The 57,671-nt window shown below is 36.9% G+C and carries 43 protein-coding genes and 17 pseudogenes (2 of these 60 only partly in view); 21 read left to right on the top strand and 39 right to left on the bottom strand.

Translation table 11 applies throughout. The features are described from left to right. The 5 genes and pseudogenes from rsgA to BTN50_RS04630 form a co-directional block, all read left to right on the top strand. Window positions 1-116: pseudogene (gene rsgA / locus BTN50_RS04650) on the top strand (small ribosomal subunit biogenesis GTPase RsgA); its annotated part reaches 928 nt to the left of the window's first position; the annotation flags it as partial. 113 nt (window positions 117-229) lie between these two features. Then, window positions 230-1,141, top strand: a complete 912-nt coding sequence (gene asd / locus BTN50_RS04645; RefSeq protein ID WP_096619202.1) for an archaetidylserine decarboxylase — start codon at window positions 230-232, stop codon at window positions 1,139-1,141. A 1,178-nt stretch (window positions 1,142-2,319) separates the two neighbouring features. Beyond that, window positions 2,320-3,209: pseudogene (locus BTN50_RS04640) on the top strand (IS5 family transposase). 127 nt (window positions 3,210-3,336) lie between these two features. Then, complete coding sequence (locus BTN50_RS04635; protein WP_096619201.1) at window positions 3,337-3,960, top strand: MarC family protein; 624 nt, start codon at window positions 3,337-3,339, stop codon at window positions 3,958-3,960. A 453-nt stretch (window positions 3,961-4,413) separates the two neighbouring features. Next, window positions 4,414-5,288: pseudogene (locus BTN50_RS04630) on the top strand (IS5 family transposase). Between the two features lie 400 nt (window positions 5,289-5,688). Here BTN50_RS04630 and frdD read toward each other — a convergent pair. The 6 genes and pseudogenes from frdD to BTN50_RS11095 all read right to left on the bottom strand — a co-directional run. Beyond that, window positions 5,689-6,051, bottom strand: a complete 363-nt coding sequence (gene frdD / locus BTN50_RS04625; RefSeq protein WP_096619200.1) for a fumarate reductase subunit FrdD — start codon at window positions 6,049-6,051, stop codon at window positions 5,689-5,691. A 25-nt stretch (window positions 6,052-6,076) separates the two neighbouring features. Then, window positions 6,077-6,460, bottom strand: a complete 384-nt coding sequence (frdC, locus tag BTN50_RS04620; protein ID WP_096619199.1) for a fumarate reductase subunit FrdC — start codon at window positions 6,458-6,460, stop codon at window positions 6,077-6,079. Window positions 6,461-6,462: 2 nt separating this feature from the next. Next, window positions 6,463-7,221 carry a succinate dehydrogenase/fumarate reductase iron-sulfur subunit gene (locus BTN50_RS04615; RefSeq protein ID WP_096619198.1) on the bottom strand — a complete coding sequence of 253 codons (759 nt, stop codon included), beginning with the start codon at window positions 7,219-7,221 and terminating at the stop codon, window positions 6,463-6,465. Continuing rightward, window positions 7,221-9,032 (bottom strand): fumarate reductase (quinol) flavoprotein subunit, encoded by a 1,812-nt coding sequence (gene frdA, locus BTN50_RS04610; RefSeq protein ID WP_096619197.1) that lies wholly within the window; start codon window positions 9,030-9,032, stop codon window positions 7,221-7,223. The genes BTN50_RS04615 and frdA overlap by 1 nt, the downstream gene beginning before the upstream one ends. 291 nt (window positions 9,033-9,323) lie before the next feature. Next, complete coding sequence (locus BTN50_RS09735) at window positions 9,324-9,524, bottom strand: hypothetical protein (protein WP_151897952.1); 201 nt, start codon at window positions 9,522-9,524, stop codon at window positions 9,324-9,326. A gap of 98 nt (window positions 9,525-9,622) precedes the next feature. Beyond that, a pseudogene (locus BTN50_RS11095) lies at window positions 9,623-9,777 on the bottom strand (IS5/IS1182 family transposase); the annotation flags it as partial. Between the two features lie 99 nt (window positions 9,778-9,876). On the opposite strand from BTN50_RS11095, the pseudogene BTN50_RS09420 reads away from it, so the two are divergent. Further along, window positions 9,877-10,653 (top strand): annotated as a pseudogene (locus BTN50_RS09420) (transposase). Window positions 10,654-10,721: 68 nt separating this feature from the next. Here BTN50_RS09420 and rpe read toward each other — a convergent pair. Together rpe and BTN50_RS04595 are read right to left on the bottom strand one after the other, a co-directional pair. Beyond that, window positions 10,722-11,396 (bottom strand): ribulose-phosphate 3-epimerase, encoded by a 675-nt coding sequence (gene rpe, locus BTN50_RS04600; RefSeq protein WP_096619195.1) that lies wholly within the window; start codon window positions 11,394-11,396, stop codon window positions 10,722-10,724. 275 nt (window positions 11,397-11,671) lie between these two features. Then, a pseudogene (locus BTN50_RS04595) lies at window positions 11,672-12,477 on the bottom strand (IS5 family transposase). A gap of 1,128 nt (window positions 12,478-13,605) precedes the next feature. Between BTN50_RS04595 and murI the strand changes: the two are divergent. Further along, window positions 13,606-14,394, top strand: a complete 789-nt coding sequence (murI, locus tag BTN50_RS04585; protein WP_096619193.1) for a glutamate racemase — start codon at window positions 13,606-13,608, stop codon at window positions 14,392-14,394. On the opposite strand, the gene BTN50_RS04580 is transcribed toward murI, so the two are convergent. The 3 genes and pseudogenes from BTN50_RS04580 to BTN50_RS04570 all read right to left on the bottom strand — a co-directional run bounded on the left by BTN50_RS04580 (window position 14,369) and on the right by BTN50_RS04570 (window position 18,238). Continuing rightward, window positions 14,369-14,821, bottom strand: a complete 453-nt coding sequence (locus BTN50_RS04580; protein WP_096619192.1) for an RNA recognition motif domain-containing protein — start codon at window positions 14,819-14,821, stop codon at window positions 14,369-14,371. The genes murI and BTN50_RS04580 overlap by 26 nt on opposite strands. Before the next feature lie 1,139 nt (window positions 14,822-15,960). Next, window positions 15,961-16,821, bottom strand: a pseudogene (locus BTN50_RS10405) (transposase). A 217-nt stretch (window positions 16,822-17,038) separates the two neighbouring features. Next, entirely contained in the window at window positions 17,039-18,238 is a 1,200-nt protein-coding gene (locus BTN50_RS04570) for a Bcr/CflA family multidrug efflux MFS transporter (protein WP_096619191.1), read from the bottom strand. 805 nt (window positions 18,239-19,043) lie between these two features. On the opposite strand from BTN50_RS04570, the pseudogene BTN50_RS12220 reads away from it, so the two are divergent. Further along, window positions 19,044-19,334 (top strand): annotated as a pseudogene (locus BTN50_RS12220) (transposase); the annotation flags it as partial. Window positions 19,335-19,993: 659 nt separating this feature from the next. On the opposite strand, the gene BTN50_RS11090 reads toward BTN50_RS12220, so the two are convergent. The 5 genes and pseudogenes from BTN50_RS11090 to BTN50_RS04550 form a co-directional block, all read right to left on the bottom strand. Beyond that, window positions 19,994-20,293, bottom strand: coding sequence for a DeoR family transcriptional regulator (locus tag BTN50_RS11090; RefSeq protein WP_223823217.1), 300 nt, complete (start codon window positions 20,291-20,293; stop codon window positions 19,994-19,996). 207 nt (window positions 20,294-20,500) lie between these two features. Further along, complete coding sequence (locus BTN50_RS11085) at window positions 20,501-20,767, bottom strand: rhomboid family intramembrane serine protease (protein WP_235610962.1); 267 nt, start codon at window positions 20,765-20,767, stop codon at window positions 20,501-20,503. 440 nt (window positions 20,768-21,207) lie between these two features. After that, entirely contained in the window at window positions 21,208-21,372 is a 165-nt protein-coding gene (locus BTN50_RS11080) for a hypothetical protein (RefSeq protein WP_223823219.1), read from the bottom strand. Window positions 21,373-21,425: 53 nt separating this feature from the next. Further along, window positions 21,426-21,770 carry a thiosulfate sulfurtransferase GlpE gene (gene glpE, locus BTN50_RS04555; RefSeq protein ID WP_096619190.1) on the bottom strand — a complete coding sequence of 115 codons (345 nt, stop codon included), beginning with the start codon at window positions 21,768-21,770 and terminating at the stop codon, window positions 21,426-21,428. 418 nt (window positions 21,771-22,188) lie between these two features. Then, window positions 22,189-23,079 (bottom strand): annotated as a pseudogene (locus BTN50_RS04550) (IS5 family transposase). A gap of 225 nt (window positions 23,080-23,304) precedes the next feature. On the opposite strand from BTN50_RS04550, the pseudogene BTN50_RS04545 reads away from it, so the two are divergent. Next, window positions 23,305-25,142: pseudogene (locus BTN50_RS04545) on the top strand (protein-disulfide reductase DsbD). A gap of 480 nt (window positions 25,143-25,622) precedes the next feature. Here BTN50_RS04545 and BTN50_RS04540 read toward each other — a convergent pair. Next, entirely contained in the window at window positions 25,623-25,802 is a 180-nt protein-coding gene (locus tag BTN50_RS04540) for a hypothetical protein (protein WP_096619189.1), read from the bottom strand. Window positions 25,803-26,834: 1,032 nt separating this feature from the next. Beyond that, window positions 26,835-27,003 (bottom strand): annotated as a pseudogene (locus BTN50_RS12635) (IS5/IS1182 family transposase); the annotation flags it as partial. Window positions 27,004-28,077: 1,074 nt separating this feature from the next. Between BTN50_RS12635 and BTN50_RS12630 the strand changes: the two are divergent. Then, window positions 28,078-28,249, top strand: a pseudogene (locus tag BTN50_RS12630) (IS5/IS1182 family transposase); the annotation flags it as partial. A 595-nt stretch (window positions 28,250-28,844) separates the two neighbouring features. Here BTN50_RS12630 and fabR read toward each other — a convergent pair. The 3 genes and pseudogenes from fabR to BTN50_RS11065 form a co-directional block, all read right to left on the bottom strand. Continuing rightward, the gene (fabR, locus tag BTN50_RS04535) at window positions 28,845-29,489 is read right to left on the bottom strand and encodes an HTH-type transcriptional repressor FabR (protein WP_096619188.1); all 645 of its coding nucleotides are present in this window, start codon (window positions 29,487-29,489) and stop codon (window positions 28,845-28,847) included. Between the two features lie 63 nt (window positions 29,490-29,552). After that, window positions 29,553-29,729 (bottom strand): IS1 family transposase, encoded by a 177-nt coding sequence (locus tag BTN50_RS12210; protein ID WP_161492950.1) that lies wholly within the window; start codon window positions 29,727-29,729, stop codon window positions 29,553-29,555. A 700-nt stretch (window positions 29,730-30,429) separates the two neighbouring features. Continuing rightward, window positions 30,430-30,678: pseudogene (locus BTN50_RS11065) on the bottom strand (transposase); the annotation flags it as partial. A 238-nt stretch (window positions 30,679-30,916) separates the two neighbouring features. On the opposite strand from BTN50_RS11065, the pseudogene lexA reads away from it, so the two are divergent. The 4 genes and pseudogenes from lexA to BTN50_RS04510 all read left to right on the top strand — a co-directional run. Then, window positions 30,917-31,527, top strand: a pseudogene (lexA, locus tag BTN50_RS04520) (transcriptional repressor LexA). A gap of 1,315 nt (window positions 31,528-32,842) precedes the next feature. Next, a complete protein-coding gene (locus BTN50_RS11060) occupies window positions 32,843-33,001 on the top strand; it encodes a hypothetical protein (protein ID WP_235610959.1) in 159 nt (52 codons plus the stop codon). Beyond that, a complete protein-coding gene (locus BTN50_RS11055) occupies window positions 33,002-33,280 on the top strand; it encodes a c-type cytochrome (RefSeq protein WP_223823221.1) in 279 nt (92 codons plus the stop codon). 194 nt (window positions 33,281-33,474) lie between these two features. Beyond that, window positions 33,475-34,018 (top strand): annotated as a pseudogene (locus BTN50_RS04510) (cbb3-type cytochrome c oxidase subunit I); the annotation flags it as partial. Window positions 34,019-34,032: 14 nt separating this feature from the next. Here the strand turns inward: BTN50_RS04510 and rpmE are convergent. Continuing rightward, window positions 34,033-34,254 (bottom strand): 50S ribosomal protein L31, encoded by a 222-nt coding sequence (gene rpmE, locus BTN50_RS04505; protein WP_096619185.1) that lies wholly within the window; start codon window positions 34,252-34,254, stop codon window positions 34,033-34,035. An 874-nt stretch (window positions 34,255-35,128) separates the two neighbouring features. Here rpmE and BTN50_RS04500 point away from each other — a divergent pair. The 4 genes from BTN50_RS04500 to BTN50_RS04485 all read left to right on the top strand — a co-directional run bounded on the left by BTN50_RS04500 (window position 35,129) and on the right by BTN50_RS04485 (window position 38,794). Continuing rightward, window positions 35,129-35,728, top strand: coding sequence for an SPOR domain-containing protein (locus BTN50_RS04500; protein WP_096619184.1), 600 nt, complete (start codon window positions 35,129-35,131; stop codon window positions 35,726-35,728). Between the two features lie 140 nt (window positions 35,729-35,868). Next, a complete protein-coding gene (hslV, locus tag BTN50_RS04495; protein WP_096619183.1) occupies window positions 35,869-36,393 on the top strand; it encodes an ATP-dependent protease subunit HslV in 525 nt (174 codons plus the stop codon). 14 nt (window positions 36,394-36,407) lie between these two features. After that, window positions 36,408-37,742: an HslU--HslV peptidase ATPase subunit gene (hslU, locus tag BTN50_RS04490; RefSeq protein ID WP_096619182.1), complete on the top strand. Its 1,335-nt coding sequence runs from the start codon at window positions 36,408-36,410 to the stop codon at window positions 37,740-37,742. Window positions 37,743-37,888: 146 nt separating this feature from the next. Beyond that, entirely contained in the window at window positions 37,889-38,794 is a 906-nt protein-coding gene (locus BTN50_RS04485) for a 1,4-dihydroxy-2-naphthoate polyprenyltransferase (protein WP_096619181.1), read from the top strand. 335 nt (window positions 38,795-39,129) lie between these two features. On the opposite strand, the gene zapB is transcribed toward BTN50_RS04485, so the two are convergent. The 6 genes from zapB to BTN50_RS09730 all read right to left on the bottom strand — a co-directional run bounded on the left by zapB (window position 39,130) and on the right by BTN50_RS09730 (window position 43,544). Beyond that, window positions 39,130-39,372, bottom strand: coding sequence for a cell division protein ZapB (gene zapB / locus BTN50_RS04480; protein ID WP_096619535.1), 243 nt, complete (start codon window positions 39,370-39,372; stop codon window positions 39,130-39,132). A 1,599-nt stretch (window positions 39,373-40,971) separates the two neighbouring features. After that, window positions 40,972-42,591 carry a membrane protein insertase YidC gene (gene yidC / locus BTN50_RS04470; RefSeq protein ID WP_096619180.1) on the bottom strand — a complete coding sequence of 540 codons (1,620 nt, stop codon included), beginning with the start codon at window positions 42,589-42,591 and terminating at the stop codon, window positions 40,972-40,974. Between the two features lie 2 nt (window positions 42,592-42,593). Continuing rightward, a complete protein-coding gene (gene yidD, locus BTN50_RS04465) occupies window positions 42,594-42,854 on the bottom strand; it encodes a membrane protein insertion efficiency factor YidD (RefSeq protein ID WP_096619179.1) in 261 nt (86 codons plus the stop codon). After that, entirely contained in the window at window positions 42,818-43,177 is a 360-nt protein-coding gene (gene rnpA / locus BTN50_RS04460; protein ID WP_096619178.1) for a ribonuclease P protein component, read from the bottom strand. The genes yidD and rnpA overlap by 37 nt, the downstream gene beginning before the upstream one ends. Window positions 43,178-43,190: 13 nt before the next feature. After that, entirely contained in the window at window positions 43,191-43,325 is a 135-nt protein-coding gene (gene rpmH / locus BTN50_RS04455; RefSeq protein ID WP_096619177.1) for a 50S ribosomal protein L34, read from the bottom strand. Window positions 43,326-43,361: 36 nt separating this feature from the next. Continuing rightward, window positions 43,362-43,544 carry a hypothetical protein gene (locus tag BTN50_RS09730; protein ID WP_150137157.1) on the bottom strand — a complete coding sequence of 61 codons (183 nt, stop codon included), beginning with the start codon at window positions 43,542-43,544 and terminating at the stop codon, window positions 43,362-43,364. Window positions 43,545-43,788: 244 nt separating this feature from the next. On the opposite strand from BTN50_RS09730, the gene dnaA reads away from it, so the two are divergent. The 3 genes from dnaA (at window position 43,789) to gyrB (ending at window position 49,703) form a co-directional block, all read left to right on the top strand. Then, window positions 43,789-45,177, top strand: coding sequence for a chromosomal replication initiator protein DnaA (dnaA, locus tag BTN50_RS04450; RefSeq protein WP_096619176.1), 1,389 nt, complete (start codon window positions 43,789-43,791; stop codon window positions 45,175-45,177). Window position 45,178: 1 nt separating this feature from the next. Beyond that, window positions 45,179-46,279: a DNA polymerase III subunit beta gene (gene dnaN / locus BTN50_RS04445; RefSeq protein ID WP_096619175.1), complete on the top strand. Its 1,101-nt coding sequence runs from the start codon at window positions 45,179-45,181 to the stop codon at window positions 46,277-46,279. A 1,006-nt stretch (window positions 46,280-47,285) separates the two neighbouring features. Next, a complete protein-coding gene (gene gyrB / locus BTN50_RS04440) occupies window positions 47,286-49,703 on the top strand; it encodes a DNA topoisomerase (ATP-hydrolyzing) subunit B (protein ID WP_096619174.1) in 2,418 nt (805 codons plus the stop codon). Between the two features lie 175 nt (window positions 49,704-49,878). Here the strand turns inward: gyrB and BTN50_RS09405 are convergent. The 11 genes and pseudogenes from BTN50_RS09405 to BTN50_RS04390 all read right to left on the bottom strand — a co-directional run. Beyond that, window positions 49,879-50,023, bottom strand: a pseudogene (locus BTN50_RS09405) (IS5/IS1182 family transposase); the annotation flags it as partial. 48 nt (window positions 50,024-50,071) lie between these two features. Next, window positions 50,072-50,911: a Dam family site-specific DNA-(adenine-N6)-methyltransferase gene (locus BTN50_RS04435; RefSeq protein WP_096619173.1), complete on the bottom strand. Its 840-nt coding sequence runs from the start codon at window positions 50,909-50,911 to the stop codon at window positions 50,072-50,074. Between the two features lie 368 nt (window positions 50,912-51,279). Next, a complete protein-coding gene (locus BTN50_RS04430) occupies window positions 51,280-51,477 on the bottom strand; it encodes an SPOR domain-containing protein (protein WP_161492949.1) in 198 nt (65 codons plus the stop codon). A gap of 33 nt (window positions 51,478-51,510) precedes the next feature. After that, window positions 51,511-51,732 (bottom strand): hypothetical protein, encoded by a 222-nt coding sequence (locus BTN50_RS04425; RefSeq protein ID WP_096619171.1) that lies wholly within the window; start codon window positions 51,730-51,732, stop codon window positions 51,511-51,513. Window positions 51,733-51,854: 122 nt separating this feature from the next. After that, window positions 51,855-52,631 (bottom strand): ATP-binding protein, encoded by a 777-nt coding sequence (locus tag BTN50_RS04420; protein WP_223823222.1) that lies wholly within the window; start codon window positions 52,629-52,631, stop codon window positions 51,855-51,857. 12 nt (window positions 52,632-52,643) lie between these two features. Then, window positions 52,644-53,720 carry a 3-dehydroquinate synthase gene (gene aroB, locus BTN50_RS04415; RefSeq protein WP_096619170.1) on the bottom strand — a complete coding sequence of 359 codons (1,077 nt, stop codon included), beginning with the start codon at window positions 53,718-53,720 and terminating at the stop codon, window positions 52,644-52,646. A gap of 34 nt (window positions 53,721-53,754) precedes the next feature. Continuing rightward, complete coding sequence (gene aroK, locus BTN50_RS04410) at window positions 53,755-54,273, bottom strand: shikimate kinase AroK (protein WP_096619533.1); 519 nt, start codon at window positions 54,271-54,273, stop codon at window positions 53,755-53,757. Window positions 54,274-54,880: 607 nt separating this feature from the next. Continuing rightward, window positions 54,881-55,021, bottom strand: a complete 141-nt coding sequence (locus tag BTN50_RS12625; RefSeq protein WP_449240172.1) for a hypothetical protein — start codon at window positions 55,019-55,021, stop codon at window positions 54,881-54,883. A 95-nt stretch (window positions 55,022-55,116) separates the two neighbouring features. Next, window positions 55,117-55,570: pseudogene (locus BTN50_RS04405) on the bottom strand (transposase); the annotation flags it as partial. Between the two features lie 387 nt (window positions 55,571-55,957). Continuing rightward, window positions 55,958-57,598 (bottom strand): chaperonin GroEL, encoded by a 1,641-nt coding sequence (gene groL, locus BTN50_RS04395; protein WP_096619168.1) that lies wholly within the window; start codon window positions 57,596-57,598, stop codon window positions 55,958-55,960. Between the two features lie 43 nt (window positions 57,599-57,641). Further along, window positions 57,642-57,671, bottom strand: the 3' end of a protein-coding gene (locus tag BTN50_RS04390; RefSeq protein ID WP_096619167.1) for a co-chaperone GroES. It continues 261 nt past the right edge of the window; the window shows 30 of its 291 coding nt (coding positions 262-291); its start codon lies beyond the right edge, outside the window — the gene reads right to left on this strand; the stop codon is at window positions 57,642-57,644.

The raw sequence follows: 57,671 nt of genomic DNA, 5'->3' as shown, positions 1-57,671 counted from the left end.
AAGCGGTTGAAGATGGAAAGATCAGCAAGGTACGTTTTGACAGCTACCACACAATTATCGACAGCATGTTAAAATTAAAAGCAAACCGTCAATTTTTACGTAATAAAAAAATTTGATAAAACCCTTTTAAACTACATCTGGCTAGCAGTCAGTTAATTTTGTAAGTTGATGCTATTTTTTATTTTAGTCTTCAAAGAATTGAGGGCTATCGACAAGTAGGGAAATTATCGTGTCTAATGATCTAAAAATTGGAATGCAATATTGCATACCAAAACGTTTACTTACACGTATTGTTGGTAAACTAGCTGCCGCTAAAGCCGGCCTTCTGACCACAGCAGTGATCAGATGGTTTATACGGCAATACAATGTCAACATAAGTGAGGCAAAAAATTCTAATCCGGCTAGTTATTCTACTTTCAATGATTTTTTTATACGCGAATTAAGGGATGGTGTGCGTTCCTTAAATATTGATCCTAATGTTATCAGTCACCCTGCTGATGCATGCATAAGTCAAGCTGGCACGATCGAGGATGGTTACTTAATTCAAGCCAAAGGCCACTCGTTTGACGCGTGTGAGTTACTAGGTGGCGATGCACAATTAGCTAAAGAGTTTACTAACGGTGAATTCGCAACCTTATATCTATCACCAGGTAACTATCACCGCATTCATATGCCATGTGATGGCACACTTCGCCAAATGATTTACGTACCGGGCACTTTGTTCTCAGTGAGTCCATTGACGACAAAAAACGTACCTAACCTGTTTGCGCGTAATGAACGTGTTGTCTGTATTTTTAATACGGCATTTGGATCTCTAGCACAAATTCTTATAGGAGCAACAATTGTTGGTAGCATTGAAACGACATGGGCTGGCACAATTACGACGCCAACAGACCAAAGCATTCGTCGTTGGGACTACCCAATAGAAGGCGCGCAAGCAGTCTCTTTTAAAAAAGGTCAAGAAATGGGTCGTTTTAATCTTGGTTCAACCGTAATTAACTTGTTCCCACAAGGTGCGATTCGATTCGACGACAGCATTATACCTAACGCGCCAGCATATATGGGTGAGATTTATGCATACCAAACAAAGGAGAGTGTATCGATGCAAAACAAAGATTCAAATGGAGCTCAGCCTGCATAACAGCAAATATTGAGTCTTTGATGTAGAAAGTATTATTATCCTTTTTTTAAACCTAAAATTTATTTAAAAATAAAAAAGTACATCATTACAAATGGTATGCTTATCGTATCATACAATAAAGAATATATTAATTTATTGTATGATACGCAGTTTGTTCTTAATGGATAATGATTATTTCATACTAAAAATTTTATATACCTTCATTGAGAAATTTTAAGTAATGATAACAGTGCTAAGTAAATTGACAGGGCTAGGTATGTTCAAATAAAAATAATTTAACTAATCATGAAACTTGAAAGGCTTTTATCTAAACTCTAATTAAACAAAAAAATTTGTTTTTCTTGCAGGGGAAAGAGTCTGAACGAAGTCACCCCAATCAATGCAAACGGCATATAAATTAGTAATGCTTAAGTTTTTATTCAATCAATAATTTTTTAAAATAGTCAGACATTTAGTTCATTCATTGTGTTAAGTTCAGGTTAGTTAACCTTACCTGTAAATAAAAAAGAACTAAAAAAAACAATGCATATTTAACGCTGCCTACATTAAAGACTAATAAAAAAATAACCTAACACAAATACTGGAAACAATGTGACTAAAATTATGCATTTATTAGTAACGTATTATACATCACACTAAGACAACATAAGGACAACCATTTTAATTAGTATCTGGCAATCTATTCCGTTCATATTTTTTACGGTAATTAATCAGATGTAATCATACCCATAGAATGAAAACGATATTACACCAATAAATCTATCTTTCCCAAATGCTCAACATAGTAGTGATTGCTAATCAGTAGGCACAGCATGCCAAAGAGGCTTTGTTTCCTAATTCGAGTTTAGATAGCAAATCTCAACATGATGCGCTATTAGATAATCACTTTCGTATTAGGCATACCTAGTCTTACCAGACTTATTTAATACTTTTATTATAGCATAAATTTCATTAATATGAGTTGTGTGATTCATTAGACTCAATGTCCCTTCGAGTATTTTTTTACTTGCGCTATTGCTGCCTCTGCTATGGAACGTTTATGATAACCGGCTTTATTTTTTACATAAGAGAACTCAATTTTAATCCAGACTCTAAACAGTTAGGATCACTTAAATATTCAGATCTATGAATCATTTCACTACAAAACTACTAACTGGAAGTAGCATAATCAAGCTTTAATCAATCGTGATTCACTAACATTCTGACTGAATGAAGAAGCTATTCAGCTATGGAGTTAAACTAAACAGGGTAACTATGGGAGACCTCGTTCATTTAGCGATTTAGCCATTACGACGAGCCTCATGGTTAAATGCATATTTTTAATGCCATTGAGAAATCTACCCGGATTCATTAATCCTGTTTTCAAATTTGTTCAACTACCTTTGTCATACCCTCACTATTCATGCATTAGCAAGCGAACCAAAACAATTAACGTCACGCTCAAGACGCAGAATAAAGGAAGCACTCATAACTTAGCCATTGATTCTACGGGACTCAAAGCCTACGGTGAAAGAAGATGGGAAGTCACAAATCATGGTATTGATGGAAAACAGCGAGTCTGGCGCAAGTTACATGTAGCAATAGATATCAATACGCATAAAATAATTGCTGCTGCATTAAGCGGATCACATCTGACTAACAGTCAAGAACTGCCTAGCTTAGCCCGCCGGAAAATTAATAAAATATCAGCTGATGGTGCTTAAAACACCAGACAATGTTACGAAACCCTTCGTATTAAGCGAGCGGTTCCACTCATACCTCCAAAAAAGAATAATTTTTTAAAAACGTGGTTATTCGCGTAATTTGGCGATCAGTTACTAGATATTCCGCCGTTCCAATCTACATTGAAAAACGAGGTACGGTTACCATAAACATATCCTATCAAAAGCGACAATGTTTCGCGTCAAAACTACTCTGAGGACCATTGATCTGGAGGGATTACAATACTCAAATTAGAAAAACCTACGCCATGATAGAAGCGTTAAATAAGCTAGCAGGGCTAGGTATACGTAAAATAAAGCCAATAAAAGCACATACGATAACACTTTACCACAAATTAAAAAATTAAAAATTCGTACATAAGCTATTACTCTTCTACAATAAAAGTATTTGAATTCCTGATATAATTCGAACTTACTGCTTACTTAATATAGTGAGCATAATTTCGACGTCTCAGTATTTATCAGGAAGCCACCTTGCTAAATTTACTCATCACTCAATTCGTTGTACTTTGGGCTGTTATTGATCCCATAGGATCCGTTCCAATTTACCTTTCGCAAACAAGCAATATGACAAGGAAAGAACGTCGCTTCATCGCATTTAAAGCAATCTTAATTTCATTGTGCATCTTGTTATTTTTTCTCGTTGCTGGTCAATTTTTGCTGGAAGCAATGCAGATCCCACTTCCAGCCTTTCAAGCCGCAGGAGGGCTTGTCTTACTCTTATTCGCACTCACAATGATCTTTGGAGAAAGTAAACCAGATCAAAATGAAAAATTAGGTAAATTATCTCAAGCAGATCTTGCCGCCACTGCTGTATACCCACTAGCCGTACCATCAATAGCCTCTCCCGGCGCAATGATGGCTATCGTTATGCTAACAGACAACAACCGTTTTGCTGTTACAGAGCAAGTGATAACTGCCGGAATTATGTTCTTAGTACTGCTTATTACCCTTATGCTACTACTAGGTGCTAATTTTATTCATAAAATTATTGGTCACGTTGGCGCCTCCATCATCAACCGCATTATGGGACTCATTCTTGCCGCTGTTGCCACCAGTAATTTACTTCAAGGCATATTAGATTTTTACTCTTTGTAAACGTTTCAGAACATAGTAAAGCCCTACTGAATGCCATTCAGATCAATATTATAAGGAATTAGATTCAACATAAATGGTCTATGGAGTGCTTGAACAATGCTGCAAATCAATGCGTGAAGTAATACTTATAATTGATGTCATGGGTACGACACATCATCACTAAACTATACAGATTGACACTGACTCCAAATGTAGGTAATGGTTTTACTTAAGTTATGTATTCCAACTTAGTAGGCTACGAATGTATCAAATAAAGAAACGGCTAATAGTTAACTATATTGGAACTTCTCATCTGAATTAAAATGAGTAAATAAAGCCACGTACAGGAGTTTTATTCACTACATCAAAAAACTAAATTATCAATTTACACTCTAAATAGCTAGGTTTACTGAAATATCTAGATCTACGGATAAATTTCGCTACAAAACAACTAACTGAAAGCAGTATAATCAAATTTTAATCAATCACTGTTCACTAATATTCTGGATTTATGCAGAAGACATTCAGTTGTGGAATCAAACTAAGTAGAGTCATCATGAGAGACCTCGTTTATTTAGCGACTGATTCAGTGCGATGGCCCTATAATTAAATGCGTATTTTTAATGCCATGGAGAGGTTAACGAAGAATTCATTAATTTTATTTTTAAATTTATGCAACTACCATTAGCATATCCTTGCTATTCATACATTAACAAGCGAACTAGGATGATTAACCTCATGTGCACAATAAAAAATCAAGGAACCATCCAGCACTTAGCCATTGATTCCACAGTACTCAAAGTCTACCGTTAAGAAGAATGATAAGTGAAAAAAGCATGACACTGATGAAAAATAGATAGTATACCGCAAGTTATATTTAGTTATCAACATCAATGCGCATGAAATCATTGCTGCTGAGTTAAGTTCATTAAATGTGACTAAGATGAAGTTTTACCTAATTTATTTAAATAAATTTTTTTGAAAAATAAATGAGACATGAGGCGACAGTGTTTACACACCAAACAATATTACGAAACCTTTCGTATTAAATAAACGGTTCCAATCATGCCACCATGGAGAGATGCAACTTGTTAGAAAAAAGATCATACACATAATTTAGAGTTTGGTTACCAGAAGTCCTACGGTTCCAATCAACATTAAAAAGAGAAGTATGGTTACCATAAATGTTCCTGTCAGATACGGTAATATTTTAAATCAAAAAGCTATTCGGAGGGACAGAGCGCCTAAGGGATCACAATGCTCAGGTTGGCGAACTCTATGCAATGATAAAATCGTTAAATAAGCTTACAGGACTAAGTATGTTTAAAACAAAAACGAGCGTCCAATAATAAATAATGTTGAATTTACTATCTGAACTCGAACTAGGGAACAAAACAAGTATATTCTTTAATATAAAAGTTATGCTATGAACGTGGCCGCGTTATTTTGATCCATAGCTTGTCATATGAATAATAATCCACTACATTTGCCTATGACGCCACAGTCACTGTACCGCTGCTAGAGTGTGTGCTTCATCACTTGTATACATGGCAATTGAGTGGTAATAGTCTCCGTTTACTAAATAAAAAATTTGACTTTATACCCGCGCAAAGGAGTGGATCATTTTTCAATCCTGAAATACTAAAAAAATGAACCAGGCTTTAGTTGATGTTGATGTTGATGTTGATACATCACTAAATTAATCTTATCAAAAAGGTACCAAAAAATATTTTTTTATGCTTACTATCATTAAATGATGCAGATAAAAATCACTGCCAGTGCTGTTACTAAAAAAGCAATCGCGTAGCACACAATCTTACCTGTGGTTCCAGTGTGAAATTTCAGGTCGTGTATACCATGGTGCAGCCGGTGCATCGCATGCCACATAGGCAAAGCTAATGTACTAATAGTGAACAACGCACCAATGAAACTCATTACAAAACCGATGGCACGCTCGTAGCTTAGTGCTTCCACATCTAGCATACCCAGTGGAGCCATAATGCCTAAAACCAGAATGGTTACAGGCGTGACCATTGCAAACCAAGTACCACCAGCGCCAAATAGACTCCACCATACTGGTTCGTCAGAACGTTTTGGATTCAAGTCAATCATGTTTGCTCTCCTTACATGTATGGTATTAAACCACAAGAAGAATGACAGTTGAGATCATCACAACTACTGCCCATTGAGCTAGCACCATGATTTTGTTGTTAAATTTTTGACCTTTGATACGGATTGGCATTACTTGCGGCATCATACTGAAAAAAGTCTGCGCATGGTATAAGCTGCCAAGCAATGCCACAATATCCATTGCAATCACCACTGGGTTCGCCATAAAATTCAACCAGCGTTGCCATGCGCTTTCACCCATTGCTAAGCTGCCTACACCAAAGGTGAGGAATGCGGTAAAAAAAATTAGAGGCAAGACAGTAGCTTCACGTATCATGTACATACAGTAGAAAGGATTGTCTTTCCACCAAGTACGTCTCATCTCACGAATGTAAGGTTTACGGTTAGACACTCTTATGCCTCCACTTTCTTTAATAAACTCGCAGATTGTAGCATCGCAATCACGAAGTCTTGGGACGACGCTACCTTACCCTGATTAACAGCAGCTGCTGGGTCAACGCTTTTAGGGCACACGGTAGAACAGTAACCCACAAAGGTACAACCCCATGCACCATTTTTACCATTAATCAATTTCATGCGTTCTTTAGTCCCGTTATCACGGCTGTCAAGGTTATAGCGATGCGCCAATGTTAAGGCAGCAGGACCAATAAACTCAGAATTTAGACCAAACTGAGGGCACGCAGCATAGCAAAGGCCGCAATTGATACAGTCGGCAAACTGTTTGTAACGTGCCATTTGTTTAGGTGTTTGCTTGTTTGGACCATCTGCCAGTTTACGATCGTTACCAATGATGTATGGTTTGATCGCTTCAAGACGTTCTATAAATGACGTCATATCAACGATCAAATCTTTCTCTATTGGAAAATTCGCCAGTGGTTCAAGGGTGACGCCATCTGGGCAATTACGCAGAAAAACTTTACATGCCAGCTTAGGCATGTTATTAATCATAAGACCACAAGAGCCACAAATCGCCATTCGGCAAGACCAGCGGTAAGACAAATCTTTGTGGAGGTTATCTTTAATGTAACCCAGCGCATCTAGTACAGACATTGTGTCATCAAATGGCACGTCGAAAATTTGATGATGTGGTTCTTCATCCTTCGATGGATCGTAGCGAAGAACGCTTATTTTTTTGATGTAATTAGCTGACATTATACCCGTTCCTTATCAGCTTTCTCAGCCTGCTTTGCAGCAGTTTCAGCTTCTTCTGCCGCAGCTCCATATAGACGAACTTTGGGTTGAGATTTCGTTATTTTCACGTCGCTATATTTAATAATTGGTGCTGCATCTTGGTTATAGAATGCAAGTGAGTGCTGAAGAAAATTCACATCATCACGTTCCGTATAAGCTTCGTCTAAACGTTGATGAGCACCACGAGACTCTCGACGTTGCAAAGCAGAGTGTACCATTGATTCTGCTACTTCTAGGCCATAACCCACTTCAATGGCATAAAGAAGATCAGTGTTGAACACCTTACCTTTATCTTTAATACTAATGCGTTTATAGCGGGCTTTCAGTTCAGTCAGTTTATTTATGGTTTTTTGAATCCAATCTTCACGGCGATAAATACCACAGCCTGCCTCCATACAATGACCCATTTCTGTACGGATATTAGCCCAGTTTTCTTCGCCTTCTTGATTCATTAGTATATGAATACGAGCTTCAACCTCTTGCACCTGACGTGCAATCTCATTGTCATTCCAACCTGCGAATCTACGTGTCCATTTTACAGCACCTTCACCTGCAACACGACCAAATACAACAAGCTCGGCCAGTGAGTTAGACCCTAAACGGTTTGCACCATGAAGGCCAATAGATGAGCATTCACCCACAGCTAACAAACCTTTGATTGAAGTTTCACATTGCCCATTGGTCTCAATACCACCCATGGTATAGTGTGCAGTTGGACGAATTGGAATTAGTTCTTTAGCAGGATCAACATTGACGTATGCTTTTGCTAATTCACAGATGAAAGGAAGACGTTCATTAAGATTTTTTTCTCCAAGATGACGAAGGTCAAGCATTACCACATCACCTCGCAAGTGTTTTATAGTGTTACCTTTTTTCTGCTCATGCCAGAATGCTTGTGAAACTTTGTCACGCGGACCCAGCTCCATGTATTTATTTTTAGGCTGACCTACTGGTGTTTCAGGACCCATGCCATAGTCTTGCAGGTAACGGTAACCGTGTTTATTCACGATAATTCCACCTTCACCTCGACAACCTTCGGTCATCAAAATACCTGTGCCAGGTAAGCCTGTTGGGTGATACTGCACAAATTCCATATCACGCAGTGCGACACCATGACGATAAGCCATCGCCATACCATCGCCAGTTACAATACCACCGTTAGTGTTACAGTTATAAACACGACCTGCCCCGCCGGTTGCTAAAATGATCGCTTTTGCTTTAATATAAATTAGATCACCTTCAGCCATATGGATCGTAACCAGACCTTGTATTTTATTATCAACAACCAATAAATCGACCACGAAATATTCATCTAGCCGATTTATTTGTGTATATTTAATTGATGTTTGGAACAGAGTGTGCAACATGTGAAAGCCTGTTTTATCTGCAGCAAACCACGTGCGTTCTACTTTCATACCACCAAAACGACGAATGTTAACACTCCCGTTTCCTTTGCGGCTCCATGGACAACCCCACTGTTCCAATTGGATCATTTCGCGAGTGGCATTTTCAACAAAATATTCAACAACATCCTGTTCACAAAGCCAATCACCACCACCAACGGTATCATTAAAATGGTTGTCAAGGCTATCTGCATCTTTGATGACAGCGGCAGAACCACCCTCTGCGGCCACGGTGTGGGAACGCATTGGGTAAACCTTAGAAATTAGTGAAATTTTTAAATTTGGATCTGCTTCGGCAGCAGCAATGGCAGCACGCAAGCCTGAACCACCGGCGCCAATTATAGCGATATCTGTGGTCATAGTTTTCACAGCTATCCTCCAGAAGATTATTAAAAATAAAATAATGCAAAACGCGATTTTTTTCCTAATTTAAGTACAAATAGCAAATTTCAACATGATCTACTATTAGACGAATGCTTTCATTTTCGGCATGCCTAACTTTGCTTAGTTATTTAACACTTTTGTCATGGCATAGCTTTCGCCAATCTCACATTATAATTTTTTAGGATCAATGTCCCTCTGAACGATTTTTTACTCGGAACATTGCCGTCTCTGATAGGGAACGTTTACGGTAATCATACCTCATTTTTCAATGTCTATTTAAGCCCTATAATTTCTAATAACTGATAATGAAATTACCCGTATTCTTTCGTTTTGAAAAAATGATTCCTTTTCTTCGTGAAATAAATGGAACCGTCCGTTTAATACAAACGGTTTCCTAACACTATTTAGGTCGCAATCATCACCGCCTAATATTGCATTGATTCTTCGGCAGGTCTGTTTGAATACATTAAGCAGCACTTCGCCATCAAGCCATGCTTTTTTATTTGCTATTCACCTTCACCATGGTTCTATTTCATAATTTGAATTCAAATAGTAAATCTCCGCATGATTCACCCTTAAATAATCGCTTTAGTTTTAGGCATACTTAGCTTTATTAATTTATTTAACGCTTTTATCATGGCATAGGTTTCACTAATCTGAATTGTGTAATTCCTTAGGATCAATGTTTTTTTCAGTAATGTTTAACACGAATCATTGCTGTCTTTGCTAAAAAATATTTATTTTAAATTTTTTTATTTTTTAAATAAGGGAGCTAAACTTTCAATCAACATTTTAAACAGTTAACGAAAAGCAGTATAATTAAGCTTTAATCCATCGTGGCTCATTCACATTCTGAATTGAGGAAAAGTCATTCAGCTATAAAATAAAACTAAACAAAATAATCATAAAAATTTCGTTTATTGGGCGATTTAGTCATTACTACGGTTCTCATGGCTAAATGCATGTTTTCGATACCATTAAAAGGTATGCAAGGATTAATTCATTAAGTTTTCAAACTTGTTAAACTGCCATTATCATGCCCTCACTATTCATGCATGAGCAAGCGAATCAAAATTATTAACGTCATGTTCAAAGCGAAGAATAAAGCAACCATCCCACACTTAGCTATTGATTCTACGGAACTCAAAGTCTTACGGTGACAGTACATGGAAAGTAAAAAACATGGCACTGATAAGAAGCTGCGGGTCTGACGCAAATTAAATTTAGCGGTAAATATAAGTACGTCTGCAATCATTGCTACTGAGTTAAGGACATCAAATATAACTGACGATGAAGTGCTATCTAACTGGCTCAAATAAAGCCATCTAAGAGTAAATAAAATATCACACAATGGTGCTTACGATTCCAGCCAATGTTACGAAACCCGTCGTATTAAACCAACGACTCCAATCAGCATTGAAAACAAGGCATAGTTACTATAGACATTCCATAGCAAAGATAGCAAGAGTTTAGAATTAAAAAACTACTTGAAGGAACATTGAGCCTAAAGAAACACACAGATCAAACTAGCGAAACCTATGCTATAATGAAAACGTTAAATAAGCTAATAGTACTAAGCATGCCTCACGCAACAATCATTGTCTAATAGCGCATTATGTAAAAATTTACTATCTGAACTAAAGTTAAAAAAATAAAACCTTTCACAGTCATCAATTATTGTCTTACTCTACTCAATTCAGTTCGCATTTCATCAACCACCGCTTTATAATCTGAGTGACTGAAAATGGCAGAACCTACAACGAACATATCTGCACCATTTTCTGCAATTTCACGAATATTATTGACTTTCACTCCGCCATCAATCTCTAAGCGAATATCGTGACCAGACTCGTCAATACGACGACGTACTTTTTGTAATTTATTTAAAGTTTCAGGCATAAATAACTGACCGCTGAAGCCAGGATTAACAGACATCAACAGAATAATATTTACTTTATCCATAATGTAATCAAGGTGATATAACGGTGTGGCCAGGTTAAATACGACACCCGCTTTGCAACCATTTTTTTTAATTAATTGCAGAGTATAATCAACATTATTGCTTGCTTCCACGTGGAAAGTGATAATGCTGGCACCCGCATTAGCAAAATCCGGGATAATGCGATCTACAGGTTTCACCATTAAATGCACGTCAATTGGCGCAATGATACCGTAATCACGAAGTGCTTTACAAATAGGAGCGCCAAACGTAAGATTAGGTACATAATGGTTATCCATGACATCAAAGTGAATGACATCGGCACCTGCAGCCAATACTCTTTCAACGTCTTCACCTAAACGTGCAAAATCCGCCGATAGGATCGAAGGGGCAATGAGAAAATTTTTCATTTTATAGCCTTACTTATACTACTTACAGTAAACATCTAGATAAACAAAATAGATTACTATTATAATGGGTATATGCAACCCATTTATTGCACTAGTTATGGCTCAAAATAGCACCATTATACTCGATTGAATTTCGTTTATTTTATCAGGTTCTCTAGTTGACCACACTAACGTTACTTCCTAACTCAAGTTGAGATGGCAAATTTAAACATACTTCACTATTAAAGAATTGCTTGTATTTTAAGCATACTTAACTTGGTTAGCTTATTTAACGCCTATATCATGGCGAGGTTTCGCTAATCTAAGCATTGTGATTCCTGAAGCTAAATGTTCCTCTGAAAAATTTTAACTCGAGGTATTTGCGTCTATAATAGAACACATTTATGGTAGCTATATCTCGTTTTATAATGTTTATTTAAACTGTATAACTGCTGGTAACTAACCACTAAATGACACGGATGATATTGTTCCCAACAAATTGCCTCTTTTCTTGGTAGAATGAGAGGAGCCGCTCGTTTAATACGAACGATTTCGTAACATTATCTGGTGCCGTAAGCACCATTAGTTAATACTTCATTGATTCTGCGGCGGGTCTGTTTGAGCAAGTGAAGTAGCACTTCACCGGTCATCACATATGATGCACTTACTCAGCAACGATAATTTCATGCGTATTTATCTTTATCGCTAAATGTAACTTGCGCCAGACTCACTGTTTTCCATCAGTGTCATGCTTGTTTGCTTCCCATTCGTCTTCACCGTAAGCGTTGAGCCCAGTAAAATCAATGGTTAAGTGCTGAATGGTCCCTTTATTCTTCGTTTTGAACGATAATGCCGTTTTGGCTTGCTTGCTAACGCATGAGTAGTGAGGGCATGACAACGACCAGTGAACAAGTTTGAAAACAGAGTTAATGAATCCTTACTGACCTTTCAATGACATTGAAAATAAGCATTTAACCATGAGGGTCGTCGTAATGGCTAAACTACTAAATAAACGAGGTTTCCCCATGATTACTTTGTTTAGCTTGATTCCATAGCCGAATAGCTTCTTCATGAATCAGAATGTTAGCAAGCCACGATTGATTAAAGTTTAATTATATTGTTTCCAGTTAACTGTTTTGTAGTAAAGCTTCTTCATAAACCTGAATATTTCAGTTAGTTTAGCTGCTTGGAGTGTTGATTGAAAATCAAGTGCTCTTATTTAAAAAATAAAACTAAATATTTAATGATTTTTAGCAAAAACAGCAAAAATTAAAAATTTATTGGGGGGGACACTAAGCATAAAGCATCACATGGGTCATGTTAACAAAACCTAAGCCATGATAAAAGCGTTAAATAAATTAATAGAATTAAGTATGCCTAATACGTAATCGATTATTTAATAATGAATAATGTAGAGGTTTGTTCTTTAAACTCAAATTAAAAAACAAAGCCTATAAAATAATCAACTGGGCGTAGTATAATCAAACTTTAATCAATCGAGACTCACTGACATTCTAGATTAATGAAGAAACTTATTCAGCTATGATGTAAAATTAAGCAAGGTCATCGTGGAAGACCTCATTTATTTAGTGGCTTAACCATTATAATAGAGCTAGACGTCTGCGATGAAGATCAACAGAAAATAAAAAAGCATGACACTGATGCGAAACGTTGAGTCTAATGCAAATTACAATGCACAGTAGATATTAATACACATGAAATAATTATTACTCAGTTTAGTTCATCAAACGTGATTAATGAAAAAATGTAGCTTCACTTATTTAAACATAATTATTGTAAAATAAATGAGATACTGGCGTGGTGCTTACGGTATAATACTGTATTATAAAGTCATTCATATTAAACGAGCGGTTCCATTCCTCCCACCAAGGAAAAGGCGCAGCTTTTTTAAGCTTGAAATCATCCACGCAATCTAACAATCCGCTGCTAGAAGTTATACAGCTCCAATGTATATTAAACAGAAAAAGTATGCTTACCATAAACGTTTCCTATCAAAAGCAGCAATATTACGAGTAAAGAAACAATTAGGAAGAACATTGAGCCTCAGGGATTACAATGCCCAGATCGAAAAAATTTTTGTAATGCCACAAACATTACATAAGTTCATAGGAATAGGTATGCTTAGAGTGCAAGCGAATACCTAATCATTCATCATGTTGAGGTTTGCTTGCACTTGAATGAAAAACAAAGCTTAATAACTAGAGAGATAATGAAGGTGAAAAGTGTGCTGATATTTGATTCTGGTGTAGGAGGGCTTTCTGTTTATAAAGAGATAATACAGTTAATACCTGGTCAGCACGTGATTTATGCATTCGACAATGCTGCCTTTCCTTATGGTGAACTTGAATACGACGTATTGATTTCTAGAGTTTGCGGTATGGTTTTAGCTGTCTGTTCTACGCATGATGTGGCGCTGGTGGTTGTCGCCTGTAACACTGCCAGTACGCTTGTGCTCCCATATCTGCGTGAAAAACTATCCATTCCTATTGTTGGTGTCGTGCCAGCCATAAAACCTGCGGCAGCATTAAGTCAAATGAAAAAAATTGGTCTTTTAGCTACACCAGCAACAGTGCAACGTCCTTACACTTACCAACTTGTAAAAAAATTTATGCGAGACTGTGATATTAATATGATCGGTTCAACAGAATTAGTATTAATGAGTGAGTCTAAGCTATGCGGTAAACCTGTAGATAAACGTAAATTGCAAAATATTCTTGCACCATTTATTAATCAGGTGGATTATATTGTCTTAGGTTGTACACATTTTCCATTGCTTAAAAGTGAAATACAAGAAATTGTAGGGGATAGTTGCACAATCATTGACTCTGGCAAAGCAGTTGCCTGCAGAGTTGCAGAGCTATTAATAGAGGAAAGCCCGCGGGCCTTCCTCTATAAACATAGAGTCTTTAGTAGTGCTTTAGTAAACAAAGATAGTGCCTTAAATCAAGAATTATCTCACATGGGTTTTTCGTCTATTGAGCGTGCTCCTCCTTTTTAGGATAATTCGCCTCTCTTACTTTCAATGTCCTTTCTCCATACTCTTTATTGTTGAGTTGTCCAATAGCTACTGACACATCGGCTTCTGCCATAACAACAAAACCAAAACCTCGGCGCTTCCCCGTTCTTTTGTCTTTCATGAGACGAACAGTAAATACCTCACCGTATTTTGCAAAAAGTTCTTTGATATCGTTTTCATTTGCACGGTAAGGCAAATTACCAACGTAAATAGTTTTGCTATTAAGTGATGAAGCCTTTGAGATTGTATCTGAAGATTTAATTGGCATAAGGGAAAGGACAATACCTACAGTAATTGCTCCCAATACAAATGCTAGTCCTGTGCTAGTTATTAGCTGCGAGAAGTTAAGTAGTAATGCGCCTAATACAGCGATAATCGCTGAAATAAATAAACTGATAGATGTTTTCATAATCGTCAAATTTAAAGCCTGTTATATTCAATTAACTTGAAGATGCAGAATAGAGCACTTGAAACATGTAATTTACTAGAGATATCCAAGAGCCTACAATCTTTGGATAAATCACAGTAAAAAATTTTTCAATAACTGCTTTAAAATAGCATGTATTTTTGAAGTAAACGTTATTTCTTGGCTGTTCCTGTGCCACCTCCCGTAGCCGCTCTATCGAGTTAAGATTTGGACTGTAAAAAGGAGAGTAGTGAAGTTGAATATTGAGAATAAATACCACATCTTTACCGAGGTTACTTAGAAGATATCCCGTTCCATCGAGAGTCATATGAGGTTAATGAATAATTTTTTCAGCTTGAAACAAATAGACAATGTTTATGCTATTCATTATCTCATATTCACTAAACACATTGTTCGCAATATCAAGAATTTTGCAGGTATCAATAAAATCAAGTCAACTACGTCTACCTTTTATTCTGAAGACTTTATTTTGTTCCTTACGTATCCATCCATGCATTATTTTTGTCGCTTACATTGGATGGACCGCATCAATAAATAGATGTATCCTTAGTATACACGGCTTAGAATGTATCATAAAACCGAATAAAATTCTTATGTTTGTTAACTTTAAATTATTTTAACATATCTTTCAAATTTTTATAACTCAACGCATTATAGTAAATTCACTTGTTTATTCTAACTACCATGTATTTTGCTTTAAACTACGCATTAACATAGGCAATAATTTGATGACTACGGCGATGAGTGAACTCACAAAAGTACACGATAATAGTCATGGTTTCAACTGTACAGGTGTGGTTATTGGTCACCGCTTTTAGGTTTTACTCCCTCAGATTATTCATCATCTTTCAAAAACATAAAACCATTATTTCATGGGCATGTACTTGTCTATATGAGTATTATAATACTGAATTTTAAGTTTTTATTTTTGGTTCCAAACTAGATAACCTTCCATAATTTATAACATAATGCTATATTATTAAGCAATCCAGCCCATTTAATTATTATGCCAGTTGATGAATATGATGGCTATCTAATATTGTAACTTATTATGTTTTTAAAGCTTAGGGACTTGATTTTTTAATGCTAGTTCAGATAGCAAGTTCTTACAGAATGAATTATTAGACCATTACTTTCATTTTAGACATTCTAAGCTTTGTCAAATTATTTAACACTTTTATCATGGCTAAGTTTCGCTAATCTGAGTATTGTGATCCCTTAAATTTGATATCCTTCAGAGAGGTTTTTTGACTCGAACCATTGACGTCTCTGATAGGGAACCTTTATGTAACATACCTCATTTTTTCAATGCATATTTGAACTGTATAACTGCTGGTCATTAATCGCTAAATTACACGGATGACCTCGTTCCTCAAAAATTACTCCTTTATTTAGCAGGATCAATGAAACCGCTCGTTTAACCCGAACGATTTCGTAGCATTGTCTGGTATCGTAAGCCCCATCGGTTGATATTTCATTGATTCTTTGACAAGTCTATTTTAGCAAATCAGATAGCACTTGCACCGTTAATTATATTTGATGCATTTAACTCAGCAGCAATGATTTCATATATATTTATACCTACCGTTAAATATAACTTGCGCCAGACACACCGTTTTCCATCAGTACTATCTTTTTGTTACTCAGGATCCTTCTTCACCGTAAATTTTGAGCCCCGAAGAATTAATGGTAAGTACTGGATGCTTCCTTTATTCTTCGTCTTGAACGTGACGTTAACGGTTTTGGCTCGCTAACTTATTCACTAATGATGAAGGCATCATAATAGCAATTGAACAAATTTAGCAACAAAATTAATGAATTTTTCCTAATCTCTCAATGTCATTGAAAATACGCGTTCAGCCATGAATAACTCAATCGTTAATTAAGCAAGGCCTTTCATGATTACCCTGCTTAATTTGATTACGTAGCTGGATAGCTTCTTCATTAACCCAGAATATGAGTAAGCCAGGATTAATTAAAATTTGATTATACTGCTTTCAGTTAGTTATTTTGTAACGAAGCTTATTCATAAACCTAAACATTTAAGTGAACCTAACCGTTTAAAACATAGATGTATAATTGAGTGCACTGATTTAAAAAATAAAACCAATATTACACTCAGTTTCATCTCATTCTTACATGGGTCATTAAACAATGATAGTATGCTTTAATGATAATCGACTTATTTAACACATGAGTTTATTTATTCGCTAAACCCCAATAAAATAGAGCGGAAAAAATCGCGCACCCCGTCATCGCGCCTGTCATTGGCCATGCAGAATACACAGGGATAGCTGTAACTATGCCACCAACTATAGTACCAATACCAAATCTCATCGTACCAGCAAGCGATGCAGCTGTACCCGATAATGCTGGATAAGCACTTAGAACACATGCCATGGCATTACTGCCTACAATGGAAATCGTACCAATGAATAGAATGCCTGGAATAACAGTGCCCCATAATCCAAGATTTAAAAACTGAGCAATCATTAATGTAACACCCGCAAACAGCTGGATCATTAAACCAATTCTTAACATGTTTTCGCAACCCACTTTACGAACTAGCTTGCCATTGATGGTGGTCATAATAATCAAACAAACAACGTGCAAGCTAAAGAGATAACCAAAGTTTTCAGTACTTACACCGTAATACTCAATATAAACAAACGACCCCGCAGTTAGAAACGAAAACATACCTGCAAACGAAAATCCAGACGCGCAAATATAACCTACCGCAGAGCGAGAGCAGATAATTTTTGCATAATTTCGTAATATTGAGCTAATACGCAGTGGTGCACGACGCTCCATTGAAAGCGTTTCAGGGATCAGGGCAACAATTAGCACAAACATAAGCACTGCAAATCCTGCCAGTACCCAAAAAATTGAACGCCAGCCAAACCATACCGCAAGATAACCACCAATCATTGGCGCGACCAATGGTGAAACTGTCATTACTAAGGTAATAAATGACATGGTCCGCGCAAATTCTTCACGGTCAAACATATCGCGCACCAAAGCTTGAATCACGACAGCTGCTGCAGCACCACAGAAACCTTGAGCCGCACGGATGTAAGTCAATGTCTCAATATCATTAGCCTGCGCACTTAGAATCGCACCAATAAAAAATAAAGATACACCAACGATTAATACCGGTCGACGACCATAACTATCAGAAATAGGACCGTGAATCAACTGCCCGAAGGCAAAACCTGTGATGTAAGCAACAAGCGTTCGTTGCACCTGTCCAGGTGTTGCCATCAAGTCCTTTGCAATTTCAGGCATTGCTGGGAGATACATATCAATAGCAAGAGGTGTTAACGCTGCAATTGCGCCAAGTACAAAGATTAAGAGAAATGTCAACTGTTGTGCGGGTTGATAAATAGCATTCGTATTCATGTACTCCTTGAGGAGGTAAAAGTAATAAAAGCAAACGTGCAAAATCAGATTGCTAATTAGCTTTAGAGCTCTATCACTCCAATAATAGCATTGAAATTATTGCTCTTGAGGGAATAATGATTTTTTCATTATACTCAATTAACGTGAAAATACAGGTTTGAGCGTCTGAAAATGATCATTAATTAGAAACGTTTATGATCCTACAATTTATGAAAAATTACAGCGAAAAACGCCTCGTTTATATCTTGGCATTTTCATTTATTTTTGAAGTCAGCATTCTGTCTTAATTTTTCATTCATTGCTTTCCAAAGCTGTCGGTGAAATTAAGACTAGCTTATGGATTCATTGGCTGGTGTTTATTAGTGATCAATGACGTTCAAAAGCACGGGATGGAGCATGATGGACACTGACGATCTCGTTGTAAGCTGTGCTGTTGAATCTTGCAGAGGCTTTTTTCTCTCATTCGAGTTCAGATAGCGAATTTCAACATAATGAACCATTGGATGAGCGCTTTCATTTGAAGCATGCCTAACCCTGTTAGCTTATTTAACGTTTTTATTATGGTGCAAATTTCACTAATCTAAGCACTGTAAGCCCTCAGGTGCAATGTCCTTCCTAGGTTTTTTTTGACTCTAACCATCTCTGTCTCTTCTAGGTAACATTTATGGTAATCGGCTTTATTGCCTAAATTAGAGAATTACATTTTTACTCAATATTCTAAACAGCTGAGCTCACTTAAACATTCATATTTATAAACAAGCTTAGCGACAAAATAACTCACTGGAAGCAGTATAATTAAGTTTTAATGAACCATGGCTCACTAATATTCTGGGTTAATGAAGAAGATATTTGGTTATGAAATCAAACTAAGCAGGAGAATCATAGTAGACCTCGTTTATTGAGCGACTTACCCATTAAAACGGTGTTCATGGTTAAATACGTATTTTTAATGTCATTGAGGGTTCTGTAAGGATTCATCAATTCTATTTTTAAACTTGCTCAACTGACATTATCATACCTCATTATTCATGTATTAGCCATACCAGTCCAAACGGTTAACGTAGCGTTTAAAACTCAGACTACAAAAATCATCCGCACTTAGTCATTGATTTTTAAAGACCAAAATTTATGTGAAGGCGGATAAACAGTAAAAAAGCGTGGCATTGGCGGTAAACGTTGAGTCTGACCCAAGTTACATGTAGCGATGGTTTTGTTAAAATATTCAGATTGTGACTTTGACATTGAATACATTTTTTATACGCAGTGAAGGTTCATGCGAGAAGTATTATGTAAAGCTGCACTCTTTGATTGAACCCTTACAGTCTAGTGGTGCCACTTAACAACAGTAGCATTTTTATAATGGCGGGTGATCAAATAATGTTTACTCATGTATTAGCATGTTGAAAATATGAATCAATAAATTTAAAATTTGTTTTAATAAATAATATGTCTATTTGCCCTACAGGTACCCACGTGCACTATTGCACTATTGCACTATTGCACTATTGCACTATGACTATATTTTATATGGTCAATAGCAAACATTACAAAATAGCTGTTTTGCATAACAACCTATATTACACGCACTACATGATAATCGAAGTCGAGTAACTCCCCATTTAAATCACTCCCACTAATCCCCAATATACCAAAATCAAGACAAAACTGTGAGATAAAGTTAGGAATAGCTTCCTCCATCGTACCTCCATCGTACCTCCATCGTACCTCCATCACGATTACGAATTTCATCCCCGGTCATGATGATAAAAAATTTTTCCCCGCTATCAAAATGCTTGCTGCATTAAGGCTGTTAGTTACGGTACGAGGATTTTGATGGTGAAGCAACGCATAGGCCAATTTATTTTTGGCTTCTTGTTGCATCACTTTGTGTGTGTTATACGCTACATTAACGGAACCAAAAGAGATGGTTGCACCGCCATACTGACGGCAAGTTTCATGCTCTTCCGCCAGCTTGTTTAAATTACGACGAATAGTTGGAGGGCTCACATCAAAGTGTACGACCAAATCATCCGTATTAACGCAAGCCTTAGTCACGAACTAATCGAGCATTTCCTGATATCGGTGGATTTGTTTCAAGGCATTCTATACGTTGAACAAATAATATCCCATAAATTAAAACATTTAAAATTATATGCCTAACACCTGAAAGTCAATCCAACAAATGTCAGAGATAAACTTATATCTCACTTATCTGTATTATTTGGTATATACGTTTTCATTTACGCCATGTTATCACTGACGTCAAGATACTCGTAATAATTTGACATCAAATACACTAATAACACAGCCTGATATCAAACCAAGCAAATGCGCCATATTGGCAATCACTATGCCGAAAGGTTCACAGAAACCAACCGCCAGCCACAGCAACATGAAGCCAATGAAGCCAATGAAGCCAATGAAGCCAATGAAGCCAATGAAGCCAGCTTCAATGAATAATGTTTTCAATGATGCAAACTGACCCATCATCCATACATAGCAGAGTAAAGCATAAATTACACCTGACATACCTCCAAATACGGGGCCATCAAATACACACTGTCATACTCCAAAAAACAAGGAGGTAAACAAAAATAATTGGAGTAATTTCGGGCTGCCACTATGTTGTTCTATACGACCACCAGGCACCCATCACCACAGTGGATTAAATACAATATGTATGACATTAAAATACAATAAGACATGAAAAAATAAGCGATATAATTGCCATTGCTGATTTTTTGAGACCGGAAAATGCAGTAGCGAGAATACATCATCACTAAACCCAAGTACCAGCAGCAGATAAATAGCGACACACACGACCATTACCAATATCGTTACAAAGCCGGAGCTATTTCGCAGTATTTTAATGAAACTTTGGCGTGGGCAATATCAATGCGCAGTACGACTTTCAGCCATAACTCAAAACGCAAATTGGCACTTCGGCACAGTGGAATCTCGTAAAAAGTCTATAGTTGCTCCTCAACCTTAATTTGATGCTGTGCATAACGAAGCCGCAATCCAAACGTATCTTCTCCCTCTGGCATCATTAAAATTTCAATATCATAGGATGACATATAATCAATGAATGCCTGTCCAGCGCGAGGATGAAAAAGTATAATCAACCGGATCATATTATTTCTTTTATATTGGAACCGTATGAATTAAATAACTGACAAATACACAACTATACATCTATGTTAGTGGTTCCTGCTTCCACAGGAAGTCCTTGTCTATGCCAAGCTTCAAAACCACCATCTACGCTATAAACCGTTTCAACACCTTGATTATGAAGGTACTGTGCAATGCCCTGGCTGCTGACACCTTTAGAACAAATAACCAAGATAGACTTCTCATAATCTATATTTTGCATCAGTTGCACAATAGAATCAGTAATATGGTGAAACGCACCTTGTGGATGCATTAACCGAAAAGACTGTGAATCCCTAATATCAACTATTATCGCCGACTGATCTTTCTTGTTCAGTAACTGCCATGCGTCTGATACAGAAATATGCGCAAATTGTTCCATGGGTTATTTCACTCTAACTAATCATTATTTTCATTTTTATACTTCAAATGATGTCCATATATCACTGTTATAATAATATTATATTCAGCTTTGCACGCAGCCATGGCATAAAATAAATAAAGTTTTTATACATTTTTCATTTTCCTGTGCATAAAACTATGAATTACGGTTATAAAGTAAAATTTTATGTTTAGAGCAACAAGATATAGTGTTGATAGTAACAAATCTATGCATAACTATTATAATAGCTGAGATAGCATGAATTTCATAAGTATAAAAAATCGGTTAATTGACACATCTTTAATAGTTTGACAACTAATTATTAGGTCTCTTCATAAGCTTTGTATCCTAACTCGAACTCAGATAGCAAACCTCAACATGATTCACTATTAGATAATCACTTTCATTTTAGACCTACCTAACCCTCCATCTTATTTAACACTTTTAACGTTACATATAAATTTCGTTACTCTGAGCATTGTGCTCTCTTCGGCCCAATGTTCCTTCGAGAAATATTTTAACTCGAAATATTGCCATCTTTACTAGAAAAAATTTTTGATAATCATACCTCATTTTACAGTGCTTATTTGAGCCTATAACTTCTGGTCATTGACCGCTAAATTAAGCGGATCATTTCGCTCCCGAAAAGTTGTTTCTTTTCTTGATTGGATGAGTGGAACCGCTCGTATAATCCTAACGTTTCGGAATATTGTCTGGTATCATAAGCACCATTAGCTAATATTTTATTGATTTTTTGGTGAATCTATTTGAACAAGTTAGGGAGCACTGCACCGTCAGTCAAATTTGACGCACGTAACTCAGCAGCAATGATTGCATGCATATTTATATTTATATTTATATTTATTGCTAAATTTAACTTGCGTTGGACCCATTGTGTCCCATTAATACCATATTTTTTTACTTTACATTCTCCTTCACCGTAAATTTTTAGATCCGTAGAATAAATGGCTAAGTGCTGAATACTTACTTTATTCTTTGTCATGAACGTAATGTTAACCGTTTTGGCTTTCGTACTAATGCATAAATGGCGAGGACATGACAATGGCAATTGGATAAATTTAAAAACAGAATTGATTAATTCTTGCAGACCTCTCAATGACATTGAAAATACGCATTTAACCATGAGGGCTGTCGCAATGACTCAGCCTCTAAATAAATGAGGTCTCTCGTGATTACTCTGCTTAGTTTGATCCCGTAAATTAATGGCTTCTTCATCAACCCAAAATATTAGTAAGCCACGATTACTTAATATGCTGCTTTCAATGGGTTCTTTTGTCGCTAGACCCATCCATAGACTTAAATATTTCAGTGAATCTAACTGTTTAGAGCATAGTTTGATAATTTAGTTACTGATCTAGGAAACACAGCTCATTTATTATTCCACTCTTACCAATTCATTACATTCTTAATTGCACACATCTTTCGATCAATTGCATACCCAATTTGAAAACATATTCGGTTTTTACCAGTCTGAATGATATAGTTAATTTAACTTTAAGTACTATTAGTTCTGATGAAGATTATGTCAATAATAGGTTCCCATTTTTTCACCTTTTTTGCACTCACTATCCTCAGCATACTTCCTGCGCAGGCTGAGTTCACACTATTGAATTCACCATCGCTTATCACTAATCATATGCCAGCATTTATTCCTGTTGATCAAGCATTCCCGTTTAGTTTCATCCAACAAGGAAATAGGGTTTATTTAGACTGGCAAATTATGCCTGGGTACTACTTATATCAAAATAAGATAAACGTAATACCAAGTAACGGTGCAAAGATTAATATTCTGAATACACGCCATGGGCAACCTTATGAAGACAAGTTTTTTGGTAAAGTACAAATATATAAACAACCGCTCACTGTAACAGTACCGATTATTTCCGCAACACGTAATTCTACGTTCAAAGTTATCTACCAAGACTGCGCGGAGGTAGGTTTCTGTTATTCACCAAAAACTGTCACTATACTACTGAGTACCGCGAGCACGGATGCAGCTGATACTCCGAAAATATTTATACATCTTCAACCTCTGCCAACAATATCATGTCCTCTTCGGTGTCGAACAAAACAGTCTCAACAAATAATACAGAGGTACCAAACCAACCAACTAATATCAGCAGCCTTACTGACAACTGGTGGCAACCCCTGCTGCTTTTTAGCTTAGGTATTGGTCTGGCATTCACACCATGCGTCTTACCAATGTTCCCTATTCTCACCGGTCTTATACTAGGTGGTGGCAAAAAAACTTATCGTCATATATTCCGTCTTTCTATGTTCTATGTGCAAGGAATGGCGGTCACCTATACTTTGCTTGGATTGGTTGTTGCTTCCGTGGGAATGCAATTTCAAACGCTTTTTCAACATCCTTATGTACTGATTGGTTTGAGCAGTTTGTTTGTGCTGTTGGCGATGTCGATGTTTGGTGCATTTGACCTACAACTACCCACATTTATTCAAACTAAACTTAACCAAATAAGTAATAAACAAACGAGTGGAAGTAATGTTGGCGTATTTTACATGGGAGCAATTTCCGGCCTCATCGGCTCTCCGTGCATAACGGCACCTCTTTCAGGAATCTTGCTATACGTTGCACAAAGTGGTGATTTATTAACGGGAGCAGTTACCTTGTATTCTCTCGCATTAGGCATGGGTATTCCGCTGATTATCACCGCTATATTCGGCAATAGATTATTACCAAAAGCCGGTAATTGGATGAATATAATAAAAATTTTTTTCAGTTTTATTTTGCTTGTTGTTCCACTATTTCTACTCGAACGTTTACTACCAGAAAAATTCATCATTGGACTATGGGCAAGTTGGTTAATTGCAGCATTAGGTTGGCTTCATCACATCAGTCAAACACTCAGACCAGGGAAATGGGCCAGTATATTATCGATAATAACTATCTTAGGATTAAGCACTTGCATCGTATATATTTATACTACGCTATTTACGGTAACTAAAACAGAAGTACTCAGCAGCAGCTTCATTCGTGTTCAAAGTATTGATGATTTGAACCGCGAGTTAACAGTAGCAAAACACGCTCAAAAGCCAGTCATGCTAGATTTTTATGCTGATTGGTGTGTAGCATGCAAAAAATTCAAAAAAGACACCTTGCACGATGTAAAAGTGACCAATGCATTACAAAATTTCGTTTTATTACAAGCTGATGTCACAGTCAATAACCCACAAAATATTAAATTATTAATGTCACTAAATGTGCTTGGCCTACCAACGCTCAATTTTTGGGATGCAACAGCTCACCCCCTTCCGCAAGCACGACTAACAGGTTTTATTGAGGCATCTCCTTTCCTGCAACATCTTATTCAGAATGAACTTATTAAATAATCAGGCTGACTCGCGACCACATTTAATCTCCCGACATTATCATAAATAAAAATCAAGCTCTTACTACTTGTAGAAGCTTTGTTTTGTAGCACAAAAGTTACTTCTAGGCCTGCATATTTAAGTGAGCCTAGCTATTTAAAGTATTAATTACAATTCAGTTCCCTAATTTAAGACATAAAGCCGGCTACCATAAATGTTGCCTAACAGGGACAGTAAGGGTTCGAGTTAAAAAACTACTGGAAGAGGCATTGCCTAAGAGATCACACGGCTCAGATCAGTAAAACCTACGTCATGATAAAAGTATTAAATGAGTTGACAGTGTTAAGCATACTTAGCACAAAACCGCTTGACTAATAGCGAATCATGTTAGGACTTGCTATCTGAACTCAAATTAGGAAACACAGCCAGTAATATGTGTGAAACCGCTCATTTAATGCGAACGGCTTCGTGATACTGTCTTGTGTCGTAAATACATTCATCTTATATCTCATTGATTTTATAGAGGATATATTTGAATAACTTAGATAGTACTGCACCATTAACCACCTTTGATGAATTCAACTCAACAGCAATAACTTCATCCATATTTATATCTACCGCTAAATGTAACTTGCTCCAGACTGGCTGTTTCCCCTCAAAACTATGCTTTTTACTTACCATTCGCCATCACCGTAGACTTTGAGCCCCTGTAGCATCAATAAATAAGCATTTTGAGCACGATATTAATCAGTTTGACTCACTTGCTAATGTATAAATAGTCAGGGCATCACAATGCCAGTTGAACCAGTTTGCAGAAAGAATCAATTAATGAAGCCTTCCAGACTTCTCCATGGTGTGGAAAATGCGTATTTAACCATGAAAACCATCGTAATGGTTAAATCGTTCAATAAACGAGACTGTCCTGATTACCTCGTTTAGTTTTGTTCCATAACTGCATGGCTTCTTCATCAACTTCAAATGTTAGTGAGCCACGATTGAGTAAAATTTGATTATACTGCTTCCAGTTAGTTGTTTTGTAGCAAGGATTGCTCATGGAACTTAATATTTAAGTGCGCCTAGCCGTTTACAGCGGAAATTGATAATGCAGTTCTCTGATTTAGGAAACAAAACTTATTGGGGAAGAAGTCTACAATGCGCTTAATGCACAAACTGCGGCTGTAGGCCGTAATATGAATCTGTTGAGTCATGACGGTGTTAACCACTTTGTTATTTATCAATGGAAGTAGTGAAAAAATGTTGCAACCAGCTTAAAGTCTTCTCCATCGTCGTGCAAAGAGAAAAAATGAAAAAACACACAATGATGTGCTAGTCAAGTTGTCATTAAAAAATGAGTTTGATATCTTGGTAAAAAAAGAATGTGATAGTGAGTGCCTCAATAATACCCCTCGAAATCTGCAAACTCTCTGATTGCAAACCTACGCTGACGACATAATATTTTTTTTAAATTGTTTGAACGCATTCTTTTCCTTCGATTTGCCGCAGTAGTTGCTCCTCGATTACAATTTGTTTGTAATAATTTTTTTTTTGTAAACATACGATTCTCCAGAAGGAATGAGACGGAAAATATTACTGCATTTATCAATTCCTTTGATAATTAAGGTTATAATCTGCAAATGTAAATATGCTAGATTATATTTCCTAATTCTCGACCAGATAAGCAAGTTCCAACATAGTATAATATTAGACAATCGCTTACGTTTTAGGCATACATAACTCTGTTAGCTTATTTAGCACTTTTATCATGGCGTAAAATTCACCAATCTGAACATCGTAATCTCTTAAGCTCAATGTCCTCCGAGCAATTTTTGATTCGTAATATTTCTGTCTTAAATGTAGAATGGTTATGACAGCAATACCTTTTATTCAATGCTTATGTAGAGGGTATAACGTTTGATAGCTAGATTCTATGTATCATTTCATTTTCAAAAAATACGTTCTTTCTTTGTAGAAATAAGTACAATTGGTCGTTTAATACGGAGCTATTTCGTAACACTTTTATGCGTCGCAAGCGCCACTGCCTAATATCTCATTAATGCTTCGGCTAGCCTGCTTGAGCAAGCTATTCACCATCAGGCACATTTGATGAACTTAACTCAGCAACAATAGTTTCATGCGTATTTGTATTTACTGCGAAATTTGACGTTTATCGGCAGTGTCATGCTGTTTACTCTCCTTTCGTTTTCATCGTAGACTTTCAGCCCATATAATGAATAGTTAGGTGTTAAATTATGCCTTTAGTATTGGGTTTAAACACGATGTTAACCACTTGAACTCACTTGCTAATACATGAAGAATGAGAACATGACAACGACAGTTAAATGCGTTTGTAAACAACATTAATAAATCTTTGAAAACCTTTCAACAGCATTGAAAATACTTATTTAACCATGAAAATTCGTCGTAATGGCTAAGTAGCTAAATCAGTGAGGTCTACCACAATTATGCGACTTCATTGGATGTCATAGCTGAATAGCTTCTTAATCAGTCCAAGATGTCAGTGAGCCATGATTGATTAAAATTTTATATACTTTTTTCGATTAGATATTTTAGCGTTTAACTTGCTCATAGACTTAAATATTTCAGTATACCAGGCTGTTTAGCGCATAGGTTGATCATTTATTTCCCTGATTTAAAAAAATCAAACTGCTTAAAGGAATATTGAGTTTCAGGGGGTTACAATAGCTAAATTAGCGCAACTTACGCATAATAAAAACATTAACTAAATTGGCAGAGTTAAGTATGCCTCAAACGAAAGCGAACGTCTAATCGTTAATCATGTTAAGATTTGTGATCTAAACTCGAATTTGGAAACAAAGCCCTTCCAGTTAGTTATTTTATAGCGAAACTTATTCATGCACCTGAAAATTTAAGTTAGCCTAGCTGTTTAGAGTCTTGATTGAAAATTGATTTCCATACTTTAAAAAATAAAGCCAGTTATGATAAACATTCCCTAGCAGAGACAACCATGGTTCTAGTCAAAAAGCTATTTAGAGGGACATTGAGCCTAAGGAATCACACAACTCAAATTAACGGAAACCTACGCAATGATAAACGCGTTAAATAAACTGACAAGACTAGGTATGTCTAAAACGAAAGCAATTGTCTAATAGGGAATCATGTTAGGATTTGCATCTGAACTTGAATTAAGAAACAAAGCCCTTCCAATTAGTGGTTTTGTGGTAAAGCTTGTTCATAAATCTGAAAATTTAAGTAAACCTGGCTGTTTAGAACGTAGATTAGGAATTTAGTGCTCTAATGTAGGAAGTAAAATCATGTAAAGATACTACGCATGGTCAATGAATCTATTATGTATTTCCATTGACTGTAAATATCCATTCGTTTTTTTATGGGGTCATTTCAAGCAAGTGTTGAAGATCAACTTTTTTTACTTAATGTGTTGCGTATGAAACTCTCCACTAATAAGCTTATTCTTACGAAGTATACTGTATCATTAAAATCATCTACACACCACAACACAATTTTGCACATGGACAAATAATTGAAAAGTACATTAAATTTTTTTGCCACGACAATCCAATACGTAAGCAATAAACTTTTTCAGTCGAAGTTCCCACGCATATTAGAATCAGCACGCTTTTTTTACTGTCTACGAAAGATCATCGCTCATCTACTTCGCAGATACACGCCACTTCCTGTACAGCAAGAGGAAATGTGGTTACACAGGCTTTGTTTCCATAATTATTACCTACCTGAAGACAACGTATCCTTGAGGGCATTACACTCCCGCTCTTTACAGTACCAATACGCGCCTTTTGCAATCATTAATAATTGAGTCACCAATCGTTCAGAAAGCTCAGAGCGTGCACGCGTTTCCAAGTCAAGAACTTCTGCACCAGAACTAAAAACTAATGTGACACATGCTTCTGCTTGATTATAGGCTGCCTCATGGGTCAGTCCGTTCTTCACTTCAAAATACTCAGTGAGTTCGGCAACAAAGTTTTGAATTTCCCTCGCTACAGCTACACGGAATGCCGCTGATGTACCAGAACGTTCACGCAATAACAGTCTAAAAACGTTAGGATTACTTTCAATAAATTCCATGAAAGTTTCGACTGACGTTCTGACCACACTGCCTTCTGTCGCAATACGCTGACGTGCTTGACGCATCAATTGACGCAGCAACAAACCACCTTCATCTACCATGGTTAGACCTAGCTCATCCATGTCTTTAAAGTGACGATAAAAAGACGTCGGTGCAATGCCAGCGCCCCGAGACACTTCGCGGAGGCTTAAACTGGAAAAACTACGATCGGCGCTAAGTTGACTAAATGCAGTATCAATCAAGGTACGACGTGTTTTTTCTTTTTGCTGTGCTCTTATTCCCATCGCCAGTATTTACCTCATGAAATCTACCATAAATTAGCATGTATTCAATAAGTTGATTGTGGTTTAAAAGTGATACGCACGTTTAATGAATGTGCTAAAAATTTTATTATGCATTTCCGGTAGGTGTGAGTATCCGATTGTTTCGCTATTGAGCCATTTCAAGCGAATGTGAAGAATCACATTATCCCTATCAATACATTGAGTATAAAGCTTGCCAACAATGTGCTCTTTTATACTCAAATGATCAGATTTATAAAATATTCAAGCTAGAAGATTAGTCAGCATTGCTTATCACGGTAATATTGATGCGCACCATGCCTATTCCGAACTTTTGAACTGTACTTATTTGCCGAAAAGCGACACTGAACATTAATAATAGTCACTCCACAAAAATTAAATATATGGATCCTAATTATACCCGTTTTTTTCAAAGGATTCAGCGAATCATACTGTCCATTTTTATAATCCCTATTTCACATCACCCCAACAATACCTTATGATGTCTAGGTCAGTACTCTTTTAAAGTTATATACTCACTTACGCTGATTCATCTGAATTGCGCATAAAAAATAAAGGCGAGATGTCTATTTTTTGCTAATGATCAAACAAATAGAGCCTACCCTTTCACTTTAAAAACTGTGAGCTCAAATAAACGACTCTCACGGTCAGTTAAACGTGAATCACTACTACGGAATAGCTGACAAACATATTTTTATAATAAGTGATATAATTAACTACTCAAACCTTTCCACCGCAACTTATGGTCAAAAGATAATAGGGATATAAGCTATTATCAATAGGTAAAGTAACAAGCTAACTTATCGGTTATATTTTTACAAAAATTGATATCATTTTGGAAATAAGTTCCAACCGGTAAAGCCGAACAAGATTTATAGCTGTAAAAGTGCCATATAAAGTAAGAGTATAGCAATGGCAGTTAAGCAAGTTTAAAAGTAGAACTAATGAATTCTTGCAGACTTCTCAATGGCATTAAAAATACGCATTTAACCATGAAAGCCATCGTAATGGCTAAGTCGCCAAATAAATGAGGTCTCACATGATTATTCTGCTTAGTTTGATTCCATAGCTAAATGACTTTTTCATCAATCCAGAATGGTAGTGAATCACAATTGCTTCTAGCTTGATTATATTATTTCCAGTTAGTTGTTTTGCAACGAAGCATGTGCATAAGTCTAAATATTTGAGTGAACCTAACTGTTTAGAGCGTCAATTGATGATTTAGTTCCCTAATTTAAGAAACAAAGCCCATATGGCATGTAAAAAACACAATTTACGCTCGTAAATGCGCATGAAAAAATGGATGCTAAATACATCTTTTCAAGCGGTTAAACACTGGATATACCTACAGTAAACTGTATTAAAAAACAGGCCTAAGTATGAAGCCATTAACCACTAAATAGCAGCAAATTTTGGATTTAATTAAAGGAAAAATTAATGACTGTGGAATGCCACCAACTAGAGCTGGAATCGCCAAAGAGCTAGGGTTCCGTTCAACAAACGCGGCTGAAGAACATTTGAAAGCGCTTGCGGGCAAAGGAGCATTAAAACTCATAGCTGGCGCTTTTCGTGGTATTCATCTGTTGGTAAACCACGACGTAGTAAACAATAAAGAAGGCTTGCCGTTGATTGATTATGCTATTACTAGAGAACTACTATTAACACATGAACATGTAGAATATATACTATAAAATTGCCCCCGAGTTTGTTCAAGCCCAATGCTGATTTTTTGCTACGTTTAAATGGAATAAGCATGAAAGACATCGGTATAATAGATGACGATTTACTTGCAGTGCATAAAACCCAAGATGTATGTAATGGTCAAGTTGTTGTCGCACGGCTTGCAGATGATATAATGATTAAACGTCTTGAACGAAAAGATCTCCAAGTATGGCTACATTCGGAGAACGAACAGTTTACTCCGGTCGTTATAGATTTGACTCAACAGAACGTTACAATTGAAGGTATCATTGTGGATGTGGTTCGGCGCGTAGTAACTGAATGTAGTCCACCATTTTAACATTCCAATAAGTTTTCAAAAAATGTCTGTTAGTAGATTTCAGATAGTAAGTCCCAACATGGTTAACTATTAGACGAGAACTTCTATTTTAAGCGTACCTAACCCTGTCAGCTTACTTAATCCTTTTATCGTCGCGTAGGCTTCGTCAATTTAAGCATTCTAATCTCTTAGGCTCCATGTCCCTCCAAGTAGTTTTTGGGTTTAAGAAATAAAGCCGATTACCGTAAACGTTTCCTAGCAGAGACAGCAATGATTTGAATTAAAAAACTACTTGGAGGGACATGGAATCTAAAGGATCACAAGACTCAGGTTAGCAAAACTTATGCCATGATAAAAGCATTGTATAAGCTGATAAAACTAAGTATACTTAAAATGCAAGTGCTTGCCTGATCATTAACCATGTTGGCATTTGTTAGCTAAATTAAAATTAGGAAACGTAGTCAAATTACTTCATCATTCATGGACTTTCTCTTTGATTATGAGGTATGCCAAAAATAGGATACTTTTCCTGCTCAATTGAAACCCAATACAAAAGTTACGAATGAAGCAAGCGTATGCATCTCTTAGTTTCATGCTTAGAATTAAGTTTTGTTTCATAAAAATGTTTATTTTTATTCTTTTGCATTCTTTTCCTAAGTTTATTTATAAACGAACTTTTAGTTATTCTTTTTCTATTTATTGCTTCCATTGACTTACGGTAATACGGAGTAATTTTCAGGAGAGATCCGGTGACGATTAGCCTACTTCTATCCACGATTATCCTTATTCCATTTTATGCTGTTTTTTGCATCAAAAAAGTATCGTCTCTACATCTAACGCGAGGTGTAACGGACATACGTACCAAGGTCTACGATCTACATATGACCATCCTCTACATCTGCATAGTTACCGGTTTAATGGTATTTGGCGCAATATTTTAGTCCATTATTCATCACCGGAAGCCCAAAAATGCAATTGTAATAAATTTTCATAAAAGGACACTAGTGAAAATTATATGGACACTCATTCCTTTTTAATTTTGATTGGCATGGCTATTCCTACAACACGTGTGTGACTGGCAATGGAAGACGCATCCAAATCTGAAATTACACTTTAGGTCACTTACTCTCAGTTGGAATAACATTACCGTTCTTTTGACTATAATGTGGAATTCTTTTCAACGCTTTCGTCTTCGCTTCGCTGATAAATAGTGCACAAAAAACGCAATAATTATTTTTTGAAATTGACCGTTCCTTAGTTTTATCTATCGGTAAAAAGGTGCGTTTTTATTACATGGAAAGACGTTATTCGTTCTTGGTAGGTGCCTGATTTAGCTATGAAAAAAGGCGTAAATCCAAGCTTAATTAATGAAGCATGGGCCAAAATTAATCAACGAGTATCTGCCGTGGTCAATGTTGCAGAGCTTTGTGGAAAAGACTATGGCTTTATGTCAATGGTTGTAATAACCAAACCCGTTGAGGAATGTAATGCATGAATGACAGAAACGACAGCTATGCAAGCCGAGGCGAGAAAAGAAGAACAAAAATTATTGCCGATGAATATGGATGAGCTAATGACTCTAGATGAAAATGTATGCAACTCTTACTGTGTAGCCTGTCATCAAATAAATGGACGCGGTTTGCCTGGAATATTTTCTACGTTAGCAAAATCAGACATTGCAGTTAATCCTAACCGTATTATTGATCATCTTAGTATCATTATGAGCAGTAAAAATAGAACCACAATACAGGTCTTTGGGTATCAACTTAGCTGAAAAAATTGACTGCAGTCATCACGTATGAAAGGAATCCGCGGGGTAATAATACGGGTGATACCATTTAGGCTGCTCAAATAAACGCTATTCTCAATGGTTACGATCTTTAAGGAGAAACTTCAATGACAGATACGACGCCTTATCATGTTGGTTATGACTACCCCAATCATATACCACGAGGGATTATGCATTAGCTGTTAATCACCAACCATAAAGATATTAGCACTATGTGTTTGGTATTTAGTTTCACCATGTTCATGACTGGTGGTGTGACAGGACTAATCATTCGTGCTAAGTTTTTCAACCAGGTATGCAATTAGCGGAACTTAATTTTTTTGATTAGATGATAACGGTTAATGGTCTGATCATAGTCTTCGAAGCGAAATTACAGTATTCACTGGGCTAGCAAACTGGATGTTACCACTAATTATTAGAGCACCGAATATGGTATTGTCTCGCATGAATAACTGGAGCTTCTGGATCCTTCAGTTTGCATTCTTCATATTGTTAATATCTCTGTTCATGGAAGGTAGTGGTCCTAACTTTGGGTGGACTTTCTACGTGCTGTTTTCTACTACTTACTCACCTGATAGCATGGCTTTATTTATTTTTGCCATACACATTATGAGAATAAACTCTATTAAGGGAGCGATTAACTTGATCGTTACCATCATGAATCTACGCTCTCCTAGCATAATGTACATGAAAATAGCATTATTTGTCAGGACATCGTTTATCATATTATAATCAGTTTACTTACTATTACTAGACAGTGCGCCAAAACGCTTATTAAAGCGTTCAACACGACCACGAGTGTCAACTATACGTTGCTTACCAGTGTAAAACGGGTGGCATTTATCGCACACGTCCAGATTAATATTGTTTTTATTAAGCGTAGAATTGAATTGAAATGTATTACCGCAAGAGCATTTTGCAGCTACTGCATTGTATTTTGGATGAATACCAGCTTTCATAAAAATAACCTATTGTAAAAAACCGTGTCACTTTCCCGATCTTAAGCCGAGTATCACACGTCATTAATCAATATTGTAAAAAATAAAATTTTAATCAAGCAAGCAGAGAATAGCAACGTTTTTATTCAATTCATTGGTAGAGTACAATACCACAATTTTACCCCATCATTAAAAATAATTTATTTCACACCTCGTGTATGCTTCTATTCCATTGACGTACTATAGCAATAATTAGTTTCAAAATTTGAACATCTCATGATCCTAGTCATAGCTAAAATGACATTGCCTATCCGTGGGTCTTTGTGTTTTAATGCGAATGTAAATAATCAATTAACCAGTCACAGGATACTACACTAATTAAATTTCGTATTTAAAATTATCAATAGACACTGAATAATAGTGGTCTTATACTTAGTACATTTATACGGTTCTAGCAAATTTTATTTTTATTACTGGCTTATACGAAATAGCATTACTGATGTCAGTGTTTGTATCACCTACTTCTATACTCTATCACTTTAATATGATGTTTACTGGTGTAACACTAATGCAGTAAGTAAAACGATTAAATTTTTGTGTACAGTTTAATATTTCTTTTTTTAAATTGAATGACATTCAATTTACAGCATCTTGTGAACTAGCACTGACAACCGATTCAAACTGCATTATGCCATAGGTCATCAAGCCATAACGATACTGCTGAAAATTCTGCAAGGCAATGACACACTAGCAGCTAATATTTTATAGATGTACAACTAATCATCCACAGAAGCGCGACACTACTATCACGCTAAAATCAATCTATACATACTAGTATGCTACCTAGCAAGCTAGTACTATATAACTATTAATAATAAAATAGATACGTAAATTAGTGGTAATCAGAGATTATGTCAAACGTAGCAAACTACCCCAAAAGCCAAGCAGAAACAAAAAGAAGTCACCTCCTAAAGTGACCTACTCATCAAAGTGGGCAGTTACTGCTGTTTTGTTAGTTAGTGGCTTGAGTTATGGTCTTTATCATCTCTCCGCTAGTGTACCTCCTAAAAAGTTCATCACGTTTACTGCGCAATCAACGCCAAAAAAGCCGAAACCATTTCAAAGGCCTCCGAGCAACATATCATCTGCGGAGAAAGTGCAAAATACCTTACCACCACAGCCAAAAGAAAAATGGACATACATGGAAAACTTAAAAAACAAAGAGGTCAAAGTGGAGGCTAGTGAACAAATAGTCTCAAGTCATCCTTATCTCATACAGTGTGGTGCTTACCGCAATACAAACCAAGCTAATGAACGCAAAATGCTAATAGCATTCCAAGGTTTAGAGAGTCACATAAAAACCAGTCAAGGTGAAAAAGGAATTTGGTATCGGGTTGTATTGGGACCTTACCCACTCAAGCGCGAAGCTGAACGAGATCGCAATATGTTGAGACGAGCAGGGATAGATCCTTGTGCAATTTGGCACTGGAACTAATTTAATATCATTCCTAGTTAAAAAATACTATAAAGTAGAGTGTAAGTCCTGCTTTTCCCCTTGAATTTAGTTTCCCTCATCCCCACTTTGTTGTTAACACCAATATTGGTACTGCCAACAAAAATAATGAGGCTCTTACCGTGACAACTATTGTTTCAGTCCGCCGCAACGGTAAAGTTGTGATCACCGGTGATGGCCAAGTGTCACTTGGTAATACCATAATGAAAGGCAATGCCCGTAAGGTCCGTCGTTTGTATAACAATCAAGTACTGGCAGGTTTCGCCGGCAGCACTGCCGATGCCTTCAATTTATTTGAACGCTTCGAACGCAAATTAGAAATGCACCAAGGTCACTTAACGAAAGCTGCGGTTGAACTAGCCAAAGATTGGCGTTCAGATCGCGCACTGCGCCGACTTGAAGCATTGCTAGCCGTTGCTGATAAAACGGCATCACTCATCATCACAGGTAATGGTGACGTTGTGCAACCTGAACACGATCTGATCGCGATTGGTTCGGGTGGTAACTTCGCACAAGCAGCAGCCATGGCCTTACTCGACAATACCAAGTTAAATGCTCGCGAGATAGCAGAAAGAGCACTCACCATTGCTAGCAATATTTGTGTATTCACTAACCAGCATCATACCATAGAAGAACTTGATTACTAAAGCAGGATCCCAGCATGTCTGAAATGACCCCACTCGAAATCGTGTCTGAACTCAATCGTCATATTATTGGTCAACACAAAGCAAAGCGCGCAGTAGCTATTGCGCTACGGAACCGTTGGCGTCGCATGCAACTAAACGAAGATTTACGTTTAGAAGTTACCCCAAAGAACATACTAATGATAGGTCCTACTGGTGTGGGCAAAACAGAAATTGCACGTCGTTTAGCAAAATTAGCAAATGCACCGTTTATAAAAGTTGAAGCAACAAAGTTCACTGAAGTGGGTTATGTTGGTAAAGAAGTAGAAACTATTATTCGTGATCTTACTGATGTAGCTGTAAAAATGACACACCAACAAGCGATAGAAAAAGTTAAATTTCACGCCGAAAAATTAGCAGAAGAACGAATTTTGGATGTATTACTGCCACCCGTGCGTGATGCATGGGGGCAGTCTGAAGAACCAAAAACGGACTCAAGCACCAGACAAAATTTTCGCAAAAAAATTCGAGAATGTCAGCTTGACGACAAAGAAATTGAGATCGTTCTTTCTGCACCGCAAATGAGTATTGAAATCATGGCGCCTCCTGGTATGGAAGAAATGACCAGCCAACTGCAGAACATGTTCCAAAACTTAGGCGGTGGCGGCACGGCCAAAAAGCGTAAGATGAAACTAAAAGATGCACTCAAAGCAGCAACAGAGGAAGAAGCAGCAAAACTAATTAATCAAGAAGAGTTAAAAGATCACGCAATCAATGTTGTAGAAAACACTGGTATTGTTTTTATTGATGAAATCGATAAAATTTGTAGGCGTGGTGAAAGCTCTGGCCCAGATGTGTCGCGTGAAGGTGTGCAGCGAGATTTGTTGCCTCTGGTTGAAGGAAGTACAGTGTCGACCAAACATGGTATGGTAAGAACTGACCATATTCTGTTCATCGCATCCGGCGCTTTCCAAGTTGCTAGTCCCTCGGATCTGATCCCTGAATTACAAGGTCGCCTGCCAATTCGTGTTGAATTAGAAGCCTTATCTGCGGCAGACTTTAAGCGCATTTTAACCGAGCCAAATGCATCATTAACTGAGCAATACTCTGCATTAATGGGTACTGAAGGTGTACACTTATCGTTCACTGATGATGGCATTGAACAAATAGCGAATGTAGCATGGCGTGTAAACGAAAAAACTGAAAATATCGGAGCGCGTCGTTTGCATACTGTGATGGAACGCTTGGTTGATGAAATATCATTTGACGCAAGTGAACGCTGTGGAGAGTCCTTAGAGATTGACGCTAAGTATGTGCTCAGTTGTTTAGAAGAATTGGTTGATGATGAAGATTTGAGTCGATTCATTCTTTAATTCACTAACTAATTTATGAAAAAACAGGCAGCCTAGATTATCTATTTTGTACTTATATTTTTTGTTACGCCTAATTTAGACCTTAACATTACCTCGATCAAAAAATACCTATAATAACACCAGATTCCTTAGGTACAGCAATAGCTATGTCTTCAACCACAATTTTTACTTGGCTTGATGCCGCTCGACCCAAAACGCTTTCACTAGCCATTACTTGCATCTTATGTGGTAGTACCATGGCCTTTGAAACATCAAGTTTTTCTATCACTATCACCTTGCTCGCTCTAATAACTGCATTATTGTTGCAAATACTTGCTAACCTTGCCAACGATTATGGCGATGCTGTGAAAGGCACTGATAATGATGCTAGAGTGGGACATAAACGGACAATTCAACAAGGTCTGGTGACACTTAAAGCTATGAAAAAAGCAATAGCATTAAATCTTATTCTCATCATTGCTTTTGGTGCGGCCTTGATATCTACTGCATTTGATAGCACCTCCGAGATTCTTAGCTTCATTGGACTAGGTATACTCTCTATTATTGCAGCTATTTGCTATACGGTGGGAAAGAAACCCTATGGTTATCACGGCTTTGGCGATTTATCGGTTCTGATTTTTTTTGGTTGGTTAGGTGTAGCCGGTACGTATTACCTCCAAACGGGCTTGCTAAGCACAGCAATCTTGTTTCCTGCGACAGCTTGCGGTTTATTGGCAGTGAGTGTATTAAATATTAATAACTTACGTGACATTAACAACGATAGAGAGTGTGGAAAATACACGTTAATTGTGCGTATGGGTACCCATTGGGGCCGCGCATATCATCAAGTATTACTTGCAGGATCATTTTGCTGTTTCGCAATTTTTGCCCTGTTAGAATACGCATCATTCACCAGTTGGCTATTTTTACTAGCACTACCATTGGCAATAAAGCATGGCGTAATTGTATGGATGGCACCCAATAGTGAGACTTTGACACCCATGATCGCTCACATTATCAAAATAGCAATGCTGACCAATATCTTGTTTGCTGTAAGCGTTTTACTTCACTAAATCATAAAGAATGAGCAATTAATTATGTCTTGCATCATTGCGGAAATCACTTCACCTCATTATACTCTTTTGATATAAGATGACAGTAAGATTTATGAAATGCGTGTTACTATGATTTTACTTATGCTTCATCTACATCTCATGAAAAAATTTGATTATAAAGTACAATATTTATTAGCGATACAATACATTCTTAAAGTAGGTTTCTGTAGTTTTGTTTCCTCAATCAGAGAATAAAGTTAAATAATAGCATAATTTTGGATTATTAAGACATCAAACATCTACAATAATTAGAAGTATATATACATTAAAAACAGAGCCAATAGACTCTAATTTTATTCTATTTCTTCAATTTTACTCAGCAAACTGCAAATCCGTTGTTGCCAAGCATTTTGATTAGTACGCAGATGCGCATTTTCTTGTTCCAATACATCGCAGCTTTTACGGACAGTATCCGATTCTTGACCCAGTATTTCATTCTTTACTTTAAGCTCTGCTATTTCCACATGAAGTAGAGATACTGTGTCCACTACCATCTGAACTTTGGCTTCAAGCTGCTCTAAAATTTCCAATGACATCAATGCCACCTATGTTTTCCAACTTCTAGCGCAATACGCAATCTCCGCCAAGATTAGCCCAAACAAAGGTTTTTATCCTTACGCGTCCCAGAAAACCTATTTTAACGGAGCATAACTAAAATCACATCTTTCTAATCTATTTTTAGCTTATAAGCAAATAAAAACAACATAGGTAAAAGCGTCACACTACAAATAACTTACAATACGACGTTACTCAGTTCATATATACTATTAGTATCATAAATTTAATTTATCTGTATTTTTTAAAAATAACCAAAAATTCACTAGTATTGATTAAGCTATCACTCTTAATATGCACCTTAGCTTTTTTAACAATGCACCAGTATCTCTCATTTTTTTAACCACTGTCAAATATAGTAAAAATAATATCATTATTTCCTGATTCAAATTCAGATAACGCGTCCCAGCATGATTTCCTATTAAACGCTCGTTTTGATTCTAGACGTACCTAATCCTGCCAGCTTATTTAAACGCTTTTTATCCTTGCGTAAATTTTGTTAATCTGAGCATTGTGATCTCTTAAGCACAATCTTCCTCTCAAAAATTTTTTAACTCGAAACATTGTCATCTTTGCTAAAAATTTAGGAAACATTTATCGTGACCATACCTCGTTTTTTAATGCTGATTGGAATCGTGTAGCTTCTGGTAATTGACCGCTACATTACGCTGATGACCTCGTTCCCAAAAAATTGTTCCTTTTTTGACAAGATGATTTAAACTGCTCGTTTAATATTAACCGTTTCATAATATTGTCTGGTGTCGCAAGCACTATCGGCTAATGTTTCATTGATTTTTCGGCGGGCCTATTTGAGTAAGCTAAGTAGCACTCCACCATTAGTCACATTTGATGCACTTAATTCAACAGCAAAAATTTCATATGTATTTATATCTACTCTAAATGTAACTGATGCCAGACTCGCTGTTTCCCATCAATACCATGCTTTTTTACTTTCCATGCTCCTGCACCCTAAACTTTGAGTCTCCATAGAATCAATGGCTAAGTACTGGATGCTTTCTGTATTCTTAGTTTTGAACGTAACATTAACCACTTTGGTTCGTTTGCTAATTCATGAATAATGAGGGCATAACAATGACAGTTAAAAATTGAAAAACAGAATTAATGAATTTTTACATCCCTCTTAATGATATCAAAAATATAAGCTTAACCATAAAAATAACCATAATGGTTAATTTACTAACTAAATAATCTTTCCCACAATTACTCTATTTGGTTTGGTGATATAACTGTATGGATTGCTCACCCATCCAAAGTGTCAGTGAGTCACTGATTGATTAAAATTTAATGATACTGCTTCCCGTTAGTTATTTTGTCTTTAAGTTTTTTCATAGATTTAAGCATTTCAATCTACTAAGCTATTCAGAGCTTAAATTAATGATTTAGTTTCCTAACTTAAGAAACAACACTATTGAAAAGTGAGAAAGCTTTTATTTTGTTTGACACGGGAATAAATTAGGTATTTTTTTGATTATGTATTCATCAAATTAAATCTATGTAATATATCTTTTTTAAAGTGATTGAATAAAGGCGACTATTGGCCGCCTTATTATTTATTTCACCTATTTTTGGCTGTGAAGGCCTTTTTTTTCCAGCGTACGATAGATAAGTGTTTGCTGGATAAGTGTTACAATATTTGATACAAACCAGTACAAAACGAGACCTGCCGGGAACCACAGGAAGAAAACAGTAAAGAGTACTGGCATGAAAGTCATAATCTTTTGCTGAATTGGATCTGTTACTGTACTTGGGCTCATTTTTTGGATAAAAAACATAGAAATACCCATCATCAATGGTAGCACGTAGTAAGGATCCGGCGCCGATAAATCTTGAATCCACAATATAAACGGTGTATGCCGCAGTTCTACCGATTCCATAAGAGCCCAATAGAGCGCAATGAAAATAGGCATTTGTAAAATAAGAGGAAAACAACCACCCAATGGGTTGACTTTCTCTTTCTTGTAGAGTGACATCATTTCTTGGCTCATGCGCTGGCGATCATCACCAATACGCTCACGCATTTCGGTTAGCTTAGGTTGCAGCATGCGCATTTTTGCCATAGAAGTATACTGCGCTTTTGTAAGCGGGTACATAGCACCACGAACAATGAAGGTCAATAGGATAATTGCAATACCCCAGTTGTTAACTAATCCGTGAATTGTTGCAAGTAGCCAATGCAGTGGACTAGCGATAAACCATAGCCAACCGTAATCCACCGTTAGGTTTAAATTTAGTGCAGTCTCTTCCATCTGATTCTGCAGTTTAGGACCAACCCATAGGGTTGAATGTATTGAAATTTCAGTACCAGAGGCAATAATAGTTATTGGGTAACGGATCCCAATAAAACCTTGACCATTATTAGTACGGGTATATAAATACGTTTCACCTCCTGAGTGCGGGATCCATGCTGCAACAAAGTAATGCTGCATCATTGCTACCCAGCCGTCTTTGACGGTAGTCAAATTAAGATTCTTATCCTGCATATCGTCAAAGCTGTATTTTTTATACTTCGTGTCATCAGTTGAATATGCACCACCATGATAAGTAGGCATGGTTAGGCTACCACCGTCATCCAATAGATTTTGTTTTAGTTGAGCATACATTTGAATAGATGCAGGTTTGTCAGTTTTATTGTGGATGGTATAATCAACATCCACTGCATAGCTACCGCGTTTCAGGATGAATATTTTAGTGTAAGTAATGCCATTTTTGGTCAGTGTCAGAGGAACACGCAGTTCATCTTTATCTTCCGCTAGTTTGAAATCGGTTGCGGTTGTGTTGAACTTCGCCCGGCCATTCAAAGTATCTACACCTTGAAGACCAATCAATCCACTTTGAGCTACAAAGAAATGTTCAGAGTCATGTTTTAGAAGAACAAATTTATCTCTAGAATTGAATTTGGCATTATATTCTTCTAATTCTGCACGAATAACGTCACCGCCACGCGTATCAATTGTTAACGTCAATACATCGCTATTGATAGTAATGAGATTGTCAGAAACTGAGTTCTGAATTAGAAGTTGAGAAGCATTTAAACTGATGGGAACATCACTATCATGTTGAACTTGCTGTATTGCTCCCTGACCCTGTGATTGAGGCTTTGTTGTTTCATTCCAGTTGATATACAACATGAAAGAAACAAACATTAGTCCAATCAACAGTATATTACGTTGAAAATCCATTGCTAATTGTCTCGATTATTAGGGTGACGAAGAGGCACAGGATCGTACCCACCATGATTAAAAGGATGGCATTTTAATAAACGCTTGCTCGCGAACCAACACCCTTTTATCACACCGTGATGGTTAACCGCTTCTATGGCGTATTGTGAACATGTCGGTATATAGCGACAACAGGGCCCAAGCAGAGAGCTTATGAAGAATTGATAACCGCGAAACAAAGCGGTGACTATTTTTTTCGCGGTGATTGAGATAAATGCAACCATAACTTATCTAGCAGCAGATACAGTTCTTCATTACTAAGCTTATTAGCACTTTTTTTAGCAAGAACCACAAAATCTTTCGCAGGCAACAAGTGTTGGTGCAAACGAAAACTTTCACGAATAAGACGCTTGAAACGGTTTCGATCGACAGCAAATTTTATTTGTTTCTTTGGCACAGCCTGACCCAAACGTGGATAGCCCAGAACATTATTGCGAGCAAGGATGGTTAAGTGTGGAGAGCCAACGCGATGAGATTGCTGAAAGACAGAATTAAAATGTTTAGGAGTTAACAATCTTAACTCCCGACAAAAAGCAAATTTATTCACAAGTCAATAATTATTATTTAGAAAGTCGTTTACGGCCTTTCGCACGGCGAGCAGCAATAATTTTACGCCCATGCTTAGTTGCCATGCGCACCCGGAAACCGTGTGAGCGCTTTCGCTTTAGAACAGAGGGCTGAAAAGTGCGTTTCATGGTTTTTACCTTATTACTTATTTAGTTTGAGGTTTATTAGCAAGATGTGGGACAATCTTCACCACCTCTCAACGAAGAGAGAGAATTGTAATCATTGATTGCATGATAGTCAATGTTAAATCCAGCCAGACTTTTAAGCATGGGATTGTACTCATTGATCATTTGTGCGAAAAGATTTTTTTTGCTATTATCCGCTATTTGTTGTGTAACTACTATCATATTATTATGGGTAAGTATGGTATCATTCACTCAAAAATAAGATTAGTATGGATCTTTATTGTCTTTTCGAGCGGATATATACTGTGATAAATTTAGTTAAATTTATGTAGTTTGAACTGCTATTTGTGTGATTTATATGCATAACTTCAATTTTATTCACTGAAAAAAAGAACTTCTAGCTAGCGATTCTTCTCGTAGAAGTATAAAATTACTACCCTTTAGTTCATCAAGTATGGGATCGGACGTGTTATCTTCGCTTTGGTTGCAGTGCCTTAGACGCCTTCAAGAGGATCTTCCAGCAACAGACTTCAGTATGTGGGTTAGACCGCTTAAGGCAGAGTTAAATAACAATACTCTGACTTTATTTGCACCAAATCGTTTTGTTCTTGATTGGGTAAAAGAAAAGCATCTCAATAGTATTAATCAGTTGCTTAGTGAATTTTGTGGTGCAGATATACCAGTGCTACGATTTGAAGTTGGTAGCAGATTACTCTCTTCTATTACTCATCCTAGCGAATCATCTGTACCTATACTCGTAGCCCCTGTTGTGAGACCGAGTCTGGGTCGCACCTGGGAACCTGCACCTTCTCCAGTGCAGTCCGATGCTAACCACAGATCAAATGTTAACTCCAAGCATCAGTTTACTAACTTTGTTGAGGGCAAATCTAATCAATTGGCGTTAGCGGCTGCTCGACAAGTTGCCGATAACCCAGGGGCAGCTTATAATCCTTTATTCTTATATGGAGGTACAGGTTTAGGTAAAACTCATCTGCTACACGCTGTAGGTAATGCCATTAGTAATCGTAAAATTGATGCTCGAGTAGTGTACATGCATTCTGAACGTTTTGTTCAAGATATGGTTAAAGCGCTACAAAATAACCAAATAGAAGAATTTAAACGTTATTACCGCAGTGTTGACGCATTGCTTATCGATGATATTCAATTTTTTGCGAATAAAGAGCGGTCACAGGAAGAATTTTTCCATACTTTTAATGCGCTTCTCGAAGGTAACCAGCAAATTATTTTGACGTCAGATCGCTATCCAAAAGAAATTAATGGAGTAGAGGATCGATTAAAATCTCGCTTTGGCTGGGGTTTAACTGTATGTATAGAACCACCTGAACTTGAAACTCGTGTGGCAATTTTAATGAAGAAAGCTGAAGGTCACAATATTCGTCTTCCTGATGAAGTAGCTTTCTTTATTGCTAAACGTTTACGCTCCAACGTTCGAGAACTTGAAGGCGCACTTAACCGTGTTATTGCGAATGCAAATTTTACTGGACGAGCGATAACAATAGATTTTGTTCGTGAAGCATTACGTGACTTACTGGCATTGCAAGAAAAACTGGTTACCATAGACAACATTCAGAAAACAGTAGCTGCATACTATAAAATTAAAATGTCGGATTTATTGTCTAAGCGCCGTAGTCGATCTGTTGCACGTCCTCGTCAAGTAGCTATGGCATTATCAAAAGAACTCACCAACCATAGTTTACCGGAAATTGGTGACGCATTTGGGGGACGTGATCATACTACGGTACTCCATGCATGCCGAAAAATTGAACAGTTGCGTGAAGAGAGCCATGATATCAAAGAAGATTATTCCAATCTGATCCGGACTCTATCATCATAATATGAAATTTACTTTTACTCGTAACTTATTATTAAAATCCTTGCAGCAGATTACTAGCGCATTGAGTGGTAGACCAATGTTGCCGATCTTGAGCAATATCCTTCTTAAGGTTGACGCGGGTCAGTTAACTATAGCGTGTACTGACCTTGATATTGAGCTAATTGCTTCTTTATCACTTGAGAGTCCATCAGAAGATGGCACAGTAACAGTATCCTCACGTAAATTTTTAGATATTTGTCGAGGATTATCAAACAGCATACCTATCAATTTTATGGCAGCAGATGATCACGCTATAATTCATTCTGGTCACAGTCATTTTACACTTGCAACTCTGCCTGCTTTGAATTTTCCTAATATTAAAGACTGGGAAAGCACTGTCGAATTCAGCATGTTGCAAGGTAAGCTACGTAAATTAATTGAAAGCACTGCTTTTTCGATGGCGAACCATGATGTTCGTTATTTTTTAAATGGTATGCTTTTTGAAACTTATGGTATGACGTTATGCGCTGTTACAACAGATGGTCATCGCATGGCTGTAGGTACCACAACTTTGGATATGAGTATTGCAAACCAACAGGTTATCGTTCCACGAAAGGGCGTTATTGAATTAATGCGCTTATTGAATAAACCGGATGCTTCTGTCACTATTCAAATCGGACGTGCTCATATTCGTGTGCTAGTAAATCAATTTGTTCTTACCTCGAAGCTGATTAATGGTCGCTTTCCTGATTATCGGCGCGTGTTGCCACAGTCTTCGGATAAAATAATGGAAGCAAATTGTGATGAGTTGCACCAAGCATTCTCACGGGCTGCCATCCTTTCAAATGAAAAATTCCGTGGTGTACGATTGAACATAAGTAACGGCCAATTACGTATTTCAACGCATAATTTAGAGCAGGAAAAAGCAGAAGAATTTGTCAATGTTCACTACCAAAACAACGATTTAGAAATCGGTTTTAATGTTAACTATATCATAGATATTTTGAACACACTGCAATGCGATCAAGTTCGCTTTTCTATGACGGATAGTACCGCAAGTACATTAGTAGAAGATTGTGGCCGTGATGATGTTATGCATGTGATAATGCCAATTCGTTTATAATATGGCTCCGCCTATATTGTTCATCTACGATTAAGAAAAAATATTAAAAACTATGGCCTTAAGCTGTCATCAGTATTTAACTCTCTTGTAAATCTCAACAGCAATGAAAAATCAGTGTTTTAGAGATAATTAATTACCTCAGATATGAATGTTCTTTAGAAGTCAATTGACCGAGCACATTATAAATGTATGAAAAAGAGCAATTCATTATGCACAGTATGGTAGCATCTAGGAAATCTGAGATCCAATTACCAGTAAGGTTGTAAAATAACCGAGGCGAATCAGTCTATGTGCAAAGAGGCAAAAAACTAAAAGTGAGGGCACGTAATAGAGGAATTACTAATGCAGTGCATTACCTTATAATATTTAAAGAGATAGCCAATAACCCTAAATTCCACCTCTCATTTATTGACTTAAGGGGGTATTGCATGTAGAATTTTAATTCTACCCAATTTAATTATGAATGAAGTACCTCTCGAAACAACGCAATATATTGTTCGGAAATAGAGCTATTGGAATACAGAATTTACATTATTAATAAATAGAATAAACCAATAATTCCAAACTAAGCTACGTTCTGGACTCGGAATAAAAATAAAGATTACGCCGGACCACTCAAAAATAATTTTCTTCTCTCTCAGCAGCTCAAAATATACTGTAAGAAGTCCTTCTAAATCAAATGTATGGTTACGAAAATATAATATATCAGTTGAAAAAATGCGTTTTTCAATGACACATAAAACTAATTACTGCGCTCTACATATAAAGCAGGTTAGTAACTAACTAAAAACAAAGATAAATATACTATTTAATAGATAATTTAGCGCCTAAGCTAGATAGCTAACGATGTGAACTATTATTGAAACCACTACAATGCACCGGTGCCCAGATGTATGTCAGAGACATTAGGACTACTGAAGTTACTTCAATTTACAGCGAAATATCGAGATATTTTATGTGGAACGCGGTAAAATAGTAACAGAATAAATTAAGCGAGAGTGATTCAATGTCCAACAATTATGATTCATCGAGTATCAAGGTACTCAAAGGTCTAGATGCAGTACGAAAGCGTCCGGGAATGTATATCGGCAATACTGATGACGGTACCGGTTTGCACCATATGGTCTTTGAAGTTGTAGACAATTCAATCGATGAAGCTCTTGCTGGTCATTGCAACGATATTGTGGTTGTTATCCACGAAGACGGTTCAATTTCAGTAAAAGATGATGGCCGCGGTATACCTGTAGATATTCACAAAGAAGAAGGTGTCTCTGCGGCTGAAGTAATAATGACAGTATTGCATGCGGGGGGTAAGTTTGATGATCATTCCTATAAAGTATCAGGTGGTCTTCATGGTGTAGGTGTTTCAGTGGTAAACGCATTGTCTGAAAAGTTAGAATTGACTATTTTGCGTTACGGTAAAGTTTATCAACAAATTTACCATGGTGGTGTACCTCAAGCACCTTTAGTACCCATTGGTTACACAAAAGAAACTGGCACGCGCATCCGTTTTTGGCCAAGTGATAAAACATTCACAAATCTTCTGTTCCACTACGATATCCTTGCTAAACGCCTACGTGAATTATCATTTTTGAATTCTGGGATTGCAATTAAGCTTATTGATGAGCGCGAAGAAAATAAGTATGATCACTTTACCTATGGAGGTGGTATCAGCGCCTTTGTTGAGCACCTTAATCGTAATAAAACACCCATTCATCCTTCAGTGCTGCATTTTGAATATGCACGTAAAGATGGCGTAATCGTTGAAGTTGCAATGCAGTGGAATGATGGTTTCCAGGAAGGTATTTATTGTTTTACCAATAATATTCCTCAGCGCGATGGTGGTACTCACCTTGCTGGTTTTCGTGCTGCACTAACTCGTACGTTGAACAGTTTTATGGAGAAAGAAGGTTACTCGAAAAAGGCTAATGCTGTAACCTCTGGCGATGACACGCGTGAGGGCTTAACAGCAGTTGTTTCGGTAAAAGTGCCGGATCCTAAGTTTTCAAGCCAAACTAAAGACAAATTAGTATCGTCAGAAGTGAAATCAGCTGTTGAATCTGCTACGAATGAAAAACTTAGTGAGTTTCTTCTTGAAAATCCACAAGACTCTAAAATCATTTGTGTTAAGATTATTGATGCTGCTCGTGCACGTGAAGCTTCACGTAAAGCACGAGAAATGACTCGCCGTAAAGGTGCGCTAGATTTAGGTGGGTTACCAGGTAAACTGGCGGACTGCCAAGAAAAAGATCCCGCACTATCTGAACTCTACATAGTGGAAGGAGATTCTGCTGGTGGTTCAGCCAAGCAAGGCCGTAACCGTAAGAACCAAGCAATTCTTCCTCTAAAAGGAAAAATTCTTAATGTTGAAAAAGCACGTTTCGATAAAATGCTTTCCTCGCAAGAAGTGACCACATTAATAACTGCTATGGGTTGTGGGATTGGTCGTGACGAATATAATCCAGATAAACTGCGTTACCATAGCATTATAATTATGACTGATGCGGACGTCGATGGTTCTCACATACGAACGTTACTGTTGACGTTTTTTTACCGTCAAATGCCAGAATTAATCGAACGTGGTTACATCTACATTGCTCAACCACCACTATATAAAGTGAAAAAAGGTAAACAAGAACAGTATATCAAAGATGATGAGGCTATGGAACAATATCAAATTACGCTTGCGCTTGAAAATGCTTCTTTATTTGTTAACCAAGATGCACCAGCATTAAGCGGTATCGCACTTGAAGAACTTATCAACAAGTACAATAGTGTGATGAAGCTTATTTCTCGTCTGGAACGTCGTTATCCCTATACGTTGCTTAACGAATTAATTTACCAACCTTGCTTGTCTGTGAATGCACTACATAATAAATCAAATGTTCAAGTCTGGATCAATAATATCGTTATTTTACTTAATAAAAACTCCTCTGGTGCAAGCCAATACAGTTCAGGCATTAAATTTAATGAGGAGCATAATGCTTATCAACCGGAACTAGTCGTTCGTACACACGGTGTTGCTCATGAATACTTGATTAGCTACGATTTCTTAAGTTCTAAAGAATATGAGCGTCTCACAGATCTTTCGGAAACATTAGATGGCTTCCTTGATGACACCGCGTATATTCAACGTGGCGAACGTAAGCAGCCAGTGAAGAGTTTTGCTAATGCTTTGGCATGGCTGATTAAAGAATCTAATCGTGGTCTGTCACGTCAGCGTTATAAAGGTCTGGGGGAAATGAATCCTAATCAACTTTGGGAAACTACGATGGATCCTGAATCACGTTGTATGCTACGTGTGACAATTCACGATGCTGTTGCTGCGGATGAACTGTTTACTACTTTAATGGGTGACAATGTTGAGCCACGGCGTGCCTTCATAGAAAATAATGCACTTAAAGTTGCTAATCTAGACGTCTAGTAAGCTACGAAATATTCTATTTTATTTAAAATTATAGTATTACTATGATTATTTATAGTAGTTACTTAAGTTGCATGATATTATAACTTAACGTGTATTTATTACATAGTAATGTTCTTTCTAGCGGTTTTTGTTTCTTAATGCGAGTTCAGATAGAAAATCCTAACATAATGCACTATTCAACAATTGCTTTAATGTTAGGTATACCTAGCCCGGTCAGCTGATTTAACGCTTTTATCATGGCATAGGTTTCACTAATCTGAGCATTATGATCCTTTAGGCTCAATATCCCCCAAAAATTTTTTAATTCGAAACATTGCCATTACTTACCTACAAATAATCGATTCAATTTAATGCCCATATTCTTATCATCCAGAGTAAAGTGCCATAACCTCTTTAGATTTACCTCTCACACTACCTTTACAACTAATATTACGCTGAACACTTAGTAAACTCACTTTATCTGCATTTTTATACAATACTTTCGTGAAATCAGTGTAACGATTTGAAATTAAAGTTGAAATTCTTTGGCACTTTACAGCTTCAGCACATACAACCAAACGTCGTTGATCATCATCAGTAAAACTCTTCCCAGCATACGCAGTAAAATTTGAAGTTAAATTAATTGGAGAGTATGGAGGGTCACAATATACCACATCATTTTCATTAGCTTTATCAAAAGCTTGAGTAAAATCTCCACAAAAAAATGTTGCTTTCTGAGCTACTTTAGCAAACTCTAAAAATTCATTTTTCGGAAAATATGGATGCTTATAGCGACCAAACGGAACATTAAAGCTCCCTTTTTGATTATATCTACAAAGGCCATTGTACCCGTGTCGATTAAGGTATACGAAAAATAAAGACTTTTCATAAGGATCATTGGATTCATTAAACTGGTATCTTATATCATAATAATGACATGATTCATTATAGTTACCAATAAAAAAACCTTCTGCTTCTTTGATAAACCTTTCTGAGTCGTTCTTAATTATATTGAATAAATTAATTAAATCTTTATTAGTATCTATCAATAAATATTCTTCAAAATCTAAATTAAGAAATACTGAACCACCACCAACGAAAGGCTCAATTAAACGTTTTTTACCTGACGACGGAAGATTAGCTTTGATTTTTTCAACAATTCGTTTCTTACCGCCAGCCCATTTGAGGGGTGATTTACGGCTAGTTAAAAGTCTACTGCTTTCCACAATCCACCTTTAACTATATAAGACACACAAAATATACACGTTTGTACAACTTTTCATATGAAAGGCTTTGTTGTTTAATCGTTAATCATTTTGAGATTGGCTATCTGAACTCGAATTAGGGAACAAAGTCTTATAAATACGCAATAACTATACGTGAAATGCAGAAAGACACTATACTTATTCGTTATTATATGTACACTACCACTGCTATTCGAAGGAAAGTGAATATATTTCATTTTTGAACATTAGTCAGCATAAATTCATACATCAAGAAAAGTAAAATAGGTTAATTGCTCAGACCAATCTTTCAGTGAATTTAAGCGAATAACTTCACTCAAGGAGTTCATTGGCGTATATTTTTTGATAACTCAAGCGCAGCACAAACGTGCATTATGTACCGTAGCATAATTACCAATGAGCACCATAAACCACGTTTTTTCATTACGTACTGTCGCATAAATGTGTACCTTATGTTTGTTAGCATATTGCTGTAAAAATCCTATCACTGCGATTTTTGATTGTAATGCTGCTAACTGCAACGCATAACGTGAATTTTTAATACTCAATAACTCATCATTTGATAACTGAATGTCTATGCTTCATATGTGTTGCGTTACCAGTTCAACTGTTTCCATATTAATCTCTGGTTGAACATCAATATTTTCAACGTTTACTTGCACATCGCTATTAGCATTTAGTACAGGTATTAACGAAACTTCGACTACATTTTTGCCATCACCACCAATCACTTGTTCATCGATAATAACTTCAACAACCCGAGACGGTACAAGAATACGGGCGTTTAGGTTTTGACGCCACACTGTTATCTCTGCCTATGTTGGTTTCTCTGACAGAGTCATATTACCATTCATGCCATGAGTATTTGCCGTTTGCTCACTAACAATATTTTTTTCATCTCTGTTTCTATTACAGAATTTAACGGTTAATTAAGCATCCAACATACACTACCAGTCCCAATAATTAACAGTAGCACAATCAAAACAATTAAAGGCAGTAATGAGCAACAATTGTTCTCTTCCCTCGAAGATTGCTTCTGCTGTTCTAAACCTTGTAGCGCTCCCGGTAATGAAGGCAACAATGCAACCTTACGTTTAAAAATGCGCCGTTGCGAGGTGTCAAGCTGACGGTTCACCATTATAACTTCAATAAACATTTTCCGATCGCTGTCGGATAGCCGGCTCATTTCTAGTTCCAATGGCTTTATACACTGACCTTCAGAAATTTTATGCAGCAATTTGTTTAATTTTCCACGTAAACTAAATAGTAATACATTAATTTGCCAATTATCACGTTGCTGGGCTTCTGTCACTAAAGTCCAAAGTTCAAGAATAATTGCTGCACTTAGTTGATGTGCGTCATCAATCACAATCAAAGTATGAACATTACTCCCCTCAAGCATACACTCCAGGCTTTGCAACATTGCATCAGTTTCGTTAAATACACCATCAGGCACGATTTGACGCAGAATGATCGCTCGGTGTTGCGCATCTTGTTGGATGGGATTACAAACTAGAAGAGATTGCTTAGGCTCATTAGCCCACTTTTCGAGATAGCGCTCACTCAGCCATGTTTTACCTGCACCTGATTCTCCAGTGATTTGAACAAGATGAGAACTGAACCGAGTAATAAACTGAATTCTCAACAAAAGTTGAATTTGGGTGCTCAAATCTAATGCAGTCAAATCATTGGAATCTGTCATATACAAACTCCATTAACGTATTGTAAGGACCTCAGTAAGCGTCTGAAAAGTGACATTTGCAACCAATGCAGCCGAACCAATAGAAGTAGGTAAGATAAACCGTAATTGTCCTGAAAACACTTTTTTATCACGTTTCATGTGCTTTATAAAAACATCGTAATTCATACTTTCAGGTGCTTTCACTGGGAGTTTTGCATTTTCAAGTAAGGCAATGATACGGTTAACATCTTCTTGCGACAATAATTGCTGTAGATGTGCTGTTAGTGCAGCCATCACAGTACCAACGGCAACGGCTTCACCATGCAACCAATTACCGTACCCCATCTCAGCTTCAATAGCATGACCAAAAGTGTGCCCAAGGTTAAGTAAAGCACGAACGCCTGACTCTCTCTCATCTTTCGCAACAATATCCGCTTTAATTTTACAACAATGTTTAATCGCATAAATCAGCGCACTTTCATCAAGCTGATTCAATTCATCAAGATGATTTTCCAGCCATATAAAAAATAATTTATCCATAATAATGCTGTATTTGATGACTTCCGCCATTCCAGCCGCAAATTCGCGATTAGATAACGAATTAAGTACATCAATATCGCTCACAACGGCTTTAGGTTGGTGAAATGCACCAATCATATTCTTCCCAAGAACATGATTCACAGCTGTTTTACCGCCAACGGAAGAATCTACTTGAGACAAGAGAGTAGTGGGAACTTGAATAAAATCCACGCCACGTTGATAACAAGCTGCTGCAAAACCTACAATATCCCCTATTACACCACCACCTAACGCGACAAGTAACACATCACGAGCATAATTACTTTGCAGTAAGAAGGAATGAATGACATTAAATGTTTCAAGCGTTTTGTATTGTTCACCATCAGGTAAGATGAGCAAAGCTGGCATAGCGCCAGCTTTGCTCAAAGTATCCATGAGACGATCAGCATACAGAGGTGCAATAGTTTGATTAGTCACCACCACTACCTGACGGCCCTGGATATCAGTAAAAAAGGCGTGTTCAAATAACAATCCGCTTCCAATGAAAATTGGGTAACTTCTATTACCAAAATTTACATCAATCCTTTCCATGAAAGACCTGTATTATTGCGTTAATACTAAGTACTTAGTGGTTTTCAAGCAACTCAATAATCTTATTTGTAACCACTTTAGCGCTTTGATCATCGGTACGTACTATATAGTCAGCAATTTCTTCATACAAAGGGTTACGTTCACTTGCAAGATCTTCGAGAATCTGACGAGATTTCTCGGTCTGAAGCAAAGGGCGTTTCTTTTCACGTTGAGTGCGTGCCAATTGTTTTTCAATAGTAGTCTCTAAATACACTACGACACCACGAGCAGACAGACGGTTACTGCTCTCTTTGCTCTTGATTGAACCACCACCAGTCGCCAAAACGATACCATGTTTTTGAGTCAAGTCGTTAATAACGTTTTCTTCGCGGTCGCGAAAGCCTTCTTCACCTTCAACATCAAATACCCATGCTATATCAGCACCAGTACGATCTTCGATTACAGTGTCTGAATCAAAAAACTCCATGTGCAATTGTTGTGCCAGATGACGTCCAATTGTGCTTTTACCAGCTCCCATTGGACCTATAAGGAAAATATTTCGTTTTTCAGCCATTTTTAGCAGTTTACGCGCGGTTAATGAAAATAACACCACCCGCAGGCTCGTTATCCGAAAGCCTGAGGTGCCAATTTCCTCACAAATAATTCATGCTCAGACCTAAAATTATCTCAGGTCACATAGCCCTTTGGCAACTAAAAATACACTCAACCTTCAGTTTAAATTCTATGGAAGCCAATTTTTGAGGTTAAACTGGCTAAAATAGACATTTAATTACGTTTAAAGCTCTTTATGGTCTTTTATTTAAACAACACCAATCACTACGTGAAGACAAACCATTTATTGAACAGTAATACAAGGTATTGTAAGGATTTATCGCACTTATTTCACTATGGTTTCGTAGTTACTACGAAGAAAGTATCTTAATTTAAAATATAACCTAACAATAGTACTGTATCCATACCATATAATATTCTGCATTGGTAAATACCACTGAGAACTTCTATTTCAGCACTAATTACGAGCACTTGCGTACTAATACACTGCGTATTAATGAGCAGGACTTTATCAATTTACATTTTTACCATACTTAAGAGTTTACCCTATGTAAACCAGCTTTGTTTTCTAATTCGAGTTAAAATAACAAATCTATTATAATGAGCTATTAGATAATTACTTTCGTGTTAGATATATCTAATCCTGTCAGCCTGTTTAATTCTTTTATCATGACGCAAGTTTTACCGATCTGAGCATTATGATTCCTTAGGCTCAATGCTCCTCCTGGTAGCTTTTTGACTCGAAACATTCCCGTCTTCAATAGGTGACATTGAGAATAACTGTACTACGTTTTCCAATGCTCATTTAAACTATTCGTTTAATACGAATAATTTCGTAACATTATTTGGCCTTGTAAACTCCATCGCCTGATATTGCATGGATTTTTCGGCGAGTTTCTTTGAGTAAGTTAGGTAGCACCTTAACCATGAATGCCATAATTTTTTACTTTCTATTCGCATTCAGCGTAGACTTTTAGCCCTGTGAAATTAAAGGCTAAATGCTGAATAGTTTCTTTAGCCTTCATTTTAAATGCAGCGTTAACCATTTTAGTTCACTTACTAATGCATGAACAAAAAGAACATGATAACAGTCATTGAGCAAGTTTAAACATAGAATTAATAATTCCTTACATACCTCTCAATAGCGTTGAAAATACACGCTTGACCATGAGAGCCATCACAATAGTTGAGTCACTAAACCAACGAGGTCTCCCACGATTACTCGGCTTAGTTTGATTCCAGAACTGAATGGCTTCTGCATCAATCAAAAATATTAGTAAGCTACTATTGATTAAAATTTAATTATATTATTGCCAGTTAGTTGTTTTGCAGCGAAGCTTATTCATAAACTTAAATATTTAAGTAAACCTAGCTGTTTAGAGCGTAAATTACTAATGAAGGCCTCTGATTTAAAAAACAAATCTGTGATGAGTAAACAGCCAAAAAACAATATTTTTACAAAAAATGTTATTTCAAAGAAAATATTTAGCACTTTTTTACTGTAACTAACTATGCCAAGACTTACAGTTTCTTTCATATTCCGAATCATTGATATGTTTCAAATGCTTGAAATTGCATCTTCACGTCGATTGAATAAATACATTTAAAATGTATTATTAACCTTTTCTTTGTAGAAAAAGCCCGCATATGCGGGCTTTTTCTATTTTTATGATGGCAGTTAATTTTTACATCATACCGCCCATACCGCCCATACCACTCATATCAGGCATTGCAGCAGGAGCATCTAACTTAGGCGCTTCAGTTACCATAGCTTCAGTGGTAATCATCAAGCCTCCAATAGATGCAGCAAATTGCAGTGCTGAACGAGTAACCTTAGTTGGATCCAGAATACCCATTGCAATCATGTCACCGTATTCACTAGTTGCTGCATTGTAGCCATAACTACCTTCGCCCGCTTTAACATTGTTAGCAACCACAGAATCTTCATCACCTGCATTAAGAACAATTTGACGAAGAGGTGATTCCATAGCACGCAATGCAACACGAATGCCTACATTTTGATCTTCGTTGTCCCCTTGTAGATCGACAACTTTATGAGCTGCACGAATCAATGCAACACCACCACCAGCAACTACCCCTTCTTCTACAGCAGCGCGTGTTGCATGCAGCGCATCTTTAACTCGATCTTTCTTCTCTTTCATTTCTACTTCAGTCGCAGCACCAACTTTAATTACTGCTACACCACCTGCCAATTTAGCAACACGTTCTTGAAGTTTTTCTTTATCATAGTCTGATGTTGCATCTTCAATCTGCTGACGGATTTGAGATACACGACCTTTTATAGACACTCCATCACCAGCACCATCAATGATGGTAGTATTTTCTTTAGTGATAGAAATGCGCTTAGCTTGACCAAGATCTTCTAGCGTAACTTTCTCCAGCTCCAAACCAATTTCTTCAGAAATAACAGTACCTGCTGTCAGTGTTGCGATATCTTGAAGCATTGCTTTTCGTCGATCGCCAAAACCAGGTGCTTTAACAGCAGCCACTTTTACGATACCACGCATCTTATTCACTACTAACGTTGCTAATGCTTCACCCTCTACATCTTCTGCAATAATTAGCAATGGACGTGAAGATTTAGCTACTGTTTCCAAAGTAGGCAACAATTCACGAATATTTGATATTTTCTTTTCAACCAATAGAATCAATGGGTTTTCTAAATCAACAGAACCAGATTCTTGGTTAGTAATGAAGTAAGGAGACAGATAACCACGGTCAAACTGCATACCTTCAACTACATCCAACTCATCTTTTAAAGATTGGCCTTCTTCTACAGTAATGACACCATCACGGCCAACTTTTTCCATTGCTTCTGCAATGATATTACCTACTGTTGCATCAGAATTGGCAGAAATAGTACCAACCTGCGCAATAGCTTTAGTATCAGAACATGGAACAGATAATACTTTTAATTCTTCAACTACCGCAATAACTGCTTTGTCTATACCGCGTTTTAGGTCCATTGGATTCATACCAGCAGCAACTGCTTTTAAACCTTCCACAATGATCGATTGAGCAAGAACAGTTGCGGTAGTTGTGCCATCACCAGCAGCATCATTTGCTTGAGATGCAACTTCTTTCACCATTTGGGCGCCCATATTCTGGAATTTATCGTCCAACTCAATTTCACGCGCAACAGTCACACCATCTTTGGTGATAATTGGTGCACCGAACGATTTGTCCAGTACAACATTACGGCCTTTAGGCCCAAGAGTTACTTTAACTGCATTTGCCAGAATGTTTACGCCTTCTAGCATTTTTGAACGTGCCTCATTACCAAATTTAACTTCTTTAGCTGCCATTTTTTTTCCCTTTTTGCAATCTGTTTTTTCAGTACAATAGTAATTATTCAACGATAGCCATGATGTCATTTTC

The organism is Candidatus Enterovibrio altilux (assembly GCF_002381345.1).
Lineage (GTDB): Bacteria > Pseudomonadota > Gammaproteobacteria > Enterobacterales > Vibrionaceae > Enterovibrio > Enterovibrio altilux.
This window is presented reverse-complemented; position numbering and strand designations above follow the sequence as displayed.

Bases quoted from the DNA above. Each gene is read 5' to 3' on its own strand.
- BTN50_RS12625 (WP_449240172.1), bottom strand. From the start codon at position 55,021: ATGTTTCGAGTCAAAAAGCTACCAGGAGGAGCATTGAGCCTAAGGAAT.
- yidD (WP_096619179.1), bottom strand. From the start codon at position 42,854: ATGGTTGCATTTATCTCAATCACCGCGAAAAAAATAGTCACCGCTTTG.
- BTN50_RS04570 (WP_096619191.1), bottom strand. From the start codon at position 18,238: ATGAATACGAATGCTATTTATCAACCCGCACAACAGTTGACATTTCTC.
- aroB (WP_096619170.1), bottom strand. From the start codon at position 53,720: ATGGAAAGGATTGATGTAAATTTTGGTAATAGAAGTTACCCAATTTTC.
- BTN50_RS04580 (WP_096619192.1), bottom strand. From the start codon at position 14,821: ATGAAAACATCTATCAGTTTATTTATTTCAGCGATTATCGCTGTATTA.
- BTN50_RS09730 (WP_150137157.1), bottom strand. From the start codon at position 43,544: ATGATAGTAGTTACACAACAAATAGCGGATAATAGCAAAAAAAATCTT.
- BTN50_RS04485 (WP_096619181.1), top strand. From the start codon at position 37,889: ATGTCTTCAACCACAATTTTTACTTGGCTTGATGCCGCTCGACCCAAA.
- hslU (WP_096619182.1), top strand. From the start codon at position 36,408: ATGTCTGAAATGACCCCACTCGAAATCGTGTCTGAACTCAATCGTCAT.
- groL (WP_096619168.1), bottom strand. From the start codon at position 57,598: ATGGCAGCTAAAGAAGTTAAATTTGGTAATGAGGCACGTTCAAAAATG.
- rpe (WP_096619195.1), bottom strand. From the start codon at position 11,396: ATGAAAAATTTTCTCATTGCCCCTTCGATCCTATCGGCGGATTTTGCA.
- BTN50_RS11085 (WP_235610962.1), bottom strand. From the start codon at position 20,767: ATGTCAGGTGTAATTTATGCTTTACTCTGCTATGTATGGATGATGGGT.
- BTN50_RS04420 (WP_223823222.1), bottom strand. From the start codon at position 52,631: ATGACAGATTCCAATGATTTGACTGCATTAGATTTGAGCACCCAAATT.
- BTN50_RS11055 (WP_223823221.1), top strand. From the start codon at position 33,002: ATGACAGAAACGACAGCTATGCAAGCCGAGGCGAGAAAAGAAGAACAA.
- dnaN (WP_096619175.1), top strand. From the start codon at position 45,179: ATGAAATTTACTTTTACTCGTAACTTATTATTAAAATCCTTGCAGCAG.
- BTN50_RS04540 (WP_096619189.1), bottom strand. From the start codon at position 25,802: ATGGTAAGTAAAAAGCATAGTTTTGAGGGGAAACAGCCAGTCTGGAGC.
- BTN50_RS11060 (WP_235610959.1), top strand. From the start codon at position 32,843: ATGAAAAAAGGCGTAAATCCAAGCTTAATTAATGAAGCATGGGCCAAA.
- aroK (WP_096619533.1), bottom strand. From the start codon at position 54,273: ATGGCTGAAAAACGAAATATTTTCCTTATAGGTCCAATGGGAGCTGGT.
- murI (WP_096619193.1), top strand. From the start codon at position 13,606: ATGAAGGTGAAAAGTGTGCTGATATTTGATTCTGGTGTAGGAGGGCTT.
- frdD (WP_096619200.1), bottom strand. From the start codon at position 6,051: ATGATTGACTTGAATCCAAAACGTTCTGACGAACCAGTATGGTGGAGT.
- gyrB (WP_096619174.1), top strand. From the start codon at position 47,286: ATGTCCAACAATTATGATTCATCGAGTATCAAGGTACTCAAAGGTCTA.
- rpmE (WP_096619185.1), bottom strand. From the start codon at position 34,254: ATGAAAGCTGGTATTCATCCAAAATACAATGCAGTAGCTGCAAAATGC.
- BTN50_RS11080 (WP_223823219.1), bottom strand. From the start codon at position 21,372: ATGATCCGGTTGATTATACTTTTTCATCCTCGCGCTGGACAGGCATTC.
- zapB (WP_096619535.1), bottom strand. From the start codon at position 39,372: ATGTCATTGGAAATTTTAGAGCAGCTTGAAGCCAAAGTTCAGATGGTA.
- fabR (WP_096619188.1), bottom strand. From the start codon at position 29,489: ATGGGAATAAGAGCACAGCAAAAAGAAAAAACACGTCGTACCTTGATT.
- yidC (WP_096619180.1), bottom strand. From the start codon at position 42,591: ATGGATTTTCAACGTAATATACTGTTGATTGGACTAATGTTTGTTTCT.
- BTN50_RS04615 (WP_096619198.1), bottom strand. From the start codon at position 7,221: ATGTCAGCTAATTACATCAAAAAAATAAGCGTTCTTCGCTACGATCCA.
- rpmH (WP_096619177.1), bottom strand. From the start codon at position 43,325: ATGAAACGCACTTTTCAGCCCTCTGTTCTAAAGCGAAAGCGCTCACAC.
- glpE (WP_096619190.1), bottom strand. From the start codon at position 21,770: ATGGAACAATTTGCGCATATTTCTGTATCAGACGCATGGCAGTTACTG.